The sequence below is a fragment of the Nocardia sp. NPDC005746 genome (assembly GCF_040630785.1).
Lineage (GTDB): Bacteria > Actinomycetota > Actinomycetes > Mycobacteriales > Mycobacteriaceae > Nocardia.
Map to the genome: position 1 here is coordinate 1 of NZ_JBEXYE010000006.1, position 56,977 is coordinate 56,977.

52 protein-coding genes and 1 pseudogene are annotated in these 56,977 nt (G+C 68.0%); 30 read left to right on the forward strand and 23 right to left on the reverse strand.

The genetic code is table 11. The annotated features are described in order from the left end of the window. Window positions 1–399 precede the first annotated feature (399 nt). The 5 genes from ABZ412_RS13080 to ABZ412_RS13100 all read left to right on the forward strand — a co-directional run bounded on the left by ABZ412_RS13080 (window position 400) and on the right by ABZ412_RS13100 (window position 6,758). A complete protein-coding gene (locus ABZ412_RS13080; RefSeq protein ID WP_357280016.1) occupies window positions 400–2,079 on the forward strand; it encodes a hypothetical protein in 1,680 nt (559 codons plus the stop codon). Window positions 2,080–2,342: 263 nt separating this feature from the next. Further along, entirely contained in the window at window positions 2,343–3,278 is a 936-nt protein-coding gene (locus ABZ412_RS13085; RefSeq protein ID WP_357280018.1) for a DUF389 domain-containing protein, read from the forward strand. 210 nt (window positions 3,279–3,488) lie between these two features. Further along, entirely contained in the window at window positions 3,489–4,919 is a 1,431-nt protein-coding gene (locus ABZ412_RS13090; RefSeq protein ID WP_357280020.1) for a DUF1254 domain-containing protein, read from the forward strand. A 441-nt stretch (window positions 4,920–5,360) separates the two neighbouring features. Next, window positions 5,361–5,591 carry a DUF6400 family protein gene (locus ABZ412_RS13095; protein WP_357280022.1) on the forward strand — a complete coding sequence of 77 codons (231 nt, stop codon included), beginning with the start codon at window positions 5,361–5,363 and terminating at the stop codon, window positions 5,589–5,591. 390 nt (window positions 5,592–5,981) lie between these two features. Continuing rightward, entirely contained in the window at window positions 5,982–6,758 is a 777-nt protein-coding gene (locus ABZ412_RS13100) for a hypothetical protein (protein ID WP_357280024.1), read from the forward strand. Window positions 6,759–6,928: 170 nt separating this feature from the next. On the opposite strand, the gene ychF is transcribed toward ABZ412_RS13100, so the two are convergent. Together ychF and ABZ412_RS13110 are read right to left on the reverse strand one after the other, a co-directional pair. Further along, window positions 6,929–8,008, reverse strand: coding sequence for a redox-regulated ATPase YchF (gene ychF, locus ABZ412_RS13105; RefSeq protein WP_357280027.1), 1,080 nt, complete (start codon window positions 8,006–8,008; stop codon window positions 6,929–6,931). A gap of 66 nt (window positions 8,009–8,074) precedes the next feature. Continuing rightward, window positions 8,075–8,704: a TIGR03086 family metal-binding protein gene (locus ABZ412_RS13110; protein WP_357280029.1), complete on the reverse strand. Its 630-nt coding sequence runs from the start codon at window positions 8,702–8,704 to the stop codon at window positions 8,075–8,077. 101 nt (window positions 8,705–8,805) lie between these two features. Between ABZ412_RS13110 and ABZ412_RS13115 the strand changes: the two genes are divergently transcribed. Next, complete coding sequence (locus ABZ412_RS13115; RefSeq protein ID WP_357280031.1) at window positions 8,806–9,753, forward strand: transcriptional regulator; 948 nt, start codon at window positions 8,806–8,808, stop codon at window positions 9,751–9,753. A 3-nt stretch (window positions 9,754–9,756) separates the two neighbouring features. On the opposite strand, the gene ABZ412_RS13120 is transcribed toward ABZ412_RS13115, so the two are convergent. Then, on the reverse strand, window positions 9,757–10,551 hold the full coding sequence (locus ABZ412_RS13120; protein ID WP_357280034.1) for a family 43 glycosylhydrolase: 795 nt from the start codon (window positions 10,549–10,551) through the stop codon (window positions 9,757–9,759). 186 nt (window positions 10,552–10,737) lie between these two features. Beyond that, a complete protein-coding gene (locus tag ABZ412_RS13125; protein WP_357280036.1) occupies window positions 10,738–12,051 on the reverse strand; it encodes an MFS transporter in 1,314 nt (437 codons plus the stop codon). A 202-nt stretch (window positions 12,052–12,253) separates the two neighbouring features. Between ABZ412_RS13125 and ABZ412_RS13130 the strand changes: the two genes are divergently transcribed. From ABZ412_RS13130 to ABZ412_RS13140, 3 genes are all read left to right on the forward strand, one after another. Next, complete coding sequence (locus ABZ412_RS13130; RefSeq protein WP_357280038.1) at window positions 12,254–12,748, forward strand: HIT domain-containing protein; 495 nt, start codon at window positions 12,254–12,256, stop codon at window positions 12,746–12,748. Between the two features lie 197 nt (window positions 12,749–12,945). Continuing rightward, window positions 12,946–14,391: a DUF1254 domain-containing protein gene (locus tag ABZ412_RS13135; protein WP_357280041.1), complete on the forward strand. Its 1,446-nt coding sequence runs from the start codon at window positions 12,946–12,948 to the stop codon at window positions 14,389–14,391. Window positions 14,392–14,462: 71 nt separating this feature from the next. After that, window positions 14,463–14,756, forward strand: coding sequence for a hypothetical protein (locus ABZ412_RS13140; protein ID WP_357280044.1), 294 nt, complete (start codon window positions 14,463–14,465; stop codon window positions 14,754–14,756). 263 nt (window positions 14,757–15,019) lie between these two features. On the opposite strand, the gene ABZ412_RS13145 is transcribed toward ABZ412_RS13140, so the two are convergent. Continuing rightward, window positions 15,020–15,775 carry an ATP-grasp domain-containing protein gene (locus tag ABZ412_RS13145; protein ID WP_357280046.1) on the reverse strand — a complete coding sequence of 252 codons (756 nt, stop codon included), beginning with the start codon at window positions 15,773–15,775 and terminating at the stop codon, window positions 15,020–15,022. A gap of 83 nt (window positions 15,776–15,858) precedes the next feature. On the opposite strand from ABZ412_RS13145, the gene ABZ412_RS13150 reads away from it, so the two are divergent. After that, window positions 15,859–16,530 carry a DUF6304 family protein gene (locus tag ABZ412_RS13150; protein ID WP_357280049.1) on the forward strand — a complete coding sequence of 224 codons (672 nt, stop codon included), beginning with the start codon at window positions 15,859–15,861 and terminating at the stop codon, window positions 16,528–16,530. A 137-nt stretch (window positions 16,531–16,667) separates the two neighbouring features. Here ABZ412_RS13150 and ABZ412_RS13155 read toward each other — a convergent pair whose 3' ends face one another. From ABZ412_RS13155 to ABZ412_RS13175, 5 genes are all read right to left on the reverse strand, one after another. Further along, window positions 16,668–17,084, reverse strand: a complete 417-nt coding sequence (locus ABZ412_RS13155; protein WP_357280052.1) for a PIN domain nuclease — start codon at window positions 17,082–17,084, stop codon at window positions 16,668–16,670. Then, a complete protein-coding gene (locus ABZ412_RS13160) occupies window positions 17,081–17,299 on the reverse strand; it encodes a type II toxin-antitoxin system VapB family antitoxin (RefSeq protein ID WP_357280055.1) in 219 nt (72 codons plus the stop codon). Before ABZ412_RS13160 ends, ABZ412_RS13155 begins: the two co-directional genes overlap by 4 nt. A 99-nt stretch (window positions 17,300–17,398) precedes the next feature. Then, the gene (locus tag ABZ412_RS13165) at window positions 17,399–18,223 is read right to left on the reverse strand and encodes a carbohydrate ABC transporter permease (protein ID WP_357280057.1); all 825 of its coding nucleotides are present in this window, start codon (window positions 18,221–18,223) and stop codon (window positions 17,399–17,401) included. Next, window positions 18,220–19,098, reverse strand: a complete 879-nt coding sequence (locus ABZ412_RS13170; RefSeq protein ID WP_357280826.1) for a sugar ABC transporter permease — start codon at window positions 19,096–19,098, stop codon at window positions 18,220–18,222. Before ABZ412_RS13170 ends, ABZ412_RS13165 begins: the two co-directional genes overlap by 4 nt. Before the next feature lie 14 nt (window positions 19,099–19,112). Continuing rightward, a complete protein-coding gene (locus tag ABZ412_RS13175; RefSeq protein WP_357280060.1) occupies window positions 19,113–20,468 on the reverse strand; it encodes a sugar ABC transporter substrate-binding protein in 1,356 nt (451 codons plus the stop codon). A 359-nt stretch (window positions 20,469–20,827) separates the two neighbouring features. On the opposite strand from ABZ412_RS13175, the gene ABZ412_RS13180 reads away from it, so the two are divergent. The 5 genes from ABZ412_RS13180 (at window position 20,828) to ABZ412_RS13200 (ending at window position 26,119) form a co-directional block, all read left to right on the forward strand. Further along, window positions 20,828–23,143, forward strand: coding sequence for a carbon starvation CstA family protein (locus tag ABZ412_RS13180; protein WP_357280063.1), 2,316 nt, complete (start codon window positions 20,828–20,830; stop codon window positions 23,141–23,143). A 7-nt stretch (window positions 23,144–23,150) separates the two neighbouring features. Next, a complete protein-coding gene (locus ABZ412_RS13185; RefSeq protein ID WP_357280065.1) occupies window positions 23,151–23,390 on the forward strand; it encodes a YbdD/YjiX family protein in 240 nt (79 codons plus the stop codon). 190 nt (window positions 23,391–23,580) lie between these two features. Further along, window positions 23,581–25,227 (forward strand): Ada metal-binding domain-containing protein, encoded by a 1,647-nt coding sequence (locus tag ABZ412_RS13190; protein WP_357280068.1) that lies wholly within the window; start codon window positions 23,581–23,583, stop codon window positions 25,225–25,227. Between the two features lie 35 nt (window positions 25,228–25,262). Then, the gene (locus ABZ412_RS13195) at window positions 25,263–25,781 is read left to right on the forward strand and encodes a methylated-DNA--[protein]-cysteine S-methyltransferase (RefSeq protein ID WP_357280071.1); all 519 of its coding nucleotides are present in this window, start codon (window positions 25,263–25,265) and stop codon (window positions 25,779–25,781) included. Window positions 25,782–25,846: 65 nt separating this feature from the next. Then, entirely contained in the window at window positions 25,847–26,119 is a 273-nt protein-coding gene (locus ABZ412_RS13200; protein ID WP_357280073.1) for a DUF2277 domain-containing protein, read from the forward strand. A 30-nt stretch (window positions 26,120–26,149) separates the two neighbouring features. On the opposite strand, the gene ABZ412_RS13205 is transcribed toward ABZ412_RS13200, so the two are convergent. Next, complete coding sequence (locus ABZ412_RS13205) at window positions 26,150–29,506, reverse strand: AAA family ATPase (protein WP_357280077.1); 3,357 nt, start codon at window positions 29,504–29,506, stop codon at window positions 26,150–26,152. A 466-nt stretch (window positions 29,507–29,972) separates the two neighbouring features. Then, window positions 29,973–31,094 (reverse strand): annotated as a pseudogene (locus ABZ412_RS13210) (exonuclease SbcCD subunit D); the annotation flags it as partial. Window positions 31,095–31,372: 278 nt separating this feature from the next. Here ABZ412_RS13210 and ABZ412_RS13215 point away from each other — a divergent pair. After that, window positions 31,373–32,536, forward strand: a complete 1,164-nt coding sequence (locus ABZ412_RS13215; RefSeq protein ID WP_357280080.1) for a DNA recombination protein RmuC — start codon at window positions 31,373–31,375, stop codon at window positions 32,534–32,536. Window positions 32,537–32,653: 117 nt separating this feature from the next. Then, window positions 32,654–33,811: a DUF6542 domain-containing protein gene (locus ABZ412_RS13220; protein ID WP_357280083.1), complete on the forward strand. Its 1,158-nt coding sequence runs from the start codon at window positions 32,654–32,656 to the stop codon at window positions 33,809–33,811. Between the two features lie 151 nt (window positions 33,812–33,962). Here ABZ412_RS13220 and ABZ412_RS13225 read toward each other — a convergent pair whose 3' ends face one another. Next, on the reverse strand, window positions 33,963–34,979 hold the full coding sequence (locus tag ABZ412_RS13225; RefSeq protein WP_357280085.1) for a 4-hydroxy-3-methylbut-2-enyl diphosphate reductase: 1,017 nt from the start codon (window positions 34,977–34,979) through the stop codon (window positions 33,963–33,965). Between the two features lie 114 nt (window positions 34,980–35,093). Between ABZ412_RS13225 and ABZ412_RS13230 the strand changes: the two genes are divergently transcribed. The 3 genes from ABZ412_RS13230 (at window position 35,094) to ABZ412_RS13240 (ending at window position 37,461) form a co-directional block, all read left to right on the forward strand. Beyond that, window positions 35,094–35,798, forward strand: a complete 705-nt coding sequence (locus ABZ412_RS13230) for a lipid droplet-associated protein (RefSeq protein WP_357280088.1) — start codon at window positions 35,094–35,096, stop codon at window positions 35,796–35,798. A gap of 212 nt (window positions 35,799–36,010) precedes the next feature. Beyond that, window positions 36,011–37,237, forward strand: coding sequence for an exodeoxyribonuclease VII large subunit (xseA, locus tag ABZ412_RS13235; RefSeq protein ID WP_357280829.1), 1,227 nt, complete (start codon window positions 36,011–36,013; stop codon window positions 37,235–37,237). Beyond that, window positions 37,237–37,461, forward strand: coding sequence for an exodeoxyribonuclease VII small subunit (locus ABZ412_RS13240; protein ID WP_357280090.1), 225 nt, complete (start codon window positions 37,237–37,239; stop codon window positions 37,459–37,461). The genes xseA and ABZ412_RS13240 overlap by 1 nt, the downstream gene beginning before the upstream one ends. Before the next feature lie 52 nt (window positions 37,462–37,513). On the opposite strand, the gene ABZ412_RS13245 is transcribed toward ABZ412_RS13240, so the two are convergent. Then, a complete protein-coding gene (locus ABZ412_RS13245) occupies window positions 37,514–38,095 on the reverse strand; it encodes a DUF4245 domain-containing protein (protein WP_357280092.1) in 582 nt (193 codons plus the stop codon). 206 nt (window positions 38,096–38,301) lie between these two features. Here ABZ412_RS13245 and glpX point away from each other — a divergent pair, with 206 nt between their 5' ends. From glpX to ABZ412_RS13260, 3 genes are all read left to right on the forward strand, one after another. Next, window positions 38,302–39,333 (forward strand): class II fructose-bisphosphatase, encoded by a 1,032-nt coding sequence (gene glpX / locus ABZ412_RS13250; RefSeq protein WP_357280095.1) that lies wholly within the window; start codon window positions 38,302–38,304, stop codon window positions 39,331–39,333. Window positions 39,334–39,487: 154 nt separating this feature from the next. Beyond that, window positions 39,488–40,879, forward strand: coding sequence for a class II fumarate hydratase (locus ABZ412_RS13255; RefSeq protein ID WP_357280097.1), 1,392 nt, complete (start codon window positions 39,488–39,490; stop codon window positions 40,877–40,879). An 88-nt stretch (window positions 40,880–40,967) separates the two neighbouring features. Beyond that, window positions 40,968–41,720, forward strand: a complete 753-nt coding sequence (locus ABZ412_RS13260; protein WP_357280100.1) for an isocitrate lyase/phosphoenolpyruvate mutase family protein — start codon at window positions 40,968–40,970, stop codon at window positions 41,718–41,720. Between the two features lie 16 nt (window positions 41,721–41,736). Here the strand turns inward: ABZ412_RS13260 and ABZ412_RS13265 are convergent, their stop codons facing one another. After that, the gene (locus ABZ412_RS13265; RefSeq protein ID WP_357280102.1) at window positions 41,737–42,915 is read right to left on the reverse strand and encodes an FAD-dependent monooxygenase; all 1,179 of its coding nucleotides are present in this window, start codon (window positions 42,913–42,915) and stop codon (window positions 41,737–41,739) included. Between the two features lie 106 nt (window positions 42,916–43,021). On the opposite strand from ABZ412_RS13265, the gene ABZ412_RS13270 reads away from it, so the two are divergent. Both ABZ412_RS13270 and ABZ412_RS13275 read left to right on the forward strand, forming a co-directional pair. Further along, complete coding sequence (locus tag ABZ412_RS13270) at window positions 43,022–43,750, forward strand: TetR/AcrR family transcriptional regulator (protein WP_357280104.1); 729 nt, start codon at window positions 43,022–43,024, stop codon at window positions 43,748–43,750. A 49-nt stretch (window positions 43,751–43,799) separates the two neighbouring features. Next, window positions 43,800–44,222, forward strand: coding sequence for a limonene-1,2-epoxide hydrolase family protein (locus tag ABZ412_RS13275; protein ID WP_357280107.1), 423 nt, complete (start codon window positions 43,800–43,802; stop codon window positions 44,220–44,222). Between the two features lie 187 nt (window positions 44,223–44,409). On the opposite strand, the gene ABZ412_RS13280 is transcribed toward ABZ412_RS13275, so the two are convergent. From ABZ412_RS13280 to ABZ412_RS13290, 3 genes are all read right to left on the reverse strand, one after another. Continuing rightward, complete coding sequence (locus tag ABZ412_RS13280) at window positions 44,410–45,267, reverse strand: acyl-ACP desaturase (protein ID WP_357280109.1); 858 nt, start codon at window positions 45,265–45,267, stop codon at window positions 44,410–44,412. 187 nt (window positions 45,268–45,454) lie between these two features. Next, window positions 45,455–46,855, reverse strand: a complete 1,401-nt coding sequence (locus ABZ412_RS13285) for a PhoH family protein (protein ID WP_357280111.1) — start codon at window positions 46,853–46,855, stop codon at window positions 45,455–45,457. 243 nt (window positions 46,856–47,098) lie between these two features. Beyond that, window positions 47,099–47,479: a DUF488 family protein gene (locus ABZ412_RS13290; protein WP_357280112.1), complete on the reverse strand. Its 381-nt coding sequence runs from the start codon at window positions 47,477–47,479 to the stop codon at window positions 47,099–47,101. Between the two features lie 13 nt (window positions 47,480–47,492). Here ABZ412_RS13290 and ABZ412_RS13295 point away from each other — a divergent pair, with 13 nt between their 5' ends. Further along, window positions 47,493–47,765 (forward strand): hypothetical protein, encoded by a 273-nt coding sequence (locus ABZ412_RS13295; RefSeq protein ID WP_357280114.1) that lies wholly within the window; start codon window positions 47,493–47,495, stop codon window positions 47,763–47,765. 24 nt (window positions 47,766–47,789) lie between these two features. Here ABZ412_RS13295 and ABZ412_RS13300 read toward each other — a convergent pair whose 3' ends face one another. Further along, entirely contained in the window at window positions 47,790–48,116 is a 327-nt protein-coding gene (locus ABZ412_RS13300) for a hypothetical protein (RefSeq protein ID WP_357280116.1), read from the reverse strand. Window positions 48,117–48,177: 61 nt separating this feature from the next. Here ABZ412_RS13300 and ABZ412_RS13305 point away from each other — a divergent pair, with 61 nt between their 5' ends. After that, a complete protein-coding gene (locus ABZ412_RS13305; protein ID WP_357280118.1) occupies window positions 48,178–48,486 on the forward strand; it encodes a glutaredoxin domain-containing protein in 309 nt (102 codons plus the stop codon). Between the two features lie 60 nt (window positions 48,487–48,546). Here the strand turns inward: ABZ412_RS13305 and glyA are convergent, their stop codons facing one another. Further along, window positions 48,547–49,845: a serine hydroxymethyltransferase gene (glyA, locus tag ABZ412_RS13310; protein WP_357280120.1), complete on the reverse strand. Its 1,299-nt coding sequence runs from the start codon at window positions 49,843–49,845 to the stop codon at window positions 48,547–48,549. A 477-nt stretch (window positions 49,846–50,322) separates the two neighbouring features. Beyond that, the gene (locus ABZ412_RS13315; protein WP_357280122.1) at window positions 50,323–51,519 is read right to left on the reverse strand and encodes a DUF885 domain-containing protein; all 1,197 of its coding nucleotides are present in this window, start codon (window positions 51,517–51,519) and stop codon (window positions 50,323–50,325) included. A 240-nt stretch (window positions 51,520–51,759) separates the two neighbouring features. Between ABZ412_RS13315 and coaA the strand changes: the two genes are divergently transcribed. After that, complete coding sequence (gene coaA / locus ABZ412_RS13320; protein WP_357091711.1) at window positions 51,760–52,692, forward strand: type I pantothenate kinase; 933 nt, start codon at window positions 51,760–51,762, stop codon at window positions 52,690–52,692. Between the two features lie 24 nt (window positions 52,693–52,716). On the opposite strand, the gene ABZ412_RS13325 is transcribed toward coaA, so the two are convergent. Together ABZ412_RS13325 and ABZ412_RS13330 are read right to left on the reverse strand one after the other, a co-directional pair. After that, a complete protein-coding gene (locus ABZ412_RS13325) occupies window positions 52,717–53,349 on the reverse strand; it encodes a hypothetical protein (RefSeq protein ID WP_357280124.1) in 633 nt (210 codons plus the stop codon). A 151-nt stretch (window positions 53,350–53,500) separates the two neighbouring features. After that, the gene (locus ABZ412_RS13330) at window positions 53,501–54,280 is read right to left on the reverse strand and encodes an isoprenyl transferase (protein ID WP_357091716.1); all 780 of its coding nucleotides are present in this window, start codon (window positions 54,278–54,280) and stop codon (window positions 53,501–53,503) included. Window positions 54,281–54,423: 143 nt separating this feature from the next. Here ABZ412_RS13330 and ABZ412_RS13335 point away from each other — a divergent pair, with 143 nt between their 5' ends. Further along, the gene (locus ABZ412_RS13335; RefSeq protein ID WP_357280126.1) at window positions 54,424–55,128 is read left to right on the forward strand and encodes a hemolysin III family protein; all 705 of its coding nucleotides are present in this window, start codon (window positions 54,424–54,426) and stop codon (window positions 55,126–55,128) included. Window positions 55,129–55,185: 57 nt separating this feature from the next. Further along, a complete protein-coding gene (locus ABZ412_RS13340) occupies window positions 55,186–56,763 on the forward strand; it encodes an adenylate/guanylate cyclase domain-containing protein (protein WP_357280128.1) in 1,578 nt (525 codons plus the stop codon). Window positions 56,764–56,977 lie beyond the last annotated feature (214 nt).

The window sequence follows — 56,977 nt, forward strand, 5'->3', positions numbered from 1 at the left end:
ACCGCGGGCGGGCAGCCGATTAGGGAACTTCTCACCGGGCACCTGGACTAGATCCTGGCCGGGATCAGGTCCTGACACCAGTCTTAAGTAGCCGAATGGCGTGCATTCCAGAGTGACCCGCGTGTGCGTCGCACGAACGCCTCGCGCTGAGGCGGGTGCGTCACTCTATGAGCTGGCCACCACGGACGCCGCCCAGGGAGTCGAACGCCCATGGCAACACGAGGGCAATCAATTTCCTGGCCTGCCGAAAAGGCGTGTTACGTTCGCTGAGCTTGGAGCCTTCTGTTCGTTTTGCCCGGTGACGGTAGTTGGCCCTCGGCGGACGGGATACAGCGGTTTCTGGCTTTCCAACTGCAAGTTCGCGTTCGTTCGGTCGCGAGGGACAGGAGTGATGCACTGGTGAGTTCGCCTCGATATCTGCGCACGGGAACCGTTGCCGCCACGTTGGCTCTGGCCATGGCGCTGGCGGTTCCGGCCTGTAGTAGCAACTCTTCGGATTCGGGTGACAGTGGCTCGTCGGGTACCTCTTCTCCGGCGGCCGCCGCAGGGCAGGGCCCGGCGCGTAATCCCTATCTGGCCGCGGACAAATACGCGGTCACCCACCTGGACTCCGGCCAGACCGACACCTTCGACGACCCGGTACCGCGGGGCACCTTCCATATCGATCCGGCGCAGATGCCGCGCGTCGCAGTGGGCCCGGTCAGCATCATCACCCTGGCCGGCACCGACCCGAAGTATCGGTGGATCTCCTCGTCCGCGGGCGTGCGGTACGTCGACGTATCCGGCGGCGGATTCAAGGAAGTCGCGGGAATGGACGCCCCCGGTATCGCGCCGCTCTCCCCGTCGGCACTGGACTCGGTGCTGAATCAGAAATTCACCGATGTCGCCCAGATCGAGAACGCGGTGCGGCAGGACTGGGACGGGATGAGCTGGACCCGTATCGCCAACGGCGTCTACAGCCTGGTGGACAAGGACAATCGCGTCTACTACACGACCAACGATTCTCAGTTGTACGTGTTCGGGCTCGTGAACAACGACAAGCCCGAGGACGGCGTCCAGGTGATCAAACACCTTGACCTGAAGCCGTTCCTGGGCATCGGCACCACCGCCACGGGCCTGCCGGAGAACGTGGTCGGGGTGAATCTGACCTACGACGGACACCTGCTCGTGGCCGCCACCCGTGGGCTGCTGGCCTTCGACCGCGCCAACCTCGACGCCGCCCCGCAGCGGGTGCGTTTCGGTGACGACGAGACCGTGTCGAACTCGATGTCGGTCGACGAGCACAACGGCGTTTACATCGCCTCGAACAAGATCATGCACAAGATTGTGTGGACCGGGTCGAAACTCTCGACCGACGAAGCCGACGGCGCGTGGTCCTCGCCCTATGACACTGGCCGCCGGCCCCCGGCGGTGAAGTTCGGCACCGGCACCGGCTCGACCCCCACCCTGATGGGATTCGACGGCAAATCCGATGAGCTGGTCGTGATCACCGACGGCGCGGACCAGATGCATCTGGTCGCGTTCTGGCGCAACAAGATCCCCGAAGGGTTCCAGCAGAAGCCGGGCACCAAGTCCAACCGCATCGCCGACCAGGTCCAGGTGACCGCGGGCCTGCCCGACCCGCTACCGGAGTTCGTGCAATCCGAACAGTCGGTCGTGGTCAACGGGTACGGCGCGTTCGTGGTCCAGAACATCGGCAGCGGCGGCGAACCCGACCGGCTCATCGACGTACTCGCCAACGGCCCGGTCGATCCCCCGCCGCACGGCATGCAACGCTTCGAGTGGGACCCCGCCGGGCACCGCTGGAACTCGGTGTGGGCACGTGGCGATGTCGCCTCGACCTCCATGGTCCCAGCCATCTCCAGCACCACCGGGATCGTGTTCGTCAACGGCTACAGCAAAGCCGACGGCTGGGAAGTCACCGGCCTGGACTGGAAGACCGGAGAAACCGTGCACCGCACCATCTTCGGCCAATCCAACCTCGGCAACGGCGCCTACGCCATCATCGAAGGTCTCCCCAACGGCGACCTGCTGTTCAACAGCATCGGCGGACCCTTCCGCGCCAAGATCGCCAAGTAACTCCCAGCACTGACCCGACGGCCTGCCCCGATCCCATCGGGGCAGGCCGCGACGCATCAGCCCGGACCGGCGACCGGTTCCGGAACCAGCTGAGCCCCATGCGATTACATCGGATCGTGCCATTGGCGGCGGCCCGGCCGACTCGTTCGAGATCGGGTCGGTGCGGTATTCGGTCCCGCTGCCGCCCTATGGTTGCTGGAGATGAACCGGGCTGCCGCCGCCGCTTGAACTCAGCCCACCGCCGGGCTGAAGGAGGCCATACTGTGCTGCATCTGCGCGTCGTTTCTCCGAGTGAGCGGAGCAGCGAAGTGCTGCGCATTCTGGTCGCGGATCCCGGTGCCACCCATGTGACGCTCGCGCGCGGTGCGGCCGTGGATCCGCCCGGCGATGTGATCGAAGCCGATCTGGCGCGTGGCTCCGTCAATACCGCGGTCTCCGCGCTCAGCGCTCTGGATCTTGCTCGGACGGGCAGTATCTCGTTCGCGCCGACGGGAATCATGCTGTCCAGCGCAGGGCAACGGGCCGACGCCGCAGCACCGCGGCCGCCGGACCAAGCAGTGGTGTGGGAGCAGTTGCTCGAGCAGTCGCGCGAAGGGGCCCGCTTCACGCCCACCTTCCTCGCGTTTCTGACGATCGCGATTCTGCTGTCGGCGGTCGGGGTGACGACGGCGTCGCCACTCACTTTGGTCGGCGCGATGGTGGTCGGGCCCGAATTCCGGCCGCTGGCAGCGCTTTCGGTGGGGTTGGTGCGCCGCGATGCGCGGCTCGTGCGGGCTTCGGCGCGCACCCTGGCCATTTCGTTTCCGGTCGCGATGGCGATCACCGTGCTGGCCACGCTGTTGTGGGTCCGCCTCGGCTGGATCGGGGTCGGCAACGTCGAGAGCGCCCACGCCTTCGACTTCATTTACCAGGTTGGGCCGTTCTCCTTGGTGGTCGCCCTGCTGGCAGGGGTGGCGGGGATGCTGGCCGTAGTCACCTCCGCCTCCGCCGTGCTGGTGGGTGTGTTCATCTCGGTGACGACAGTGCCGGCCGCCGGATTGGCGGCTGTCGCGGCCTTCGCGGGAAAATGGCATGCAGCACTGAGCTCGCTCGCTCAACTCGGCGTCAACCTGATCGGGATCGTAGTCGCCGGGGTAGCCGTGCTGCTGTTACTGCAGTTCGCCGACCGCCGCGACGGCGTACTTCCGCGCAAGCGCTGATCCGCTTCGGAACTCGACTCCAAGGTCCGTTGATCCAACTCCGCCAACGACTTCCGGCCGGTTCATCGGTCGACACCCCGGAGCTCCAAGGGTTGCCACAAGTTCGCCTGATGGTGTCATTATTGCCCCATGAGTGCACGCCACGTCGATCTTCCCCGCTCGCCGCGACGACTATCAGCTTATGTTCGGGTACCGATGGTGCTGATGGGGGTGTCTGTCATATTGCTGGGATGTTCGACCGGCGCGGATCACAAGGGTGATGGCGCCTCGCCGCAGAGTTCCGACACTCGCGCAGCGGATGCACGGGCCGAGGAGGAGTGGGCCTACTCGGTCGGCATCCAGAACTACGTGTTCGGACTCCCGCTGACGATCTCCGAGCGGGAACGCACACTGCGGATGGACCCGGCCGCGCTGGAGAAGGCCAAGGCGTACGCGCCGGCAGCTCCGCTGAACCAGATCGGCCACATGAAAAACCTGGCCACGGCAAACGATGTCATGCCGTACACGCCGAACAATGACACCGTCTACAGCGGTGTGGGCATGGAGCTTCGCGATGAGCCGATGATCCTGACCGCCCCGGACATCATGGACAGATACTGGTCGGTCCAGGTCGCCGACACCTACACCAACAATGTCTTCTATATCGGCACCCGCGCGACCGGCGGCAAGGGTGGCGACCATGCATTCGTAGGACCGAACTGGCACGGTGAACTGCCGCCCGGCGTGATCGAGCATCGGCTGCCGAACAACAGCGCGATGGTGGCGATCCGCATCGGCGTGGTGCCCGGCGACGCCGCTGATCTCGCCAAGGTCAATGCGCTGCAGGACAAGTTCACCACGACCGCATTGTCCAACTGGAGCGATCCGGCCAAACACGGTCAAGTGACCGTGCCCGACCTGGGCGCCCGCCCGCACTACACGGGCGATCTCGCGTACTTCCAGACCGTCGCCGATCTGGCCGCCGAGAACCCGCCGGCACCGGGCAACGACGCGGCCATCGAACTACTCCGCCGCGGTGGTATCACCCTCGGCAAGCCCATGGATATCAACGCCCTCAGCGAACCGATGCGAAAAGGCTTGGCCCGGGCGGCCGTCGACGGCCCGCAGGTCATGTCATGGAAGGTCAAGTACCGCGGCACTCCCTACCCCACCCGTTGGAACAACCTCGAGCCGGGCAACTACGGGGTCAACTATTTCGACCGTGCCGCCGGAGCGTTGGAGGGATTGTTCGTTCACGACCGTGATGAGGCCGAGTATTTCAGCAGCTACGAAGACGGCGACGCGACTCTGCTCGATGGATCACAGAAGTATGTGCTGCACTTCGACGCCGACCAGCTCCCGCCCACCCTGCCCAACGGATTCTGGTCGATCACCATGTACGGCGCCGATTTCCAGCTGGTGAAGAATTCGATCGACCGGTATTCCATCGGTGACCGAACCCCGGGCCTGGTCAAGAACCCCGACGGCTCCCTGGACATCTACATCCAGAACCAGCCCCCGGCAGGCCATGAGAGCAACTGGCTGCCCTCCGCACCCAGCGGACTGTTCCGTTTGAACTACCGGATCTACCTGCCCGTCGGCGACGCCAAAGATCCCGCGACCCTTGGCAAGTACCTTCCGCCCATCAAGAAGACCAGCTGAGAGCGCCGCTCCGGACTGCGGACCTCAGCGCATTGTGGACCCGACCCGTCCACCCAACTCTGGCCGGCAGTGCACGGAAATGCCGAATATCGAGCGCTCGTCACCGGCCGCTGATGTCGTACGGCCCAGTTCAGGTTCGGTCGGTGCGGGGTTTTCGCGTCGGAGTAAATAGCATCAGGTCGGCCGGTAATAGGACCTCGCCAGCGACGGCGATTGGCGAGTTCCGCTCTGTTGGCGGTGTGGCGTCGCCACGCCCGATTTCAGCGGTGGACGTGTCGTGGCGATTATGTGGACGCATCTACTCCGCGGTCCAGTCCGCGCGCACGGGCATCAAATGTGACGAAGTCCAACCGTGAAACGTGATGCAGGTCATTGCCCAAGGCGGCGTAGTTGGGCATCGTCGTCAATTCATTTTGGAAAGAACCTGGTTGGAGATGCCAAATGGCCGACCACAATTTTGCTTACGACCTCACGCTGGACGAGGTGCGACGGCGCAGCGCTGTCCTCGAGGCGCTCGGTGACGACTGGGATCCGGTCGCGGTGCTCGCCGAGGAAGAACTGGCGTACGACATGCTGTACTCGAATCTCGACGATGAGCAGCAGCGGATCTACGACGAACTCGTCCAGGCCGGCATCCTGCCGGATCGGGCGATGCGCCCTATCGCCGACTGATCTCACCGCCGAGCACGAACCATGACCGGTGTTCGGCTGGATGCCTCCAACGAGTCGCGACCTGGCCGCTCCGGCTCTCGGCTGCCACGCGTTCGGCATTAATCCCGGGCAACGTGCGCTCATGCCCGGGTTTCGGACGACCGGTGCAATCCCGCACAATCCGCTGTAGAACAGTGGTTTTTCGTGCCAATTTCAGTGTGAGAGTGCACGATCAGGCCCATCCGCGACGAGAGGCAACGACGCAGGCAACGTACTGTCCTGCCGCATACCGCGCTGACCGAACCGGCCAGCGGGGCGCCGGCTGCCGGATCCCGTTGCGGTGCAGACCATCCGCTTCTGCCGAGTTGAGTGCGATCGCCCGGACTGCGGCGCCTTGGCAGAATGCGCGGTATGCGAGTGACCTCCTACGAAACCATCGGTCCAGTCACGCGAGAACGATGGAATACCAACACCGTAGCCCGAATCGATGAGGTCGATTCGTTCTCGGAATTACTGACCGCCGTGGACTCACTTCGCGGAAAGTACGCGCCCGCACGGCTCCTGTGCAGCCTCGACGGTGTGGGCCAGTGTCAATACACCAGCATCCACGCCTCCTTCGATGATCGGCTCGGCTACGAAGAGCACGAGTTCGAAGAAGATGACTTCACCGCGGCACATCATGCCGACAACGCGCATATCGACCGCATCGCCGCGGTCCTCGACGATCCAGACTTGCGCGTCGAATGGGAGGCACTCGCCGGTACGCGAAACGGAGACGGAGCGGAGACCGACGTCAAGGCTCTCGTCGAGGTCAACCGGCAGCCCGATCGTGCTGTCGACGAGGTAGTGGTGGTCCAGCGCGTGCCGGTCAGTCGTGACGACCTCGCGCTTGTCGGGATCCCGAACGGCTATTTCGAAGGTGATTGGGATACCTTCCAGAACCACGCCATGGCGCGGCGAATGGCCATCCATGGCTATCGCCATATCGGTACCGGTGCTTCACTTCTCGGGTTCGACCGCCCCACTGCACCGACCAGCGAGCAAGCGCAAGCAGTCGTCGCCGATCTGGCCTCCTTGTACGGCGCCCCGGACTCCTCCGCCTGGTCAGAGCTCGCGACGACACTCTGCGGGCAGCGGATCTTACTCATCGGCTACACGGAGGACTTCGCCGACACGCTCGACATCTGACAGACAGGCATCTGTGCAGCCCCTCACGAGCGCCGTTACAAACATCCTCTATTGCCGCATACCGCGCTGACCGAACCGGCTACGGCAGGCCGGCCACGACACAGCTGAGCCCCGCCCCGGAACACCGGGCGGGGCTCAATCAGTCTGTGCGCGTGGCGATTCGACCGAGACTAGACGTTGAAGCGGAATTCGACGACGTCGCCGTCGACCATCACATATTCCTTGCCTTCCATCCGCACCTTGCCCGCGGACTTGGCGGCGGACATGGAGCCGGCGGCGACGAGGTCGTCGAAGGCGACGATTTCGGCCTTGATGAAGCCGCGCTCGAAGTCGGTGTGGATGACGCCGGCGGCCTTGGGGGCGGTGTCGCCCTGGTGGATGGTCCAGGCGCGGGCTTCCTTGGGGCCTGCCGTGAGGTAGGTCTGGAGGCCGAGGGTGTGGAAGCCGGCGCGGGCCAGGGCGTGCAGGCCGGGTTCGGTCTGGCCGATGGACTCGAGGAGTTCGAGGGCGGATTCCTCGTCGAGTTCGAGGAGTTCGGCTTCGACCTTGGCGTCGAGGAAGATGGCGTCGGCGGGGGCGACGGCGGCCTTCAGTTCTTCCTTCTTGGCCTCGTCGGTGAGGATCGACTCGTCGGCGTTGAAAACGTAGAGGAACGGCTTGATGGTGAGCAGCGACAGTTCCTTGAGCAGGTCGGTGTCGATCTGCGCGCGGGCGGCGAACAGCGTTTTGCCGCCGTTGAGGATCTCCTGCGCCTGCTTGGCGGCGTCGGCGACCGGCTTGCGGTCCTTCTTGACCTTGGCTTCCTTCTCGAGCCGGACCACGGCCTTCTCGAGGGTCTGCAGGTCGGCGAGGATGAGCTCGGTCTCGATGACCTCGATGTCGGACAGCGGGTCGACCTTGCCGTCGACGTGGATCACGTCGTCATCGGCGAACACGCGCACCACCTGGCAGATGGCGTCGGCCTCACGGATGTTGGCGAGGAACTTGTTGCCCAGCCCCGCGCCTTCGGACGCGCCCTTCACGATGCCCGCGATGTCGACGAACGACACCACCGCGGGCACCAGCCGCTCGGAGGAGAAGATCTCGGCCAGCTTGCCCAACCGCGGGTCCGGCAGCGGCACCACACCGACATTCGGCTCGATCGTGGCGAACGGGTAGTTCGCGGCCAGCACGTCATTGCGCGTCAGGGCGTTGAACAGCGTCGACTTTCCGACGTTGGGCAGGCCGACGATTCCGAGGGTGAGACTCACGAGAGTGGGAGTCTACCCGTCGCCCCGGACCGGGCGGTCACCCCAGGTCCGGGGCTGCCACGCCGTTCAGGCCCGCGGGGTGCGGCCGAGGTAGGCGAGCAGTTCGGCGACGACGGGGGTGTCGGTCGCGGGGGCGTCGGTGACGACGGGGGCGAAGACGCCGTAGTCGCGCAGCGGCTCGATGAGGCCGCGGGAGGCGGTGAGCAGGTGGGCGGCCAGCTCGTCGGTGAGGGGCGAGGGCTGGCCGGTGCCGATGGCGATGTCCCAGGCGTGGACGGCGGCGTCGAGGGCGCACATGACGGCGGCGACCGGGGTGGGGAGTTCGCCGTGCGGGAGCGGGGTGGGGACGGTCTCGGTGTCGTCGGTGACGGTGGCCCAGGCGGTGGCGGTGGGTTCGATTGCGGCGGAGACCAGTTCGGCCGCGCCGCCGTCGATGCTGCCGGACGGCTCGAAGGGGTTGTAGGCGGGGCCGTCGCCGATGCCGAGGAACTTGGCGTAGGCCAGCTGGTCGCCCGCGGCGTGCTGGACCACCTGGGTGACCGTCCAGTCGGAGCAGGGGGTGGGGTTGTCCCACTGGTCCGGCCCGACTCCGGCGACGACGTCGGCGAGCGCCCGGTGGGAGGCGGCGAGCACATCGCGCCAGACCGGGGCGAGGGTGGTGGCGGGCGAGTTGTCGGTCTGCGGGTTCGCGTTCATTGTTCTTGCCTCTCAGGTCGTTTCGATCCGTTGAGATAAAGGTATGACCCGATTAGGCTAGATTTCTTCCTAATACTTACAGCCGAGCGAAAGGAATCGGTGTGACCTCCCCCACAACCCGTTTGCTCCGCCTGTTGACACTCCTTCAGGAAGGCACCCATACCGGCCGTGACCTGGCCGAACGCCTGGATGTCACCGACCGCACACTGCGTCAGGACATCGCTCGGCTGCGCGATCTCGGGTACCCCGTGCACGCCGCCCGTGGGCCGGTCGGCGGGTACCGGCTCGGGCAGGGGGCCACCATGCCTCCGCTGCTGCTCGATGACGACGAGGCCGTCGCGGTGGCCGTCGCCATGAATGTGGCGGCCGACGGCAGCACCGGAATCACCGATATCCAGGCCAATCTCGAACGCGCCCAATCGAAGCTGGACCGCATCCTCCCGAAACGGCTGCAACGGAAGGTCACCGCCCTGCGCACGGTGACCGATATCGGCCCGGCCGTCACCGGCTCCCGGGAGCCGGACGCTCCCGTGCCCGCCGAAACCCTCGCCACCCTGGCGACCGCCATCCGCGGCGCCACCACCCTCCACGCCGAGGGTGTGGAGTTGGAGCCCTACCGGCTGATCAGCTGGCAGCGCCGCTGGTATCTGGTCGCCTACAGCCTCGCCACGCATGCCTGGCAGGCGCTGCCCGTGGCGTCGATGTCCGAGATCCGGCCCGGTGCACGCCATTTCGCCGCACGAGCGCTACCCGACGCCGATCTCGTCGCCTTCGTGCTGCGTGAAATAGCCTCCACCGGTTGGCAAGTCCACGCCCGGGTCACGGTGCTGGAGCCCGCCGAGACCGTCATCGCCCGAATCAACCCGACGGTCGGCGTAGTGGAGCCGCTCGACGACTCCTCCTGCCTGCTGCTGACCGGGGCCGACCGCCTGGAGACGATCGCCATCTACCTCAGCATGCTGATGATGGACTTCCGCGTCGCCGAGCCGCCGGAACTCGTCGCGCATCTGCGCACCCTCGCCCGCCGCTACGCGGCCGCCACGGAGTGAGGGTTACCGCGCGATCGTCTGCTCGGACAGCACCGTGAAATGACGGACCGTTCCCGACAGTTCCGGTAGCTCGACGGGTGCCGTCCAGGTGCGGAATCCGTCGAAACTGTCACTGTAGAAGTACTTTTCTTCGGTGTACGCGTCGAAGTAGATCCGATGGCCGCCGCTCGGCAGTGCGACCACGCACTGTCCTTCCCGGGGCGCACCCCATCCGGCCCAGTCGCCGAGGCCGATGAACCGGTACGGCCCGAGCGGATGCGGGGCGACCGCGAGCTCGATGAACTTGGTGGATTCGTTCTTGGCGAAGGCGTAGTAGCTCCCGTTGTTCGCCACGATGGTGGTGTCGATGAAGCCGAGGTGACCGGGCCGCTGCGGTCCGATGCCGATCAGCGGAATCGGCGGGCTCCAGATGGGGCGCGCCGGGTCGGTCGCGATCATCAGGTAGGGGGTGAACCCGTGCCCCTGCGAGATGGAGACGAGTACACCGACGAAGCCGGGCATGTGGGTGAACCACTTCGGCGCCCAGGCGGCTTCGGCTTTCGGCACCGGGACGGGGTAGTCGGACACATGGGTCCAGTTGATCCGGTCGGTACTGCGCGCGAATCCGATCGTATGGCCGTCCCCGGCCGTGGTGTAGGTGATGTAGTACGACCCGTCGGTATGTCTCAGCAGACTGGGGTCTCGAACCAGCCCGGCCGGGGGCCGATAGGCATTCGCACCGAGCAGCTCGAAGTTGGTCGCGTCCTCGGATTCATAGACATACAGCTCGGAGTCACTGCCGTTGGTGAACGCGGTCATCGTGTACCGGGTCCCCGCGGCTGCCCGCGCTACCGCCGGCCGCGCCCCGGCCCCGGCTCCTAGCGAGAACAAGGCGATCGAAGCCAGTACGGATCGACGATTCCAGCGGATCATGTCCATCCACCGGATTATTCAAGGCCCGATTGCCGACACGTAGCCGCCGCGCCGCGAAATTCGCGATCGCGGTCACCTTTCCAGAGCGGGTACGAGCTCGGTTTCGGGAATCTCGGTGCCGTGCAGCGAGGTTCCGGCGGTTTCGCGGAGGAATACGCAGGCGACCAGTCCGATGAGTGAAGCCGCGACCATATAGCCCGCTGGGAACAGCGACCAACCGGTGTGTTCGATAACGGCCTCGTTCACCAGCGGCGCGGTACCGCCGAACAGAGCCGTGGACACGTTGTAGCCCAAGGCGAATCCGGCGTACCGGACGTGAGTCGGGAAGATCGCCGGGAAAGTGGAGCTGATCGTCGACAGCTGCGGCACATACAGCAGTCCGAGCACCACGAATCCGATGACAGCCCAGACGGTTCCGCGCCCCATCAGCCAATACATGGGTATGGCGGCGACCGCGAGCCCCACCAGCGAGACCAGCCACATCGGACGCCGGCCGACCCGATCCGACAGCCGGCCGAAGAACGGCAGCGACACCATCATCACCAGCTGGCCGATCAACATCATGGCGGTGGTGGTGGATTCACCGAGGCCGATCGTCCGCTGCAGGTAGGTGGGCTGGTACGTGAGCAGCGTGTAGTTCACTACGTTGAGCGCCACGACCAGGCCGATCAAGGTGAGTAGTTCACGCCGGTAGGTGGTGAGCACCGCGCGCAGCCCGCCCGGCGGGGTCTCCTCTTCGGACAGCTCGGTGAACACCGGCGACTCGTCCAGCCTGCCGCGCAGGTACCAGCCGGTCAGGCCCAGCGGCACGGCCAGCAGGAAGGGAATACGCCAGCCGCCCGCGTACATGGCGTCCGAGCCGAGGGCCAGCTGACAGGCCAGCACGACCGCCGAACCGCCGACGAATCCCGCGAGGGTGCCGAATTCGAGGAAGCTGCCCAGGAATCCGCGGCGGCGATCCTCCGCGCATTCGGCAAGATATGTTGCGGCGCCGCCGTATTCGCCGCCCGTGGAAAAGCCCTGCACTATGCGCAACAGAATCAGGAGAATAGGCGCGAACACCCCGGCCACGGCATGAGTCGGCAGCAGACCGATGGCCCCGGTAGCCGCCGACATGATCAGGATCGTGGTCGCCAGCACGGCTTTCCGCCCGATCCGATCGCCCAGCGGCCCCCACACCATGCCGCCCAACGGCCGTAGCAGGAACGAGACCGCGAACCCCAGCATGGTCCCGAGCGTCCCCAGTGATCCCGGGAAGAAGGCGGAGGTGAGATACCCGGCCGTGGCCGCATAGACCCCGTAGTCGAACCACTCGGTGGCATTGCCCATGGCGCTCGCGGCAACCGACCTCCGCAACGGAAGCCCGGCGTTGCTCGATTCCGTCATCTCTCGCATGTAACAAACCGATACCCACGCTAACTGTCCACAAACCGCGACGGCCGCGAACGCCCCACCCCCGCCCTACGCCACCAGTGCCTAAACCCGAACGTGATCGTTCCCATACGACGGTCGATTTCGTCAACCGCGAGCACCGATTCCGCCCACGGGGGATGATCCGATGACGATCCGAATGTGCCTCGGAGGGGACATGAGCGACGGAATCGGCGGCGAGCCGATCGATTACCGCACGGACTCGATCGGCGCGGCCCGCCAGGGCACCAACCCGACCGTCCTCACCCGTATGCAAACCGGCTGGGCGGTCATCGGTTCCACCCAGCACCTCCCCGGCTATTGCCTCCTCCTCCATGACGGCACCGCCGACCAGTTGACCGACCTCCCCCGCCCTGACCGTCTGGACTTCATGCGCGACCTGATCATCCTCGGCGAGGCGGTCGAACAAGCCTGTCGTGCAGCTGATCCCGCGTTCTGGCGAATCAATTACGAAGTCCTCGGCAATAGTTGGCCGCACCTGCACGGCCATGTTCACGCCCGCTATCGCTGGGAACCGGACCGATTCCGCACCGGCCCGGTTCACCTCTACGGTTCGGCGCGCAACGCTCCCGAGCATCTCCTCGGACCGCAGCACGATGCCCTCCGTGACGCGATCACGGCCGCACTCGTATCGATGCTCGGCCGGGATTGATCGCCGCTATCAGTTGCCACAGGTTCGCCGTAACACTCATCGGTGGACACACTCGGGGCTGTATACACCCACGCGGGCAGGTCAGTCCCCTGGCCTGACCCGATCTCATGCCCTTCAATTAACGAGCACTATCATTGCTAAAAATTAGCTGAATTCACCGATGTGCGGGGTCCTGCACTCAACCGATGGAGGATGCGTTGCCCAGACGATCGAAGTTCCGTCCCACTCGCACGACCCTCGCCCTGCTCGCGACCGTGGCGGTAGCCGCGACCGCGGCGGCCTGCTCGTCGGACTCCTCGTCCTCGAAGTCCACGTCGTCGACCGCCGCCGATCGCGACGAGGCCGCGGTGAACGCGTACGTCTACACCTACCCGCTGGTGACCATGGAACTGACTCGGCGGCAGCAGACCAATGTCCCGGCACCGGATCCCGCCAAGGGCGTCGCCCCGATGAATCAGCTGGCGCCCTTGAACTTCCTGCCGGACGCGAATTTCAAGAATGTCGTCCGCCCGAACGTCGACACCCTCTACACGTCGATGCTCTTCGATGTCGCCAAGGAACCACTCGTGGTCACCGTGCCCGCCATGGGCGATCGCTACCACCTGTTCCCGATTCTCGACATGTGGACCAATGTGGACCACTCCGCCGGTCCGCGCACCATCGACGACGCGGGCAAGGGCTACCAGTTCGCCATCGTCGGCCCGAACTGGAAGGGCGACCTCCCCTCGGGCGTCCACGAGTACCGGCTGCCGACCGACGGCGGCTGGATGCTCGGCCGGATCCAGATCGACGGCGCCGACGACATCCCGAACGTGACCGCCATCCAGGACAAGATGACCGTGGTCCCGCTCAGCTCCTACAACCAGCCCTACTCCCCGCCGCAGAACGCCGACCTGCACCCCGAGTGGCCGTCGAATCAGCCCGTCGCCGAGTACATCCACAAACTGACCCCGCAGCAGTACTGGGACCTGTACTACGAGAGCCTGTCCCACACCCAAACGCGCCCTGACGACAAGGACGCGCTGCGCCAATTCTCGGACATCGACTGGAGCCCGAACCAGAAACTGGACCTGTCCACATTGCCGAGCGCCGACCGCACCCGCTGGGAGCAGGCGTATCCGACGGCCCTAGGCAAGATCGAAACCGACATCCAGAACAAGCCGGTCAATGGCTGGAAGACCGCGCGCACCGATATCGGCAACTACGGCACCGACTTCAGCGCCCGCGCCATCGTCGCCTACGCCGGCCTGGGCGCGAACCTCCCCCAGGACGCCCTCTACCCGGGAACCCACGTCGACGACAAGAACATCCAACTCAACGCCGACCACAACTACGTCCTACACTTCCCCGCCGACAAGATCCCCCCGGTCCACGGCTTCTGGTCCCTCACCCTGTACGACGGCAAAGGCTTCTTCGTCCCCAACCCCATCAACCGCTACGCCCTCCGCGGCGAACGCCTCCCCAAGAACCCCGACGGCTCGGTAGACATCTACATCCAACGCGAAACCCCGGGCCCCGCCAAAGAATCCAACTGGCTCCCCGCCCCCGCCACCGGCGACTTCAACTTGATGCTGCGAACCTACTGGCCCGACCAGAAGATCATCGACGGCACCTGGAACCCACCCGCCGTCACCACCAACTGACGAGCCGGCGGGACCGGCCACAATGACCTGATAATTCCGGCCTGGGTAATACGTACAGGACGGTCCGCGACATGATCGACCACGCGGATACGGATTCGTTGTCGATGCCGCATCGATGGCTGGATGAACCTATGTCGAACACGGTCTGGCTTTTGCGCCAGGAACTTCGCGCGGATCCCAGGATCGCGGACTCGACAACGAATCTGGAAGCCGAGGTTTCGGCGCTGTCCGCCGCGAGAGTGGCACAGTTCGGCATCTGGGAGATCCGCCGCTCGGTCACGCCCCCGCTGCGCGCGCTGTTGTTACATCATCCCCATGGAGCGCCGAATCTCGGCAAGCCGATGGCCGATCATCTCCGCGAGTAGCTCTTCTTTCCCGGCGGCAACGGCTTCCTCGCCGCCCACCCGTTCGACGAACTCCCCGCGGATGTCCTTCCACCGCGAGTACCCGCTCATCGGTTCCCCTCCATTACTTTCCGCCCCGCCGGATCGAGTGGCTCTGCCGCTGCTTCTGCCAGTGGCACGGCACCCGCGAAGTATAGGAAAAACTATCCCAACCAGGGCTGTTTCAGGCGACTTCCGACAACTGGTACCGGTTGCACAGGTCGGCCGTCGCCAGGGACCGAGTCTCAAGCCCTCATGTAGATGAGAAGTTCGCTCCATCGGCGCATGATCAAGTCGGTGTAGAGGTCGGCGGTGATGTCGTACGCACCCAGGGCGTAGCCGTCATTGGCTTCGACCAGCGCGGTTCGGCCGTCGGCCAGGACGCCGAAGTCGATGCCGTATGCGCTGGGCGCGGTGCCCGAACGGTGGTAGGCGGTGACGGCGGCTTGCACGACGGTCAGGTCGAGGGAGATGGCTGGGTCGCCGGCGTAGTGATCGATGGAGACGACTCGTTGATCGGTGACGTAGACCCGGTATTCGGCGACCCAGTCGACCAGCTCGGAGCACCAAACCCGTTGGCGGCGGCTGATGTTGCCGAATGCGGCGATATCTCGCTCCGAGTAGCAGACCGCGCCGGTGAAGCTCTTGCGCCGGTCGGCGGGCTTGACGAAGGTGGCCGGGATGGAGCCGCTGTCGAAGGCACGCTCGACTTCTCCCAGAGTCGCGGTCCACACCTTCCGCCGGAGAAACTCGGTCAGAACGGCGGGATAGTCGTCGGGCTCGGGTACCGGGACTCCCAGTTGGCGCATGGCTCCGTGCATCGCGTCCATGTCGCCCGCGATGAACACGTCCGGGCCTAATGCCAACTGCCGACGATGGATCCGCTTGATCGTGTAGTACCGCACCGGAATCCCGCGCCGCGTCAACCCTTGCTCCAGCAGCGTCTCCTCGTGCCGCATCGGCCCCTTGCCGGAGTACTGGAGGAACGCGGTGGCGAACATCCGCCAATCCTGCCCTACCGGACCGCCCGGATTCGTGTTCGAAAGCGAGCGGCATCCAGACCTACAGCAGGACAATTGGTTTCGTGGAGGATCGAATGCGGGCGTGGTCGTTTCCTGGCAGTTACGAGGATGGGCGGGGGCGGGTGGCGATCAAGTGGCGGATCGAACCGTTTGCGGTGGCGGGGTGGGCGGGAGGGTACGAGATTTCGACGGTGGTTCGGGGGATACCGCTCAGCGGGGGTGATTTGGATTGCATCGAGCCGGATCCGCCTGACCCCCGGGCGCGGACGGTGCTGTCGCTCGATGATCGGTTCGACGCACTCACACAATGCAGGCTCACCGGCGAGTTGCCGTGCACTGTCGCGGTCTCGGGGGTTCGGCGAGCGGAGGTCGTCCGCTTCACGTTGGATCTCACGCCGGATGCACAGCGCGACACGCTGCGTCTCAGCTTGGCGCTGAACGGCGCAACGTACGAAACCGATTGCCACGCTTTTGAAACCGGGCTACGGGAACTGATCACGGCGTTGCCGGAGGGCACATCGCTGGTGTGCTGCTACACCTGCCTGTACGCCGATTACCCTCCGGTGAGCGGCCCGATCATGGGTATGCGTTGTTACCGCGAGGCCAAGGAGCAGTATCTGGCGGTCAGAGCCGAGCCTGACATCTGGAATGTCCCGGCGACCGAGACGGTGCCCGAAACCTATCTATGTTCGCAGTACCGAGTCCGCATCCCCGGCACCGGTTACCGCGGATAGCGCTGGGACGATTTGTGGGGCGGGCATGGAGGCGGGGATCAAACCCGTGACGTCCCCACAGCCTGGATGACCTCTACCAACTGAGTTACTCCATGCTCAGGTTCCTGGTATCGATGTCGTCTATCCAATATCGTCGGCTAACGAGGAGGGTCGGCGACAAAGACAACCGGCTGGCCGGTGATGCGCGCGATGGTGGCGAAATCATGGTCGTCACAGAGGATTGTGAGCCGGTGATGTTCCGCGGTGGCGGCGATGAGTAGGTCGACGGGCCCGGCCGACCGATGCGTTCCCTGCTCGGTCATCAGCTGTTGAACGGCTTCCGCGCGTTCGTAGACCCGGTCCGGCATCGCAACCCACCCGAACAGGTCCCGCAGCAGTCGCTGCTTCTCCAGCCTGTCCGCCAATGACCTTGCCGAATAAAGGAATTCAAGTTCGACAGCAGGGCAGGTCGCGATGACTCCTGCCGTCAGCTGATCCATCCACGACTGACGAAGCTTGTCCTGCAGAATCCGAAAGAGGCCCGACGTGTCGATGAGATAGAGAGCTGGAGTCACTTGCGGTAGGCCGCCTTGTTGTCGAGGAATTCATCGAAGTCGCCGCGATCGGCCATCTCACCCAGCCGGGCAAGGGCACGAACGCGCACCAGCCGCTGTCCCACTTCCCGAAGCGCGGCATTGACCGTGTCCTTCTTGGTCTTGGTACCTAGCACCTCGGCGGCGATCGCCAGAGCTTCTTCGTCGATCTCGATGGGAGTCTTCGAGCCGGCCATTTCGCAACCTCCAGATGTCCAGGAACTCCTAGTCGGATATCCAAGGCTACCAACTGCCGTGACCAGGCACAATGACGGATTCGAGCGCCCGGCGGTCGGCTAGCGGCCGCCGAGGCCGGAGAAGGCTATGCCTCGGACGAAGGCGCGTTGGGCGAGGGCGTAGACGAGGAGGAGGGGGAGGAGGATGACGGTGGCTGCTGCCATGAGGAGGGGCCAGTTGGTGGAGTATTGGCCTTGGAGGCGGACGAGGCCGAGGGTGGCGGTGGCGTAGTCGTTGCGTTGGATCATGATCAGGGGCCAGAGGAAGTCGTTCCAGACGGTGATCCAGGTGAGGACCGCGAGGACCATGACGGCGGGTTTGGTGTGTGGGAGGAGGACTCGCCAATAGGTCTGCCAGGGGGTGCAGCCGTCGAGGGTGGCGGCTTCTTCCAATTCCACTGGGAGGGTTCGGAAGAACTGGCGCATGAGGTAGGTGCCGAACGCGCTGCCGAAGAGGCCGGGGACGATCATGGACCAGGGGGTGTCCATCCAGCCGAAGGCGCGCATCAGCAGGAATTGCGGGATGACGGTGACGGTCAGCGGGACCATGAGGGTGGCCAGGTAGCCGAGGAAGAGGGCCTCGCGGCCGGGGAACTCCAGGCGGGCGAAGGCATAGCCGGCCAGGGAGCAGAAGAAGACTTGGCCGATGGTCACGCAAGCCGCGTAGATGACGGTGTTCAAGAGCATGTGGCCGAGGGGGATGGAAGCGAAAGCTTCGCGGTAGTTGGACCATTGGGGGTGGGACGGCAGCGGGGCGGCGTCGGTCAGTTCACCGTCGGATTTCAGGGAGGCCGAGATGGACCAGAGGATCGGGGTGAGGGCGCACCAGGCCACGGCGATCAAGGCCAGGTAGGTGAGGACGGCGGAGATCAGGCGACGGTTCATCGGTCCACCTCGGCGCGACGGGACAGCCACTGCTGGACGAGGGTGAAGGCCAGCAGGATCGCGAAGATCACCCAGGCCAGGGCAGACGCGTAGCCGACTTCGTAGAAGCGGAAGGCGTTCTGGAACAGCATGATTCCCAGGACATAGGTACCGGTTTCGGGGCCGCCGTTGCTGCCGGTGAGAGCGTACGCCTGGTCGAAGGCCTGGACGGAGTTGATGACCGTGATGACGAGGACGAAGGACAGAGCGCCTCGGATCAGCGGAATCGTGATGGAGACGAACCGGCGGAAGCCACGGGCGCCGTCGATCCTCGCTGCCTCGTAGAGGTTTTCGGGTACGCCCTGCATGGCGGCCAGCAGAATCACCGTCGCGAAGGGCACCGACTTCCACACCGTGACCAGGCTCAAGGACACCATGGCCCAGTGCGGGTCGGTCAACCACGGGATCGGGCCCACGCCGATCCAGCCCAGCAGGATATTGGCGAGACCGTCATCACTGGCGAAGATGAAGCGGAAGACCACCGCCATCGCCACGGTCGACGCCACCAACGGCAGGAACGCGATGGTGCGGAAGACCCCGACGGCCCGCAACTTCCGGTTCAGCAGCGCGGCGACGGCAAGGCTGATCACCACCGTCGGCACCAGGGTCAGCACCGTGAACACCGCCGTATTCCGTAGCGCGATATAGAACAGCGGATCCTCGGAGAACAACCGCCGGTAATTCGCCGCCCCCACGAACCGCGGCGGACTGAACAGATCCCACGAGTGAAAACTCAGATACAGCGAGAACCCCAGCGGGAACAGCATGAACACGAGGATCGCGGCCACATTCGGCGCCACGAACAACGTCCCGGCCCGCGCCCGCCGCCGATCCAGCTCCGATCCCCGTCTCATACCGCCGCCCGCAACAACTGGTCGATATCGGAAGACGTCTGCCCACCCAGCGATTCCGCGGACGCCGCACCCCGCAACACTCGATTGCAGCCCCGCTCGAGCAGCGCTTCCACCTTGCCCCACAAGGGCGTCACCGCCAGCGGACGAGAATTCTCCGGTCCCTCGGTGAAGACCTCCAGATTCCGCACCCCCGGATGCGCCGCCGCGAATCCGGCCGACCGCATGGCCGACCGCAATACCGGCACGAACAGACCCGATTCGGCGATGATGGCCTGCCCTTCCGGCCCGGTCGCGAACTTCACGAACTCCCACGCCTGTTCCCGCCGCGGACTGCTCGCGGCGATGGCCAGCCCGGTGCTGCCGATGTCGGTGATCGCCCCGGGTCCCCCGTGCGGCCCGACCGGCAGCACCGTCACGTCGAAGTCCAGCCCGTCCCGGTCGGCGAACTCCGAGTACAGCCAGTGCCCGCCCATGAGCATGGCGGCCTTCCCGCTGCGGAACAGGTCCTGCGCCGAAACGGACTGCCGGTCGCCGACACTGGGCGCGACTCGATGCCGCACCGCGAGGTCGGCGTAGAACTGGAGCCCGGCCGCGAACCGCGGGTCCCCCAGATTCGTGTGGTCGGGCCGCACCGGCGGGCTGAACCATTCGGTGCCGTTGTTCATCCCGAAGCAGGCCGCCGAGAAGTACGGCACCCACGCGTCCACGAAACCCCATTGGCGAGTGCGCCCGTCGGCGTCCCGGTGGGTGAGGGTCCGCGCGGCGGCGAGGAACTCGTCGAAGGTCCATGCCGCGGACCAGCGCACCGGCGGCTGGATCCCGGCCTCGGCGAACAGCTTCCGGTTGTAGTAGAGGAACACCCCGGACCATTGCTCCGGCAGCGCGTACTGCCCGCCGCCCCACACGAATGTGTCACGCAGCGTGGCGTATCCGTCCGCCCGCAGCCGCGCCGCGTAATCCGGTTCCCGATCCAGGAATTCACGCAGGTCGGCCAGCACCCCGCGATCGGCGAGCCCCGCGTATAGCAGCTCCCACGCCATCAGCACGTCCGGGCATTTGCCGCCCGCGCAGTAGGTGAGCATCTGCTGCAACGGATCCGGTCCGGACATGATGGTGCGGATCCGGATGTCGGGTCGCCGCCGCTGGAATTCGTCGATGATCCGCTGCCGCGCCCGCGCCTCCTCGGGCCGCGCCTGAAAGAAGAAGGTGACCGCGTCGTCGTCCCCGCCCGCGCAGCCGCCGGCGGCGAGCAGCGCACCGGCCGCGGCCGAGCGCAGCAGGGTCCGCCGGTCGAAACCGCCGCGCGCACCGCCGATCTCCCGTACACCGGCCGGGCGGGGGTGCTGCGGCATCGCGTCTCCTCGGGTCGCGGACGATCGCGGCGGGGGTCATGACTCGGGTGACGGGGCGGCCGGAAGGATATATCCGTGAACTAAACGAACTAATGCCACCACCGTGACGTGGATCTCGAACCAGCATGGCAGCATACGGGGAGCTACCCGCGACACGTCGAAAACACGCGAACTCGCGGGCATCGCACCGGATCGCAACACCCCCGCCGACCCCGGTACAGCGTCCCCCGGGCCAACCGAACCCGGCGGTACGAGATGCAGGTGAACGGCTGGTCAAAGCCGGTTCAGACGCATGTCGGTTGGGCTACGTTGTGACCATTTGAATCAGTGACCGTTGTACCGCACGGGAGAGTTGGCGCATGGCGACCATCGAGTACCTCCGGACGGATCCCGACCTACCACCGGTGGGCGTCGTGGACCGGACACCCATGACATCGGCGAAGAAGGGCATCTTCCTCGCCATCGCCGTCGTCGGCGCGATCGCCTGGGCCATCCTCGCGTTCGTGCGCGGCGAGAACGTGAACGCGGTGTGGATCGTCATCGCGGCCCTGTGCACGTACGTGCTCGCCTACCAGTTCTACGCGCGGCTCATCGAATACAAGATCACCAAGCCGCGTGACGATATCGCCACTCCCGCCGAGGAGATGGAGAACGGCAAGGACTACATGCCGATGGACCGGCGGGTCCTGTTCGGCCACCACTTCGCCGCCATCGCCGGCGCGGGCCCGCTGGTCGGCCCGGTGCTCGCCGCCCAGATGGGCTACCTGCCCGGCACCATCTGGATCATCGTCGGCGTGGTGCTCGCCGGCGCGGTGCAGGACTACCTGGTCCTGTGGGCGTCGGTGAAGCGCCGCGGCCGCTCGCTGGGCCAGATGGCGCGCGACGAACTCGGTGTGGTCGGCGGCGTGGCGGCCATCGTCGCCGTGCTCGTCATCATGATGATCCTGCTCGCCGTGCTCGGCATCGTCGTCGTGAATGCCCTTGCGGCGACCGAGAACAAGACCACCCACGTCCTCGAGGGCGGCAGCCCGTGGGGTGTGTTCTCCATCGCCATGACCATCCCGATCGCCCTGTTCATGGGCTTGTACCTGCGCTACCTGCGTCCCGGCAAGGTCGGCGAGGTGTCGATCATCGGTTTCGCGGCGCTGATGCTGGCCATCATCTCCGGCAACTGGGTCGCCGGATCCGGTTGGGGCCGTGACCTGTTCACGCTGTCGGGCACCACCATCTCCTGGATGCTGATCATCTACGGCTTCGTCGCGTCGGTGCTGCCGGTGTGGATGCTGCTCGCCCCGCGCGACTACCTGTCGACCTTCATGAAGATCGGCACCATCGGCCTGCTCGCCCTCGGTGTGCTCGCCACCATGCCGGTGCTGAAGGCCCCCGCGGTCTCCCAGTTCGCGAGCAACTCCAACGGACCGTCCTTCGCGGGCAGCCTGTTCCCGTTCCTGTTCATCACCATCGCGTGCGGCGCGCTGTCGGGCTTCCACTCGCTGGTGTCCTCGGGCACCACGCCCAAACTGCTGGAGAAGCAGTCGCAGGCGCGGATGATCGGCTACGGCGGCATGCTCATGGAGTCGTTCGTCGCGGTCATGGCCATCATCGCCGCGTCGATCCTGGACCAGCACCTGTACTTCGCGATCAACACCCCCAACATGACCTCCGCGCAGGCGGCGGCCGACAGCGTCAACAAGCTCGGCCTCAGCGGCAACCCGATCGACGCGCAGTACCTGAACGACGTGGCGGCGGGCACGGGCGAGTCCCGCGTCTACTCCCGCACCGGTGGCGCGCCCACCCTCGCCATCGGCATGACCGAGATCATGCACAAGTTCATCGGCGGCAACAGTCTCAAGGCGTTCTGGTACCACTTCGCCATCATGTTCGAGGCGCTGTTCATCCTCACCACCATCGACGCGGGCACCCGTGTCGCGCGGTTCATGCTCTCGGACTCGCTGGGCAACCTGGGCGGCGTCGCCAAGAAATTCCGCGACCCGTCGTGGTGGCCGGGCGTGTTCATCTGCTCCGGACTCGTGGTGGCCGCGTGGGGTTCGGTGCTGCTGATGGGCGTCACCGACCCGCTGGGCGGCATCAACACGCTGTACCCGCTGTTCGGCATCTCCAACCAGCTGCTCGCGGCCATCGCGCTGACGGTGGTGCTGGTGATCGTGGTGAAGAAGGGCCTGCTGAAATGGGCCTGGATTCCGGCGCTTCCGCTGGTCTGGGACCTGATCGTCACCATGACGGCCTCGTTCCAGAAGATCTTCTCGGGTGACCCGAAGATCGGCTACTGGACGCTGCACTACAACACCATCGACAAGCAGAACGCCTACATCGCGGCCCGCGACTCCGGTCAGCTGCCGAAGGGCATCAAGGATGTCGATGCGCTGAACGTGCAGATCAGCAATATGGACAAGATCATCCGCAATACCTTCATCCAGGGCACGCTGTCGATCGTGTTCGCGGTGATGGTGCTGATCGTGGCCCTGGTCGGCGTCTGGGTCTGTGTGAAGGCCATCCGCGCGGGCGGCAGCTCGACCACCGAGACCGAGGAAGTGCCCTCGAAGCTGTTCGGCCCCAAGGGGTTCATCGCTACCAAGGCGGAGCGGGAGGTCCAGCAGGAATGGGACGCCCTGATCGCCGAGGGCAAGGTCGTCACACCCGGCGCGAGGCATTGACGCGCCGATGACCACCCCCGACGCCCCGTCCACCGCAGGTCCGCTGCGGCGGGCGGGGCTCGCCCTCGTCCGGGCCGTGAAAGCCGTTGCCTGGTGGTTCAACTCGATCCTCGGCGGCAACGACTACGCCCGCTACGTGCAGCATCAGCGCCTGCACCATCCTGGCTGCGAGATTCCCACCGAGCGGGACTACTGGCGCGACCGGCACGCCGCCGCGACCAGGAATCCAGCCAACCGCTGCTGCTGATCCGAATGCCACGGCGCCCGCTGATCCCGCGGCGTTCGGGGTAGCTCCCCGGGTACACCCGAAATCGGTTCGCTCCCGAACCGCCGGCACGGGTGCCCGACGGTCGGCGGCCCCCCATCGCCCACTGAATATCCGGGAAGGCGGGGCAGTGGTGTCCGATTTCCGCTAGCGCGGGTGAGCTCGGGCTGACATGGTGGTATGCGTGAGTGCGAACGACTTGGACTTCGAGCGTTGCTACCGCGCCGTGGCCACCCGGGACTCCCGGTTCGACGGACACTTCGTGACCGCGGTGCGCACCACCGGAATCTATTGCCGCCCTTCCTGTCCGGCCATCACCCCCAAACGGGCCAACGTCACCTTCCTGCCGACCGCGGCCGCCGCCCAGCAGGGCGGATTCCGGGCCTGCCGCCGCTGCCTGCCCGACGCCGCCCCCGGGTCACCCCTGTGGAACACCCGCGCCGACCTGGCCTCCCGGGCCATGCGGCTGATCGGCGACGGCGTCATCGAACGCGGCGGCGTGCCCGCCCTCGCCAACGCCCTCGGCTACTCGCAACGCCAGCTCACCCGGGTGCTCACCGGCGAACTCGGCGCGGGCCCACTGGCTTTGGCGCGCGCCCACCGCGCCCACACCGCGCGACTGCTCATCCAGACCACCCGGCTACCCATGTCCGACATCGCGTTCGCGGCCGGATTCGCCAGCATCCGGCAGTTCAACGACACCGTGCGCGAGGTCTTCGCGGTCAGCCCCACCGCGCTGCGCGAGGAATCCCGGCGCCGCAACGGCGACACCCTGCCCGCCACCAACGGGCTGCTCACCCTGCGCCTGCCCTACCGCGAACCGCTGGACCGGTCGTGGCTGGAATGGTTCCTCGCGGCGCACGCGACGCCCGGGCTGGAGCTGTACGAGAACGGGGTGTACACGCGGAGCCTGCGAACGCCACACGGTCACACCACCATTCGGCTGTCGATTCAGCCCGGGCACGTGCGGGCGGCGCTGTCGTTGCAGGACATGCGGGACCTCGCGCCGACCGTGGCGCGCATCCGGCATTTCCTCGACCTCGACGCCGATCCGGTCGGTATCGACGAGGCGTTGACGGCGGGTATGGCGGGGATGCCGTTACGTGTGGGCCTACCCGGTGAGGCGCCGGGGGCGGATCCGACCGCGCAGCGGTCGAACAGCGCCTCGGCGGCAAGCAGTGCCGGGTCGCCGGCGAACGGTGTCGTGCCGCGTACGAACGGCGGTGTTCGGGCGAACGACATCGTGTTGCCCGCGGGCATCCGTGTGCCGGGCTGTCTGGACGGTCCGGAGCTGTTGCTGCGCACCATGATCGGGCAGCAGATCTCGGTGGCGGCCGCCAATACCCACACCGCGCGACTGGTGCAGCACCTGGGCGAGCCCATCGACGGGCCCATCCCGCACCTGTTCCCCACCGCCGAGGCCATCGCCGAACGCGGCTCCGAGGTGCTCACCGGGCCCGGGCGGCGGATCGACGCCATCGTCGGCGCGGCCAAGGCCCTCGCTTCCGGAGACCTGGTGCTGCACTCCGGCCGCACCGCCGCCGAACTGCGCCGCGACCTGCTGGCCCTCGACGGCGTCGGGCCGTGGACCGCCGACTACGTGACGATGCGCCTGCTCGCCGACCCTGACGTACTGCTGCCGTCCGATCTGGTGGTGCGGCGTGGGGCCGCCCTGCTCGGCGTGGATCTCACCGCGACGGCCCGCTGGTCGCCGTGGCGGTCCTACCTGACCATGCACCTGTGGAAGCACGCCCTGGCCAACCCCGAGCCACGGGCCTCCGCGAAAATCGAACCACTCGGCCGACGCGCCGCCCAGTGAGCACGCCGCCGACTCCCACCCGGAGGACACCCCTCATGAGCTCCGAAAATACCCACGCACCAGCGGATTACGCCACCACGACCACCGCGGCCGGGCCGTTCACGGCCGTGGTGGACGCCGACGGGGTGGTCCTGGCCTCCGGCTGGACCGCCTCGGCGGAGGAACTGCGCGTGCTCATCCACCCCAGCATCCGGCCCGCCGAACTGCGAGCCCGTGACTCGCTCGGGCCGGTCTCGCGGGCCATCACCGACTATCACGCCGGTGATCTGACCGCCATCGACGCCATTCCCGTCCGGCAGGTCTCCGGGCCGTTCCTCACCCACGCCTGGGAGATCCTGCGCAAGGTTCCCGCGGGCGAGCCGGTCACCTACACCGACTTCGCGGTCATCTCCGGCCGCCCCGCCGCCACCCGCGCCGCCGCCAACGCCTGCGCCCGCAACGCCGCGGCCCTGTTCGTCCCGTGCCACCGCGTCATCCGCACCGACGGCAGCCTCGGCGGCTTCCGCTACGGGCTGCCCGTCAAACGCTGGCTGCTCGACCACGAATCCGCCTGATCCGACCCCCGACCAGCGGTATCGCCCCGACCGGGGTGTCGGTGCCCCGGCGTACGCTCGCAACCATGTGCCGCAACATCCACACCCTGCACAACTTCGAGCCGCCGGCCACCCCGGACGAGGTGCACGCGGCGGCCCTGCAATACGTCCGCAAGATCAGCGGAACCAACAAACCCTCCCAAACCAATCAGGCCGCCTTCGACCTCGCCGTCGAGGAGATCACCGCCGCCACCACCCGCCTCCTCGAGGGCCTGACCACCAACGCCCCGCCCAAGGACCGCGAGGTCGAAGCCGCCAAGGCCCGAGCCCGAGCCGAAGTCCGCTTCGCCCGCAGCTGACCGACACCGCGAGGCCGCGCAGGCGGCCGGTCAGACGCCGACCGAGGTTTCCAGGCGGGAGCCGGTGCGGCCGCGAATGACGTGGAGGCGGCTGGGGATGCGCTGGCGCATTTCGTCGACGTGGCTGACCACGCCGACCACACGGCCGCCGGAGCGGAGTTCGTCGAGGACGCCCATGACCGAGTCGAGGGTGTCGGCGTCGAGGCTGCCGAAACCCTCGTCGATGAAGAGGGTGTCCATGACCAGACCACCCGATTCGGCGGAGACGACGTCGGCCAGGCCCAGGGCCAGGGCCAGGGAGGCCGTGAAGGTCTCGCCGCCGGAGAGGGTTTTGGCGGGGCGGACCGCGCCGGTGTAATCGTCACGGATGTCGAGACCCAGGCCGCCGCGACGGCCGCGGGGACCCGCGGCGTCGGTGTGGACGAATTCGTAGCGGCCGCCGGACATTCGGCGCAGGCGGACCGATCCGGCCAGGGCCACTTCTTCCAGGCGGGCGGCCAGGACGTAGGAGCGCAGGGACATGCGGCGGTTGTTCTCGCCGCGGCCCGCGACCACCTCGGACAGGCGGGCCAGTTCGTCGTGAGCGCGTTGCAGCGGGGCGATGTGTTCGACGTCGGACTGCAATTGCGCGCAGAGCCCAGTGAGTTGCCGGACCCGCCGCTCGGCTTCGGCGTGCGCCGCGACCGCTCGGTTCAGCTCCGATTCCGACTGGGCCACAGCGTTTTCCAGTTCACCCGGATCACCCGGTTCCGTGTCCCCCGCGGCGCGGATCTCCGGTTCGGCGAGGACGGCCTCGGCGTGGGCGCGAGCGCGATCGGCGGCGACGAGTTCGTCTTCGATCTCCGACTGCTGCGCGGTCGTGCGCGAGGCGGCGTCGACCGCGCGGGCGTACTCGCCCAGCACGGTGTAATCCGGGCCCGACTCCCCCATCACCGGGGGCGCGGATTCCACCAAACCCGCTTCGTACGACAGCTTTTCGACCCGCACGGCGGCCGCGGCCACCTGCTCACGGGCGGTGACGGCTTCGACGCGGGCCGCGCGGACCACACCGGCCTCTTCGACCAGGGCCGCCAGCCGTGCGCGCCGCCGCTCGACCGTGCCGTCGGCTCCGGCGGCGGCGCGCAGCCGCTCGGTGAGTTCGGCCAGCCGACGATCGGTGGCCACGATCCGCTCGGTCGTCGCACTCACGCGGCTCTCGCACTCGCGCGCCTCGTTCTGGAGCCGGGTCTGATCCGCCCGCAGCGTGTTCAGTTCGGCGGTGAGCCCGTCCACCAGCCCCGCCGACCGCTGGGCCGCGGTGAACTGCCGCGTCGAATCATCCAGCGCCGCCGCCAATTCCGCCTTGTCGACGTCGCCACCTCGCTCGACCAGCACTTCGACGTCCCGCTCCAGGTCCGCGACCAGCTGACCCGCCCGCTCCCGGGCGGCCTCCGCGGCCCGTTCGGTGGCCAGCGCCGCGTCCTCGTCCGCCTTGGACACCGCGTGGTCCGCGGGCCGCGCCGGATTCGGGTGCGCGTCGGACCCGCACACCGCGCACGGCTCCCCCTCGACCAGCGCCTCCGCCAATTCCGCGGCCATCCCCGCCATGCGCTGCTCCCGCAGCGCCTGCGTCCGCTTCCACGCCTCCGCGTGCGCGGTCTTCGCCCGCTCGAACCCGGTCCCCGCCCGCGCCAGCTCACCTCGCTTCCGCTCCAGCTCGACCGCGGCCTGCGCCGACGTCCGCAACCGCAGACACTCCGCCTCCAGCCCGGCCAGCGCGGCCGCCGCATCCGCGGCCCCACGCAACCGGACCTCCACCCCCGCAACAGCTTCCGGCAACTCCCCCAGCCGCGCGATCAACGTCGCCGCCCGACCCCCCAGATCCTTCTGCTCGGTGCGCAGCCCCGCCAATTCCCGAGTCAGCCGATTCGCCGACTCGGCATCGGCCCGCACCTCGTCCAGCGCCCCCACCTGCGCACTCCACCGCTGCACCGCGGCCTCGAGACCGCCGCCGGAACCGGCCCGGGACAGGTCGTCCTTTCCACCGGCGCCCGCCGAACCCGTATCGATCTGCGTGCCAAGGCGGTTCGCGCGAAGGTGTGGAACCTCGTCACCGGCGACCTGACCTGGAGTGTCTGCGGCCAACGGCCGTGTCGGGTCCACACCGTTGCCGCTGCCCCGGGGGGCTTCGCCGTCACGACCGGGCCCATCGTGTTCGACAGGACGACCGGCGTCCGTTCCCGGCTGGATTCCGGGCGCGGGGAGGTCGGCCAGGTCGGTGGCGAGGTCGGTGCCCGCGAGTTCGGCGGCGGCCAGGTCGGCTGCGGCCCACGTGGTTCCGGGGAGTTCGGCGGTCGCGGGGTCGAGGAGGCGGTCGGCCAGTTGTTCGGCGGCACGGGTGGCGTCGTCGGTGCGGCGGCGCAGGGCGACGGCGGCGGCGCGGGCCTCGGCGAGGGCGGCGGCGACCGGTTCGGCACGGCGGGCTCGGTCGAGCTCGGACTGGCGGGCCGCGCGGTGGGTGGCGGTCGCGGTGAAGTCGGCGAGCTGGGTCCGGGCCGTGGCGCGGCGGCGGAACAGGTCGTGGCGGCGGCGCTCGGCCTCGGCGGCGGCACGGACCTTCGACGAATCCTGTTGGCGCTGTCGGAGGTCCGCGGAGGTGGCGGTCAGCGTGGCGTGGGCGGCGGTCAGCAGCGACTGCGACCAGGCGACCGATTCGAGGATGGTGGCGGAATCGGTGGCGGGTAGACCCGCGGCGGTTCCGACGCGGGCGATCAAGGCATCGATGCCGTGCTTGCGGGTGTCGAGTTCGGCGGTGCTCGCGCGGCGCTTGTCGATGAGCCACTGTTCGGCGGTGCCGAAACGTTCGGTGTCGAAGAGCTTTTCGAGGAGCTTCTCGCGTTCCTCGTTGTCGGCGCGCAGGAAGCGCGCGAAATCGCCCTGGGGCAGCAGAACGACCTGGAAGAACTGGTCGGCGCTCATGCCGAGCAGGCGCAGCACCTCGTCACCGATATCGGGGATGCGGGACAGGTTCTGGCCGCGGCCGTCGAGCCATTCCAGGGTGGCGACCGAATTCTCCTTCACCCACCCGGATTTGGCGCGTTTGCTGGGCCGCAGGAATTCCGGGGATCGGATCAGGCGCAGGGTCCGGCCACCGACCGTGGCCTCGAGCAGCACCCGGGGCGGGGTCTGCTCGTCGGCGTGATCGGAGTGCAGGCGCTTGCCCTCCTCGCGCGCGCCGGGCACCTTCCCGTACAGCGCGAAGGCGATGGCGTCGAGCACCGTGGTCTTCCCGGCCCCGGTCTGCCCGTGCAGCAGGAACAGCCCGTCCGCGCCCAGCTCGTCGAAATCCACCACGGCCGTCTCGGCGAACGGCCCGAACGCCGTCAACTCCAGCCGATGCAGCCGCATGCCGTGACCCCTTCCCGCAACGCTTCGACCCATTCGACAACCGATCGCGCGCCCACGGCGGCGGGACACGCCGAAATGCCCCGCACCCCAACGCTCACGCGGTCATCCCGTCCGCGGTCTCGCCGGATTCACCCGTCCCGAGACCGAACTCCTCCACATCGAACAACCCGAGCACCGCATCGGCCTCCGCCGCGTCCGCCCCGCGCACCGACCCGTCGAACCCGGCCGCGCTGACCACCCGCTCCGCTTCGGCCGCCGCCGGCCGGGCGACATCCGCCGCCGCGGACGCGGCAGCGCCCTGAATGGCACTCACCTCGGTCGGCACCGCGGCCGTCCGCGCGGAAACCGCCTCGGCCGGCACGGATGCGGTCTCCACGGGGGCAGCCGCCGCGGGTGCGGCCGCCACGGCAGGAGATGCCGTGCGCTCATCCGGCGCGGAAAAGCGGCGGGGACCGTCCTTCTCGCGGGTGGCGGCGGAGAGGGCGCGTTCGAGCCAGGTCATCTCGCCCGCGGTCGGGACGCCCCGGACGTCGGCGAGGAAGCTCTGGGCGATCTCGGTGTCGCGGCGGCCGTGGACGCGTTCGCGGTAGCGGAGTTCCGGGTTGCCGTCCGGGCGTTGCCATTCCACGTGGACGGCGTGCGGGAAGCGGTCGCGCAGCCGGCGCAGGGCGTCCACGGGGCGCGCGGTGTCGGTGAGGGTGGCCGATACATAGTGGCCTTCGGCTTCGGCGTGCTCCGGCGATTCCAGGAGGGATTCCAGCGGTCCGGTGAGCTGGGACAGGCCGCGCACCACCGGGAGGTCGTGGCGCCGCACCTCCGCGAGCCCGGAGGCGTCGAGATCCACGATCCACACGGCCTTGCGGTGCGAGCGCTCGCCGAACGAATACGGCAGCGGCGATCCCGAATACCGGACCGACTCCGACAGCGTCTGCGGCGAGTGCAGGTGCCCCAGGGCGGTGTAGTCGATCCCGTCGAACGCCGACAGCGACACCGTCTCCACCCCGCCCACGGAGATGGAACGCTCCGAGCCCGTCGCCTCACCGCCCACCACGAACGCGTGCGCCAGCACCACCGAACGCGCCCCGGTCCGCCCCGCCAGATCCGCGCGCACCCGCCCCATGGCCGCGTCCAGAATCTCGGCGTGCGAACGCGCCTGCGGTACACCCAATTCCACCCGGGTGATCTCCGGCTCCAAGTACGGAATGCCGTAAAAGGCAATTTCACCGAACTCGTCGGAAAGCACGATCGGCCGCGCCACATCCGCGATCCGGCAGCGCAAATGCAATCCGCCCGCCGCCGCGAAACTGCCGAGCGCACCCAGCCGAGTCGGCGAGTCATGATTTCCGGAGGTCGCGATAATCGTCGCCCCCGCTGCCCGAATTGCCTCGAATCCCCGATTGCACACCGCGATCGCGTCCGCGCTGGGAATGGAACGGTCGTACACGTCCCCCGGCAGCACGACCACGTCCACCCCCTCGGCCCCCACCAATTCCGCGATGGCCCGCAGCGAGCACTCCTGATCCGTCAGCAGATCGACGCCGTGAAAGGTGCGCCCGATATGCCAGTCGGAGGTGTGCAGGATCCGCATGCCGGAGAACGCTAGGCGATCGCTCCGACAGGTTGGGCTACACCCTGGCGAGTCGACTGAAACACGCCGATGTATGTCCGGGCGATTCAGCGTCCGCCAAGGAGACAACTGTTTTCGCGATGGTCCGGGTAACTCGCCGGGTACGCCCGGAGTTGGTTCGGCACCCAGCCGTCGGCGTGGATCCGGCAGGGTCGACGGCTCGCTGCCGTCCGCCGAAGACACGGGCAGGCGGGCGAGCTTCACCGAATTGTCGGTGCCGTACGGCACTATCACAGGCCATGACCGCACCGATGCTGTTCGCGCTGCTGTTGGTGTTCATTTCGGGGCTGGCCCTGGGCTGGCTGGGGCATGCCGCGCGGGCGGGGCAGCGGGGTGCGATGGCCGAGGCGAGACTGGCGGCCATGCGGGACAACGAGCAGTTGTTGCGGCAATCACTCGGGGCGGCCAGTGAGGACGCGGCGCGGCGGCAGTCGCATGCGATCGGCGCGCTGGTGGAACCGCTGCGCGACGCGGTCGGCAGCCTGGACCGGCATATCCGGGAGGTCGAGCACAACCGCATCAACGCGTATTCGGGCCTGCGCGAACAGGTCGCGGGCATGCAGCGGATGTCGCACCAGTTGTCCACCCAGACCGGTCAATTGGTAGCCGCCTTGCGCGCGCCCCAGGTGCGCGGCCGCTGGGGCGAGATCCAGCTGGAGCGGGTGGTGGAGCTGGCCGGGATGGCCCGGCACTGCGATTTCGACACCCAGGTGACCCGCCGCGGCGACACGGTGGTGCGGCCGGACCTGGTGGTGCGGCTGTCCGGCGGTCGTCAGATCGTGGTGGACGCCAAGGTGCCGTGCACCGCGTTCCTCGACGCCGCGGGGACCGAGGACCCGCGCGAGCGCGCCGGTCATCTGGCCCTGCATGCGCGGCACCTGCGCAATCACGTGGATCAGCTGGCGGCCAAGGAGTATTGGGCGGCCTTCGACCCCTCCCCCGATTTCGTGGTGTTGTTCGTGCCCGGTGATCCGTTCCTGGACGCGGCGCTCACCGCCGATTCCGGACTGCTCGAGTACGCCTTCGGTCGCAATGTGGTCTTGGCGACGCCCACCACGCTCATGGCCCTGCTGCGCACGGTGGCGCTGGGCTGGCGGCAGGAGGCGATGTCGGCGGACATGGCCCTGATCCAGCAGCTCGGCCGCGAGCTCTACACCCGGCTCGGCACCACCGGCCGCCACCTGGACCGGCTGGGAGCCCAGCTGGGCAAGGCGGTCGACGCCTACAACCACACGGTCGCGTCGATGGAGTCGCGCGTGCTGGTGACGGCCCGCAAGATGCACGATCTCGGTGTCGCGGACGCCGCCCCGCCGGAGGTCCGCGGTATCGACAGCTGGCCCCGCGCGGTCAGCTTCGCCGGAGACGACTATCGGTTCCGCGGCGACGCGGCGGGTGAGGCCTGAGCAACCGCTCGGTCCCAGGGCGCACACGCCGTAGCTAACTCCTGGTTCACACGATTCGGAATACCTGCCCGATGTCGCCTGCCTCGTGAAACACCGATATGCCTTAGTGTGCTTGACGTGGCAGTTACCCAACGCGAGCGAACCGAGGTGCCCCCGTCGCACCGTTCGATCCTGCCGTCGGTTCCCGGCGTCTCGGCCCTCATCGCGGTCCTGATCGCCGTGACGTGCACGTTCGTCGGGTTCCTGATCGATTCGATGGGCGGCGACGAGCTCACCGGCACGTTCGCCAGCCTCTATGTGATCGGCTGTCTGCTGGCCGTGCTCGCGGTCCGCTTCCGGGGACTGTTCACCGCGCTGGTGCTGCCGCCGCTGCTGCTGTTCATCGCGGTGCCGGTGTCGTACCAGCTCCTGCTGGGCTCCGCCCGCAGCTTCAAGCTGCGCGAGATCCTGCTGAATCTGGCCATCCCGCTGGTGAACCGGTTCCCCACGATGGCGCTGGCCACCACGCTGGTGCTGATCGTCGGCGGGGTCCGGATCGCCATGCACCGCAAGGAGGGCAAGGACGGCGGCGACGGCGAGGCCCGCACGCTCCGGGGTCGCGCCACCCGGCCCGGCGGCGCCCGCGCCCAGCGCACCCGGCCCACCGACGCCAAGGACCCCGCCAGACGCCGCTTCCGGCCCGGCGACGACACCACGGGCGCGGGCGTGACCGAGCCCACCGAAACCGAGTCCGCCCGTTCGTCCCGCCGCGCCACCGGCCGGGTCGCCGCCGGACCGCCGCGGGTGGGCGCGAACCGGCAGTCCGGTGAGACCCGCCGCCGCTCCCGCGAGGCCGATCCGGCCGCCGCCGATCGCACCCCGCCCGCCACCGAGAGCCGCCGCCGCCCGGCGCGCCCGGACCAGTCCGCCGCCCCCGCCGAGGGCCGCCGCCGCGGCCAGTACGGCGAGCAGCAGCCGCCGCGCACCGGGGAACGCCGCGCGGTCCCCGCCGAGCCGCCCCGCGGCGGCGAGCGTCGCGCCGCCCCGGCCGACCGCACCCGCACCGGGGAACGCCGGGCCGCGCAGCCCGCGCCGGAGCCCGCCGCGGGAGACGGCCGCCGCCGCCGCGCCCAGAGTCCGGAACAGGCCGCAGGCCGCGGCGCGGCTCCCGGCGCCAATCCGGCCCCCGCGGCCGAGGGCGGCCGCCGTCGTCGCCCGCAGCCGGGCGAGGTGCCCCCGCACCCGCGTCCGAATGTGCGCTATCGCGAACGCGATTCCGGCCGCATCGAACGCTGACCGCGACACGCGAGCGACGATCGCCGTAGATTTCCGGCAATCACGAAATTCGGGACGAAATAAGATCATCCAGATAGCAATTCGCGCCCGCCACAACGAATGTGGCAGGCGCGAATGTGTTTTCGTAGCCGGATAAAACCCGGCCGCGGGATTACCCGCGCGCGGCGCGCAGTTCGCGCGGCAGCGAGAAGACCAGCGTCTCATTGGCGGTGGTGACCGGCACCACCTCACCGAAACCGTGCTCGGCCAGCAGTTCCAGTACGCCCTCGACGAGGATCTCCGGAACCGAGGCGCCCGAGGTGACGCCGACCGTGCCGATGCCCTCCAGCCAGGCGGTATCCACCTCGCGGGCGTAGTCCACCAGATGCGAGGCGCGGGCGCCCGCGCTGAGCGCGACCTCCACCAGCCGCACCGAGTTGGACGAGTTGCGCGAGCCGACCACGATCACCAGATCGCATTCGGGGGCCATCGCCTTCACCGCGGTCTGACGGTTGGAGGTGGCGTAGCAGATGTCGTCGCTGGGCGGATCCTGCAGCTTGGGGAACTTCTGCCGCAGCCGGTTGACCGTCTCCATGGTCTCGTCGACCGACAGCGTGGTCTGGGAGAGCCAGATCACCTTGTTCTCGTCGCGCACGGTGACGGCGTCGACGGCGTCCGGGCCGTCCACCAGCTGCACGTGCTCGGGCGCCTCACCGGCGGTGCCCTCGACCTCCTCGTGGCCCTCGTGGCCGATGAGCAGGATGTCGAAGTCGTCGCGGGCGAAGCGCTTGGCCTCCTGGTGCACCTTGGTGACCAGCGGGCAGGTGGCGTCGATGGTGCGCAGGTTGCGGGCGGCGGCGGATTCGTGCACGGCCGGGGAGACGCCGTGCGCGGAGAACACCACCAGCGCGCCCTCCGGCACCTCCTCGGTGTCGTCGACGAAGATCACACCGCGGTCCCGCAGTGTTTCCACCACATGCCGGTTGTGCACGATTTCTTTGCGGACATAGAGGGGGGCGCCGTGCTTTTCGAGCGCCTTCTCCACAGTTTCGACCGCCCGGTCCACACCGGCGCAATAACCGCGGGGTTCGGCGAGTAGTACGCGCTTGTGCGAAGGACTCAGCGGCGCGCCGGCATCACCCGCCGCGGACCGGACGATTCCGACGTTCAAAGGGATACCCGAGGACATGCCCCACAGAATACGTGTGCGGCCCGGTGCGCATTCGCGCGGAGGTTGGCATCACAATCACTTTTCGTGGTCTGTCACCTTTGCATCACACGGCGTTTCGGGCAGGCTAGGGGCATGTTCCGACCTCCGTTCCTGGCCCGGGTCGCCGCCGGGGCCGCCGTCTACGCTCTCGAGGAAACTCGTCGGCTACCGGCGACCGCGATCAATTTCCCGATCACGGCGATCAGCCAGATGCTGCAGACCACCATGCACCTCCAGCAGTTCGTGACCAGCCTCGCCCTCAAGGGCGACGCCGTCTTCGACCGTTTGCTCACCCAGTCCGAGGAGCAGCCCGCCTGGGCCACCTTCGACGAGGACGATGACGACGAGCTAACTCCTGGCTTCGGCGCCGAATCGGCTTACCGGAGCCGTTTCGACCTCTTCACCGAGCCCGAACCCGCTCCGGTGCCCGCCGAATCGGCCGCGCAGGAGGCTGCCGAACCGGAGGCCACCGAGACCGCCGCGCCCACAATGGCTTCCAAGGCCGCCACCAACGGCCACAACGGCAGCGCCCCGGCGAAGCTGGAACTCGTGGCCGACGTCGAGCCCGCCCCGGCCGAGCCGGAGGTCGCCGCCGAGCCCGAGACCTCCGTCACCGAGCCCGAAGTGGCGACCCGCTTCGCGTACGGGGACATGACCATCGCCCAGCTGCGCGCGCGACTACGTCAACTGTCCATGGACGATCTGACAACCCTCCTCGACTACGAGAAGCAGACGCTCGACCGCGCCCCCTTCGTCACCATGCTGACCAACCGCATCGCGACGGTCTCGGCGCAGTAATCATTCGATCGGCGCCGACCGTACGGGACACGCCCCGGACGGTCGGCGCTGTCGCGTCGGCGGGCCATGCGCTGTCGCGTCGGTGGGCGCTGCGCCGTCGCGTCGGTGGGCGCTGCGCCGTCGCGTCGGTGGGCACTGACAGAATCGTCGGCGTGAGCACCGATACGACGCCGGGCGCCGCGAAGCCGCCGAGCTCATCCGCCGAGAACCCGATGCCGGTGCGGACCATCGCCGTCAAGGTGGCGCAGTGGATCGACCGGCTGGGCGCGGTGTGGGTGGAGGGCCAGATCACCCAGATGAATCTGCGTCCGGGCACCCGCACCGCGTTTCTGGTGCTGCGGGACACGGCCGCGGACATGTCGCTGTCGGTGACCTGTGATCCGGAGCTGCTGCGCGGTTCCGCGGTGCCGTTGCAGGAGGGCAGCCGGGTCGTCGTGTACGGCAAGTTGTCGTTCTTCACCGGTCGCGGCACGGTGTCGTTGCGGGTCACCGAGATTCGCCCGGTGGGCATCGGCGAGCTGCTGGCCCGCATCGAGCGGTTGAAGGCGCTGCTGGCGGCGGAGGGCCTGTTCGATCCGCGACTCAAGCGTCCGATCCCGTTCCTGCCCAATCGGATCGGCCTGATCACCGGCCGCGCCAGCGCCGCCGAGCACGATGTGGTGACGGTGGCGACGCAGCGCTGGCCCGCGGTGCGCTTCGAGATCCGCAATACCGCCGTGCAGGGCCCGACCGCGGTGCCGCAGATCCTGGAGGCCATCACGGCTCTGGACGCGAATCCCGAGGTGGATGTGATCGTGCTGGCCCGCGGCGGCGGCAGCGTGGAGGATCTGCTGCCGTTCTCCGACGAGACCCTGTGCCGCGCCATCGTTTCCGCGAAGACCCCGATCGTCAGCGCCATCGGCCACGAACCGGACAATCCGATCTCGGATTATGTGGCGGACCTGCGCGCCGCCACCCCCACCGACGCGGCCAAGCGGATCGTCCCCGACGCGGCCGCGGAAACCGCGCTGCTGCAGGAGCTTCGGTCGCGCGCCAACGCGGCCCTGCGCGGCTGGGTGGACCGGGAGGCGCGCGCCCTGACCCAATTGCGTTCGCGCCCGGTGCTGGCCGACCCGCTGCGCCTGCTCGACCAGCGTCACGACGAGGTGGAGCGTTTGCGCACCGCCGCCCAGCGCGCGGTGGATCATCGGCTCTCGGGCGAGTCCACCACCACCCGGCACCTGCGCGAGAAACTCGCGGCGGTCGGTCCGGCCGCCACGCTGGCCCGCGGCTATGCCGTGGTGCAGCGGGTGAACGGCAAGGACCGCGAGGTGGTCCGGGCCATCGAGGACTCGCCGCCCGGCACCCAGCTCCGTATCCGGGTGGCCGACGGCGCGATCTCCGCCGCGGCCCTCGGCTCCCAATCCCTGGCTCCCCGCCCGACCCGGAAGGACTCCTGATGACCGACGACGAACGCACCGAGATCGCCGGGCTCGGCTACGAGCGCGCTCGTGACGAGCTCGTGAACGTGGTCAAGATGCTGGAGCAGGGCGGCATGGATCTGGACGAGTCGCTGGCGCTGTGGGAGCGCGGCGAGGCGCTGGCCACCCGCTGCGAACAGCATCTCGCCGGTGCGCGCAAGCGCGTGGAAGACGCCCTCGCGCACCGCACTTCGGCGGAGTAGACGGCACTACGCGGGACGCCTGGCCCGGACAGCGGGCCCGGCGCCGCCGGGATCAGCTGCGCGGCAGCGGCTGGGCCTGGCCGATGGCGGTCGACAGGGTGTTGAAGGCCGCCCCGTTGCCCGCGCCCTTGATCAGGATCCGGACGTCGCCGAAGTCGGAGATCCAGGCGGGCTCGGAGCCGGGTTCGGCGAACACGCTCCACTTGTGGTCTCCGCGCTGCTCGCTGCCGGTGGCGACCTTCACGGGCGCGTACTTCTTGGCGAGCGCGTCCACCGTGGCGTTGGACTGCGTCAGCTGCATGTAGGTGCCCTCGGGGCTGATGAACCCGACCGTGCTGAGTTCGCCGCCGCCGGTGCCGGTGATGGTGTCGTGGCTGCCGGAGTTGGGGGTCCACTTGTCCGGGCCGCTGTCGGGGAGGGCGGGCAGCCGGATCGGGAACGACAGGTGCCGCGCATCGTCGGTGAGGGCGGTCTTCACGTCGAAGTTCGGAATCTGGCCCTGTGTCGGCCCCTTCGTGGTGAAGGAGCATTGGCTCGCGATGCCCGCGATGACCAGGCAGATCAGCACCAGCGGGAGCAAGGACCAGATGAGGTCCTTGTAGTCGTTCTGGCTGCGCGGCTTTTGGTACGACACGCACACAGTATCCACGGCCCCCGGATGCGACCCGGCTCACACTGCCGTCAACGAATCCCCGTGGTGCCGTCGACGAACCCGTTCGTGTCCGGCGTTTCCCGTAAACGTCCACGACCGGCGCGAAAGTGAAACGTCAGTACTTGCATGGAGCCAAAAACCGCAATGCGACAATTTACGCAGCAGTTGACAACAAGGAGGCTCCTCTCATGACCGCATCCAGCCGCCGCGAGGCACCGGACCGCAACCTCGCACTCGAGTTGGTCCGGGTCACCGAGGCCGGCGCCATGGCCGCGGGCCGCTGGGTAGGCCGGGGTGACAAGGAAGGCGGCGACGGCGCTGCCGTGGACGCCATGCGTCAGCTGGTCGCGACCGTCTCCATGCGCGGCATCGTGGTGATCGGTGAGGGCGAGAAGGACGAAGCGCCCATGCTGTACAACGGCGAGCTGGTCGGCGACGGCACCGGCGCCGAACTGGACTTCGCGGTCGACCCGATCGACGGCACCACCCTGATGTCGAAGGGCTCCCCCGGCGCCATCTCCGTGCTGGCGGTCGCCGAGCGCGGCGCCATGTTCGACCCGTCGGCCGTGTTCTACATGGAGAAGATCGCCGTCGGCCCCGACGCCGCCGATGTGATCGACCTGGGCGCGCCGATCGCGGAGAACCTGCGCCGGGTCGCCAAGGCCAAGAACTCCTCGGTCTCCGACCTCACGGTCTGCATCCTGGACCGCCCCCGCCACGCCGAGCACATGAAGGCCGTGCGCGACGCGGGCGCCCGCATCCGCCTCATCTCCGACGGTGACGTGGCCGGCGCGATCGCCACCGCCCGCCCGGAGTCCGGCGTCGACATGCTGATCGGCATCGGCGGCACCCCCGAGGGCATCATCGCCGCGGCCGCCATGCGCTGCATGGGCGGCGCGCTGCAGGCCAAGCTGGCCCCGAAGGACGACGCGGAGCGCCAGAAGGCCATCGACGCCGGCCACGACCTGGACCGCATCCTGAACACCACCGACCTGGTCTCCGGTGACGACGTGTTCTTCAGCGCGACCGGCGTCACCGACGGTGACCTGCTCAAGGGCGTGCGCTACTACGGTGGCGGCGCCTACACCCAGTCCATCGTGATGCGCGCCAAGTCCGGCACCATCCGCATGATCGACGGCTTCCACCGCCTGACCAAGCTGCGCGAGTACGCCTCGGTCGACTTCGTCGGCGACGAGCACGCCACCCCGCCGCTGCCCTGATCGGCATCGCCAAACTGATTGCCGCCCCGGTGGATACATCCACCGGGGCGGCTTCTTTTCCGGCGCACAGGCGGCCCTATTCCCGGCCCGCGTGTGCCGATTCCCTCAGGCGTGGCACTCCCGTGAGGCGCGGGACGGGCCTAGGGTCGAATTCATGACCGAGTACCGGATCGAGCACGACACGATGGGTGAGGTTCGTGTCCCCGTCGACGCCCTGTGGCGCGCGCAGACGCAGCGCGCGGTGGAGAACTTCCCGATCAGCGGACGTGGCCTGGAGCGCGCGCAGATTCGCGCGCTCGGCCTGCTGAAGGCGGCCTGCGCCGCGGTGAACCGCGATCTGGGCCTGCTGGACAAGACCAAGGCCGACGCCATCATCGCGGCCGCCGACGAGATCGCCGACGGCCGCCACGACGACCAGTTCCCGATCGACGTGTTCCAGACCGGGTCGGGCACCAGTTCGAACATGAACGCCAACGAGGTGATCGCGAGCATCGCCGCCCGCGACGGCGTCACCGTGCACCCCAACGACGACGTCAACATGTCGCAGTCCTCCAACGACACCTTCCCCACCGCAACGCATCTGGCGGCCACCGAGGCCGTGGTCAAGGAGCTGATCCCGGCCCTGGATCATCTGCGGCTGGCCTTGCAGGACAAGTCGCGGGAGTGGAAGTCGGTGGTCAAGTCCGGCCGCACGCACCTGATGGACGCGGTCCCGGTCACCCTGGGTCAGGAGTTCGGCGGCTACACCCGCCAGGTGGGCGCGGGCGTCGAACGCCTGCTCGCCACCCTGCCGCGCGTCGGTGAGCTGGCCATCGGCGGCACCGCGGTCGGCACCGGCCTCAACGCGCCCGCCGGTTTCGGCGCGAAAGTCGTTGCGGAGCTGGCGAAGGCGACCGACCTCGACCACCTGTCCGAGGCCCGCGACCACTTCGAGGCCCAGGCCGCCCGCGACGCCCTGGTGGAACTGTCCGGCGCGCTGCGCACGGTCGCGATCAGCCTCACCAAGATCGCCAACGACATCCGCTGGATGGGTTCGGGCCCGCTCACCGGCCTGGCCGAACTCCGGCTCCCGGACCTCCAGCCCGGCTCCTCGATCATGCCCGGCAAGGTGAATCCGGTCCTCCCCGAAGCGGTTACGCAGGTGGCCGCCCAGGTCATCGGTAACGACGCCGCCATCGCCTGGGGCGGCGGCAACGGCGCGTTCGAGCTGAACGTCTACATCCCCGTGATGGCCCGCAATGTCCTCGAGTCGATCCGCCTGCTGGCCAACGTCTCCCGCCTGTTCGCCGACAAGTGCGTCTCCGGCCTGGTCGCCGACGTCGACCGCCTCCGGCACCTCGCGGAATCCTCCCCGTCCATCGTGACCCCCCTGAACTCGGCCATCGGCTACGAGGAAGCCGCCGCCGTCGCCAAGCAGGCCCTGAAGGAACACAAGACAATCCGCCAAACGGTCATCGACCGCGGCCTGATCGGTGACAACCTCTCCCTCGAGGAACTCGACCGCCGCCTGAACGTGCTCTCCATGGCCGAGGTCGACGGCAACTGACCTCGGCACCGCCCGGCACCGGCGTGAGACCGGTGCCGGTGGCGCAGTCCACCTTTCGCCGACCGACACCGTCAGGCAGGATCGAACCATGAGCCTCGAGCAGCAAGCCGCCGACTTTCTCGCTCTTCACCAGCCCGGTGATCCCGTCATCCTGCCGACCGTGTGGGATGCCTGGTCCGCGACTCTGGTACGGGAGGCCGGGTTCTCGGCGATCACCGTCGGGAGCCATCCGCTCGCGAATTCGCTGGGGAAGGCGGATCGGGAGGGGATGACCTTCCCCGAGGTGACCTCGCGGATTCGGGAGATCACAGCCGCGGTGGACATTCCCGTCTCGGTGGATATCGAATCCGGGTATGCGCAGAAGCCCGCGACTCTGATCGAGGGTCTGCTGGAGGCCGGGGCGGTGGGTCTCAATATCGAGGACACCGTGCACAGCGAGGGTGGGCGGTTGCGGGAGCCGCAGGAGCATGCTGATCTGGTCGGTGAGTTGCGGCGGGCCGCTGACGCGACGGGGGTGCATGTCGTGGTGAACGCGCGCACCGATGTGTTCCTGCGTCCCGATACCGGGACTCCGGCGGAGCGGTTGGACAGCGCGCTCGAGCGGTTGCGTCTCGCCGCGGCCGCCGGGGCCGACGTGCTCTATCCGGTCGGCCGGCACGAGCCCGAGGTGTTGCGGCGGCTCACCGGGGAACTGCCGTTGCCGATCAATTCCATCGGCATCCCCACCCAGGGCGGGCGGGAGTACTTCGCCGAATTGGGTGTGGCCCGAGTGAGTTTCGGGCCGTTCCTGCAGAACGCGCTGACCGAATACGCGAACGGGCTGTTCGGGCCCTGGCGTTGAACCAACGGCGGCCCACTCAGTGGGAGACCAGCGCCGGGTAGTCCCGCAACTCGATGTCGTTCTTCGCCGAGTCGGCGTACTTCAACATCATGTCGAAGGCCCAGGATCCCAGGAACCAGTTGCGGAAACGCAGGCCCAGGGCGGTTTTCGGGGCCAGGAACGGGCCGGGGCGGGCGTCGTCGGCCTTGCGCAGGTAGCGCTTCATGATGTCCTCGTAGCGGCCGAAGGCGACGGTGTGGTCGCCGTCGGCGACGGCCAGTTCACCGGCCAGGACGTACGCGCCGACGACGGCGAGCCCGGTGCCGAATCCGGCGAGGGTGTTGCCGTAACCGGCGTCGCCGACCAGGGCCACGCGTCCGGAGACGAAGTTCTTCATCGTCACCTTGCTCAGCGAGTCCAGGTAGAACCCGTCCAGGTGCGGGAGGTCGGCGAGCATGGCGGGCACGTCGCCGCCCATGCCCGCGAACCGCTCGGCGACGATCTGTCGCTGCTCGTCGAAATCGTCTCGGGAGTAGTCGAGTTCGGGTGAGGCGAACATGTACATCTGCGCGGCCTTCGCCCCACCGTTGACCGCGAGCCGCCCGGGCGCGGTCCAGCCGTGGGACACCGCCCGCTCGCGCGATCCGTCGGCGTCCTCCCATTGCGACGCACCCGCGAGCGCGTAGTAGTAGCCGCGGTAGGAGAGGAATTCGGATTCGGGCCCGAAGGCCAGTTTCCGTACCCGCGAGTGGATTCCGTCGCAGCCGAAGACCAGGTCGAAGCGCCGGGCCGGGGCGTGCGCGAATTCGACCTCCACGCCGTCGGCGGTCTCGGTGAGCGCGGTGACGGTGTCGCCGAACAGGTATTCGCAGGTGTCGGCGGTGTGCTCGTACATGATCGCGGCCAGGTCGCCGCGCAGGATCTCGATGTCGCCTCCGGTGAAATCGCCGGAGATGAGGGCCCGCCGCTGCCCGGACTCGTCGAGCATGACCATGTCGGTTTTGCCGGTCTGGCGGCGTTCGATGTCGGCGAGCACGCCCATCCGCTCGAGCACGGTCATGTGGGTCTCGCCGGTGAAGTCGATGGCCTGTCCGCCGGTGCGCAGGGCGGGGGCCTTCTCGACCACGGTCACCTGGAAGCCGTAGCGGTGCAGCCAGTAGGCGAGCGCGGGACCGGCGACGCTGGCGCCGGAGACGAGGACGGTGGTGTTGCGCATGGTGGGTGCCCCTTCAGTAACTGCGTCCGGCGGACGCTGTTGATGATTAATAGAGTATGGTGGACGCAGTTAGGTGTCAACTCGGAAATCCGGAAGGATGGCGACCATGCCGGCACCCACCACCCGCGAACTGCTCTGGGGCACCACCGACCGCCCCCGGCGCGGGCCCAAACCCTCGCTCACCCTCGAGCGCATCGTCGCCGAGGCCGTCGACCTCGCCGACGCCGAAGGCCTGGCCAGCCTGTCCATGGCCCGGCTCGCCGAACGGCTCGGCTGCGCCAAGATGGCGCTGTACCGCTACGTCCCCGGCAAGACCGAGCTCACCGCGCTCATGCTGGACGCCGCCCTGAGCTCGCCGCCGGAGAATCACACCGACCCCGCCGATCCCGAATCGTGGCGGGCCTACCTGCGGGAGTGGTCCGGGACCTTCTTCGGCAATGCCGTCGCCCACCCGTGGCTCAATGAACTGGCCACCGGCGTCCGGGTGATGGGCCCCAACGAGTTGGCCTGGCTGGAGACCGCTCTCGCCGTGCTGGACCGCAGCGGCCTGACCCACGCGGAACGCCTCGACACCGTCGTCCTGCTGCTCAACCACGTACGCGGGATGGGCTTGCAGACCGGGACCGCGGGCGCGGACCTCGAGGGCGAACTGGCGCGGGAGATGACCGCGGTGTTCCTCACCCAGGCCGACCGCTTCCCGCACGCGGCGGTGGCGCTCGCCGAAGCCGTGCCCGGTACCGAGAGCGCGGCCGAGGCGGGCCGCGACAACGCCCTCGACTACGGCATCGAGCGCATCCTGGACGGGGTGGCGGCGCTCATCGCGACACGGCGGTAGTTGCCGGGAATGTCTGTGCCGCGGCCCTGATTCGGCTTACGCTCGGCAGATGGCGGAGCTACCCGAGCTGAAGCAGGATCCGGTCACCACCGTGCGCGAATTCTTCGCCGCGCTGGAGATGAACATCGTGCCCGAGGCCCTCGAACTGGCCGACCCGGGCATCGTCTGGAAGAACACCTCGCTGCCCGACGTGCGCGGTATCGACCAGGTGCGCTGGGTGCTGGGCCTGTTCAACAACCCGCGCTTCGGCTTCCGGGCCGATATGCACCACATCGCCGCGACCGAGGACGGGGTGGTGCTCACCGAGCGCACCGACTACCTGCGGGTGGGCCCGATCGAGATCGCGTTCTGGGTGTGCGGCACCTTCGAGTTCCGCAATGGCCGCATCACGCTCTGGCACGACCATTTCTCGTGGGAGAACGTCCTGCGCGGCACCGCGACCGGCGTGGTCCGCGCGATCCTTCCGCACTGAACCGCGCAGGCAACGGCTGCCCCGTGAAAGCACAACGCCCGCCACGATTCTCGCGGCGGGCGTCGGCATCGAAACCGCGCACGAGGCGCGGCGTCAGGTCGGGTACCCCGGCGATTCCGGGGCGCGGCAGGCGGTTCGGTCGCGGCGGCTGTCCTGGCGCCTCGACCGAGCCGGCCGTGTCGGTGGTTCAGGGGCGCAGGTGGGCCAGTTCGGCGCGCGCCTTCTCCCCGTCCTCGCCGAGGTCGGTGCGGGTGAACACCTTCCACTGCTCGAGCAGCGGTCCGAACACCAGCTCGGGCTCCCGGGCGCGGTCGTAGATCCCGGCCGCGGCCAGCACCTCGTCGCTGGAGCGGCCGTCGGACAGTTCGATCACCGGCACCTGGAAGTCGGCGACGCGGTCGGCGATGGCGCGCAGGGTCTGGTCGGGGGCCAGGTCCAGGGCGGCGGAGATCAGGTTGGCGAAGAAGACGGCCTGCAGTTCGTCGTCGGCGGCCAGGCGGTCGGCGATCGACGCGACCATGACGTCGCCGGCGAGGCGGGCGGTGTTGCGGTGCCGGACGGCGGCGGCGGCCTCTTCGAAGGCGGCCACGGCGAGCACCTCGAGCAGGTGCATGCCGGGACGGTTGAAGCTGGCGGTCATGGCCGCCATGCGCATGCGCTCCAGCGCGATGGGGTCGACGGCGCGGGTGACCATGAGGAAGTTGCGGATGAGGATCTCGTGCCGGTTCTCCTCGGCGGTCCAACGGCCGACCCACCGCCACCACGGGCCGGTGCGCAGGTGCTTGCCCAGCTCACGGTGGTAGGAGGGCAGGTTGTCGGCGATCAGCACGCTCACCGTGAGGGCGGTCTTGGCGACCTCGCTCAGCTCGGATTGCGCGGGGTCCCAATCGGTTCCGCCCATGGCTTGGAAGTTGCGGCCGTCGGACCACGGCACGTAATCATGGGGCTGCCACTCCGGGCTGGCGTCGATATGCCGCGTGAGGTTGGTCTCCACCTCCGCCTCGAGTGAATCCAGCAGGTCCCGATCGGCCAAAACGTTGTGCACGCGAACAACCTAGCGGCAGATCGGCTACCGCGGGGATCTTCGCGAGTATTCGTCTTCGCTATGGCCGTTCCCGGGTCCGGGACGCCCGCACGGGACGCCCCGGAGCGGCCGGGCTACTTCTCGGTGACCCCGCCCGGCCGGAGGGCGCGCCGCTCTCCGGCCGGGCGGGTGAACTACCTGCCGACTGTCAGGAATTCGGTCCGAACTCCTCCAGCATCTCGGTGACCAGCGCCGCGATCGGCGACCGCTCACTGCGGGTGAGGGTGACGTGCGCGAACAGCGGGTGCCCCTTGAGCTTCTCGATCACCGCGGCCACGCCGTCGTGCCGGCCCACCCGCAGGTTGTCGCGCTGGGCCACATCGTGGGTGAGCACCACCCGCGATCCGCTGCCCAACCGGCTCAGCACGGTGAGCAGCACATTGCGTTCCAGCGACTGCGCCTCGTCCACGATCACGAAGGAGTCGTGCAGCGAGCGTCCGCGAATGTGGGTGAGCGGCAACACCTCCAGCATGCCGCGCGCCTGCACCTCCTCCATCACCTCGGGGCTGGCCAGCCCCTCCAGGGTGTCGAAGACGGCCTGCGCCCACGGACCCATCTTGTCGGCCTCCGAGCCCGGTAGGTAACCGAGCTCCTGCCCGCCCACCGCGTAGAGCGGGCGGAACACCACCACCTTCCGATGTGTGCGGCGCTCCAGCACCGCCTCCAGTCCGGCCGTCAGCGCCAGCGCGGATTTACCGGTACCGGCCCGCCCGCCGAGCGAGATGATGCCGACGCTCTCGTCCAGCAGCAGATCCAGTGCGATCCGCTGTTCGGCCGAGCGCCCGTGCAGTCCGAACGCCTCCCGGTCGCCGCGCACCAGCTGCACCCGCTTGTCCGGGGTGACCCGGGCCAGGGCGCTGCCGCGCGGGCTGACCATGCGAATCCCGGTGTGGCAGGGCATGTCCCGAGCCTCGTCGAGATCGATGACCGAATCGGCGTAGAGCTTGTCGACGGTGGCGGTGGCCACCTCGAGCTCCACCATGCCGGTCCACCCGGAGATGACGACATCCTGGGCGTGGTATTCCTCGGCCTGCAGGCCGACCGCGCCGGCCTTGACCCGCAGGGGAATGTCCTTGGATACCAGCGCGACCCGCTGGCCCTCGGCGGCCAGGTTGAGCGCGCACGCCAGGATGCGGGAATCGTTGGTGTCGGTGCGGAATCCGACGGGCAGTACCGCGGGGTCGGTGTGGTTCAACTCCACCTGGAGTGTCCCGCCCTGGGTGCCGACCTGCACCCGTTGATCGAGCCGACCGTGCGCCAAGCGCATATCGTCCAGCATGCGCAGCGCCTCGCGAGCGAACCAGCCGAGTTCGTGGTGGTGGCGTTTGGCCTCGAGCTCACTGATCACCACCAGCGGCAGCACCACGTGGTGCTCGCCGAAGCGGGTCAGGGCCCAGGGGTCGGACAGCAACACCGACGTGTCGACTACGAAGGTTTTCGGTCCGGAATCGGACGACTGCGAGGCGCGAACTCCCCGTGTCGTGGGCCGCGGGCTCTGGTCAGAGCCGGCGTCCCTGGTGGGAGCGTTGACGGAGCGTGCATCAGTCACGGTGGGCTCCTTTGCCACTCGCGCGACACCGCGCGAGCGTTCTCGCTGGGCCGGTCAGCCTTGGGGTCGTACGACCCGAGGGCCGGGTGCCGGCCCCCTCGTACTGAGTTGCTCAGTCACGATCAGGACCTCCCGTACGAGCCACACCTACGCGGCCCGCACCCCCGACGCTACCGCCGAATTCGCGATCCGGCCGCCCGTCTATCGGGCACATTCGTGAAGATCGGGTTAACGGGAGTCCCGTTAGGGTGTTTCGCCCAATTCCGCGAGAAGCACCGGGACATGGCTGTGCTCCGGTTCTTTCGTAGCCGTGACCAGGGTCAACGGACCGGCCGCGGCCTCCGCCCGGAGGTGCGCCAGACCTTCGCGGGCCACGTCCGCACCGAGCTCGATTCGATACTTGCGCTCGAATTCGACACGGCGTGTCTCCGGCGCGGCGTGATACCACTTGCGAAGTTCGTTCGATGGGGTCACGTCTTTGGCCCATTCGTCAATGGCCGCTTGCTGTTTGCTGATCCCGCGCGGCCACAGCCGGTCCACCAGCACGCGGCGGCCGTCGGCGGCATCGGGGGCGTCGTAGACGCGCTTGACCCGGTATCCCGGTTGCTGTGTCATGGCCTCCATTACAGTCGAGACCATGGCCGAAACTCCGGATCTGGCGACCCTGTCCACCAAGGAATTGCACGACCGCGCCGTGAAGCTGGCCGCCCGGCACGGTGACGTGAAATTCCTGTGGCAACTGCTCAAGGCGATCCCCGGCGCGGAGGTCGCCGCGGGCAAACAGGGCGAGGGTGAAGTCGACATCTGGAATACCGCGGCCCTGCTCGACGACTACTTCCACGCCGGTGAGGGCAAACTGGGCGAGGTGCTGCGCCCGATGTACGTGGCCTACCTCACCAAGCACGCCTGAGGCCGGAAATCCCGGGCCTCCGAGTCAGGAATCGCCGAGCGGCGTGCCGTGCAGCCCCGTGAGCACGGCACGCACGAACGGCGCGAATCCCTGCGGCCCCGAGGCGAAGTCCTTCATGTGGACGGTGGTGCGGTCACTGGATTCGAAGACGGCGCGCACGATGCGCAGCCGGTCCTCGAGGTCCAGGCCCGCACCCATGATCACGTGGTCGATCGGGGTGCGCGCCAACGTGTCCCGCAGATCGGCCAGTCCGGTGCCCGCGCGGATATCGACCTCCGGTAGGTCGACGCGCTCGCGCACCCCGTCCACCACGGCCGGCGTCAATCCCAGCAGCAAAACGGTCGTCGTCATCCCCGCCTCCGATCCCCTTGCAGCATAGGCTGTTCCGTCGCCGGGGTCCTACACTCCGAGAATGAGCGCTGATGCCACTGCGGAGCTGATCGTCTACCGGCGTCCCGGCTGCCCCTATTGTTCGCGCATGCGCCGGGTCCTCAACCGGCACGGCATCGTTCACCGCGAGATCGACATCTGGCAGGACCCCGACGCGGCGGCGTTCGTCCGCTCGGTGGCCGACGGCAACGAGACCGTGCCCACGGTCGTGTTCCGCGACGGTTCGACGGAGCGCAACTGGGTCAACCCGCATCCCAAGGAGTTGATCGCCACCGTCTCCGCCGACGCTCCCCAGCTCACCGGCGGCCCGCGCAGGTTCTGGACCTTCTGAAACGACGGGCGCCCGCCGCGATCGTGAGATCGCGGCGGGCGCTTGACCGTTCGGCGGCTGTCAGCCCAGCAGACGCCAGTCCTCGAGGCCGTCGTACAGCGGGAAGTCCTGGGCCAGCTTGGAGACGCGCTGACGCAGGGAGTCCAGGTCGGCGGAGCCGGTCAGCGCGGCGGCGATGATCTCGGCGACCTCGGTGAACTGCTCGTCGCCGAAGCCGCGGGTGGCCAGGGCCGGGGTGCCGATGCGCAGGCCGGAGGTGACCATCGGCGGGCGGGGGTCGAACGGAACCGCGTTGCGGTTCACGGTGATTCCGATCTCGTGCAGGAGATCCTCGCCCTGCTGGCCGTCGAGCTGCGAGTTGCGCAGGTCGACCAGCACCAGGTGCACGTCGGTGCCGCCGGTCAGGACGGTGATGCCCTTGTCCTTGGCGTCGGTGGCGGTCAGGCGCTCGGCGAGGATCTTGGCGCCGGAGATGGTGCGGGCCTGCCGCTCCGCGAACTCCGCGCTGCCGGCGATCTTGAAGGCCACGGCCTTGGCGGCGATGGCGTGCATGAGCGGGCCGCCCTGCTGACCCGGGAAGACCGAGGAGTTCAGCTTCTTGGCGAACTCCTGCTTGGCCAGGATCAGGCCGGAGCGGGGGCCGCCCAGGGTCTTGTGCACGGTGGAGGACACGACGTCGGCGTGCGGGACCGGCGACGGGTGCAGCCCGGCGGCGACCAGACCGGCGAAGTGCGCCATGTCGACCCACAGGTACGCGCCGACCTCGTCCGCGATCTCACGGAAGGCGGCGAAGTCCAGGTGGCGCGGGTAGGCCGACCAGCCGGCGACGATCACCTTCGGGCGGGTGTCGCGGGCGATCTTGCGGACCTCGTCCATGTCGACGCGGTGGTCTTCCTTGGACACGCCGTAGGCGTGCACCTCGTACAGCTTGCCCGAGAAGTTCAGGCGCATGCCGTGGGTGAGGTGGCCGCCGTGGGCCAGGTCCAGGCCGAGCAGCTTCTCGCCCGGGTTCATCAGCGCGGACAGGACGGCGGCGTTGGCCTGCGCGCCCGAGTGCGGCTGGACGTTGGCGAAGTCGGCGCCGAAGAGCTCCTTGACGCGGGCCCGGGCCAGATCCTCGACGATGTCGACGTTCTCGCAGCCGCCGTAGTAGCGGCGGCCCGGGTAGCCCTCGGCGTACTTGTTGGTGAGCACGCTGCCCTGCGCCTGCAGGACCGCGCGCGGCACGAAGTTCTCCGAGGCGATCATCTCGAGGGTGTCGCGCTGGCGAGCGAGTTCGCCGCCCATCGCGGCCGCGACCTCGGGGTCGAGTTCGGCGAGGGACTGGCTGTTCACAGAGGCGCTCGTCTGGGTCGTCACGCCGCCGAGTGTATTGGCCGCCGCCGCGGAGTCGGTCAGTGGGTTCAGGGAATCGTGCATGGCGCACCTCCGTCGTCCGGGTACCCCGAATCGGGATTCGGGGATCGCCAGGCACCCAGGCGCGCGGTGCCGGACTTGGGGTGCTTCCCGGTGGTTACTTCCACCTCGAGTGCGCCAGTCGCGGTCCTCCCATCCTAGCCAACGGCGTTAACAGTCCTTCGAGTGGACAGAATCACAGATACAGGCTATGGCGGAGCAACAAATCTCGGTAAGGTGACGCTCGCTGACCCGAATGGGCCAGTGTCCTTGGCCCTACCCAGAATTCGAGGAACTGATCACATGCTGTTCAACATCGCTACCGGTGGCCCGACCGACATCCTCTTCACCCTGCTGCGGACCCTGTGCACCGCGTCCAGCGGTGGCGCTTCCTGCGCCGCCTGGGGTGCCTGAGCCTCCGGACTCTTCGGGGAGTACCCCTCACATGCGGCGGATCGCGCCGGGTGTGAGGGGTTCGTCCAACAGGCGGCGGAAACGCTCGGACCGCTCGGCGCCATCGCCCGCCCGATCCAGCCAGCCGCCGAGCAATCGATAGCCCTCCACATAGGTGGAGATGTAGGCCCGCCACAGCGGTGAGGACAGGAAGCGCAGCGACTGCGTGGCCCGCTCCGGCGTGACCAGACTCCAGCGCTGCAGATACTCCGCGACCTCGGTCGAATCACGCTTGCGGTCGTGCAGCAACAGCGCCGCATCCTGGCGCACACTCAGCAGGTTCGCCGACGCCGTCGAAATCCGCTCGGCGCGTTCACCATCGAAACGCAGTCCGAGATCCGCGTAGATCTCCTGCGCCCAGCGGCCCCAGCCCGGGCCCACGATCGACTTCAACGCCAGATCGGCCAGCCCCTCCGCCATCAGGCACTGCGGGGTGTTCACCACGAACAGCGTCTGCTCGTCCTGCCCGGCGCCGACCAGTCCGGCCTCCTTGCGGCAGTGCTCGGTGTGGTGGCCCGGGTAGGACTCGTGCGCGATCAGGCCGGGCAGCTGCGACAGGTGCTGCTTGAGGTCGGAGTTGATGGCCACCCGGGATTGGTAGTTGCCCAGGTAGTAGTTGAAGCCCGACCACGGCTTGTCGCCCACCACTTCGTATTCCACGTGCTCGTTGTCGGGCAGCGGGTACCGGTCGCGGACCAGTTCGCGGAGCGCGCCGGAGAAGGCGGCCACGCATTCCTTCAGGCGTTCGGGCGGGATCTCGTCCTGGCGGCGGTGTGCGGAGATGCGGTCCAGCAGTGGTCCGTCGCCCGCCAGCACCTCGTCGAGCTGCCGGTGCGCCTCGCGGTAGTCCTCGGTGTCGCCCGGGGTGATGTCGACGTCGAAGTAGGCGCTCACCTCGTCGACGAAGGAGATGTCCTCCCCCGCGAACTTGCGTCCGGAGCATTCCAGCGCTCGCAGGTGGACGTCGAGGAATTCGACGCGCTCCTCCGACAGGCCCGCGTCGGGCAATTCCTTGCGCAGGCCCGCGGCCTTGTGCGCGAGCTCGCGCGGTTCGGGCTTCGGCGCGTTCTCGACCTCGCGGCGCAGGGCCGGGTCACCGGTGTAGGCGTCGACGAACCCCTCCTCCAACCGGTCGAAGGCCAATCCGAGCCGCAGGTACTCCGTCACCAGGGGATGCGCTGCCATAGCTCGACCCTAGGTGATTCTCAGCGCTCGAGCGGCCCGGATCCCGGTGCCGCGCAGCCTCACCCGATACGCCCGGGGCCTGTGATGTGGCCCATCCCACTCTGGTTACCGGCCAGTAGCAACACCTGGTGTTCACCTCGATGTTGGAGCCGAGCACAATTCGGCTATGCGTGGAGTGTTGGCGACGCGAGGCGAGTGTCAGATTCGAGGACACGAGTGTCGAATGCAAGGACACGAGTAATGGCACGGATGAGCGAGCCCAGCCCCTACGTCGAATTCGACCGCAAGCAGTGGCGCACCCTGCGCAAGGCGACTCCCCTGGTGCTGACCGAAGAGGAACTGGTCGGCCTGCGCGGTCTCGGGGAGCAGATCGACCTCGAAGAGGTCGCCGAGGTCTACCTCCCACTGGCCCGACTCATCCACCTGCAGGTCGCGGCCCGGCAGCGCCTGTTCGCCGCCACCGCCACCTTCCTCGGCGAGACCCACCCCGACCGTCAGGTGCCGTTCGTCATCGGCGTGGCGGGCTCGGTCGCCGTCGGCAAGTCCACCACCGCGCGTGTGCTGCAGGCGCTGCTGGCGCGCTGGGACCACCATCCGCGGGTGGATCTGGTCACCACCGATGGATTCCTGTACCCGACAGCCGAACTCACCCGTCGCGGCATCATGCACCGCAAGGGCTTCCCGGAGTCCTACGACCGGCGCAAGCTGCTGCGTTTCGTCACCGAGGTGAAATCCGGTGCGTCCGAGGTGTGCGCGCCCGTCTACTCGCACATCGCCTACGACATCGTGCCCGGCGAGTACCACTGCGTGCGCCAGCCCGACATCCTCATCGTCGAGGGCCTCAACGTGCTGCAGACCGGTCCGCGCCTGATGGTGTCGGACCTGTTCGACTTCTCGGTCTACGTCGACGCCCGCATCGAGGACATCGAGAAGTGGTACGTGCAGCGCTTCCTGTCGCTGCGCAAGACCGCGTTCCAGGACCCGAACTCACACTTCCACCACTACGCGAACTTCAACGACCAGGAAGCCACCAACCAGGCCAAGGAGATCTGGCACAACACCAACCGGCCGAACCTGGTGGAGAACATCCTGCCGACCCGGCCGCGCGCGACCCTGGTGCTGCGCAAGGACTCCGACCACACCATCAACCGGCTGCGGCTGCGGAAACTCTGAATCCGGTGCGTGGAGGGTTGTAGGTCAGAGCGTCCAGGCAGCGTCGAGCCGCGCGCCGACGTCGATATCGGTGGCGGCCCGGATGTGCGGTTTGTCGATCTCGGTGGCGATGTAGCGCGCCACGAATCGGCGGATCTCGTGATCCACGCTGGCGATGATGCGCAGCAGCTCACCACGGCGGGTGGCGCTGGCCACATTGATCCGCACATTGCTGGGCTGCGGGTCGGCGATCTCGATGAGCACCCGCAGCGGTTCGGCGGTGCGCACCGTCAGATGCAGGTGGATGGTGCCGTCCACCCGGAACGGGTAGCGGTCCACCGCGAGGTCGATGAGCAGGTCGACCTTGAGCGGGATCACCAGGTCGAACGAGATGATGTCGTCCACTTCACGAGTGAGCCGGGGCTGCCCGAGCCGCACGGTCGCCGAGAGTTTGGCCAGTTTGCCCGGTCCCGCGCCGATCGGCCCGAATTCGAACGCCTCCCCGGTGAGTTTCCCGAACGCCCCCGCGATCCGCTCCGGTGAGGCGGCGTACTCGAGGAATCTCCGCCCGAATTCCTCGTAGCTCAGGTACGGCACCGCGACGACCTGGGATTCCGCCAGGCCGCTCGAGTTCTCACGCAGCTCGCTCCCGCCTCCGCTTCGCTCCGGCACGCTCATACCACCAGACGGTACGGCAGCGACCGCCCCGCGAACGCCGAAGCCGTTGCACTGCAATGGAACCGTTGACCGACTGTTGCGGGATCACCCACCACATGCTCGCTTCGTCCTCCGGTGACACAGTCACCGGAGGACGAGATGACAGCGGTGGTCAGACGCCGAAGCGGCGGTGCCGGGCCGCGTAATCCCGCAGGGCCCGCAGGAAATCCACGCGCCGGAATTCCGGCCAGTACGCCTCGGTGAACCAGATCTCCGAATAGGCGCTCTGCCACAACAGGAATCCGGACAAGCGCTGCTCACCGGAGGTACGGATGACCAGATCCGGGTCGGGCTGGCCGGAGGTGTAGAGGTGCTGGCCGATGGCGTCGACGGTGATCGACTGCACCAGATCCTCGCCGGTCTCGCCCGCGTCCATCTCCTGGCGGACCAGGGAGCGGACGGCGTCGGCGATCTCCTGGCGCCCGCCGTAGCCGATGGCCACATTGACATGCACGCCGGTGCGGCCCTCAGTGCTCTTGGCCGCCTCGCTGAGCCGGCGCGCGAACTCGGCGGGCAGCTGGTCGAGCGCGCCCACGATGCGGACGCTCCAATCCTGTTCCGGCGCAGACAGTTCGTCGACGACGTCGGTGATGACCTCGAAGAGGGTCTCCAGCTCGTCGGAATCGCGGCGCAGATTCTCCGTGGAGAGCAGGTAGAGGGTCACCATCTCGATGCCGGCCTCGCCACACCAGCCGACCAGCTCAGCGATCTTCAGCGCACCGACCCGATGGCCATGCGAGATGTCGCTGAACCCGTTCTCCCTGGCCCAGCGCCGGTTGCCGTCACACATCACAGCGACGTGCCGCGGATGTTGTTTGCCCGCCAATTGTCTGGCCAGCCGTGCCTCGTATACGCGATATGGGAGTCCACGCACCTGACCCACAAACTTCACGGCCGCAACCCTACGCCCCCGGAGCGGTTGGCGGAGCGACCGGGACATAGCCGCGAAACATGGGAGGCCTTCGGTGACGACACCCACTCGACGGGCGCGAACGATCTAACCTACGGTACCGTAGGTTACCGAGGAGGAAACTTATGGCCGAGGCAGTGCAGCCCGTCGAACCGGTGGGTCTCATCGAAACCGTCCGCGACGAACTGACCCTGATCAAGCCCCGCCTACGCGGCTGGATCCATGCCTGGGCCGTCGGCGTCGCCGCCATCGCGGTGATCGTGCTGGTGTCGGTGGCGAGCACGGTGTCCGGGAAAGCCGCGTGGTCGACGCTGGTCTACGGCATCACCGTGTGCGGGGTGTTCGGGATCAGCGCCACCTATCACCGGGTGAACTGGAAGACCGCGCGCGCCCGCATGTGGATGAAGCGGGCCGACCATTCGATGATCTTCCTGTTCATCGCGGGCAGCTACACGCCGTTCGCGCTGTTGGGGGTGCGCGGGACCGCCGGAAACGTCCTGCTCGCCATTGTCTGGGCGGGCGCGCTGGCCGGGGTGGCGCTGAAGATGCTGTGGCCCACCGCCCCTCGCTGGGTCGGGGTGCCGCTGTATCTGTTGCTCGGGTGGGCCATAGTCCCGGTGGCCGGGACGCTCATCGGCAATGTCGGCTGGACGCCGGTGATTCTGCTGCTCGCGGGCGGCATCGCCTACAGCGTGGGCGGGATCCTGTACGCCGCGCGCTGGCCCGATCCGTGGCCGGAGGTGTTCGGACATCACGAGTTCTTCCACGCCGCAACGGTGATCGCGGCGCTGTGCCACTATGTCGCGGTCTGGCTGGTACTGCTGAGCTGATCGAGTAATTCCCCACAAAGGTGCAATCTCGGCCGAAAGTTCCCTAGAGTCTGCGACGTGACCAGCAGACTCATCCTGTGGGCGCTGCGGGCGCCGGGGGGTCTGTCTGCTGTCGTCATGGCGTGCAACCTCGGCGGCCTGGCGGTGATCACCACCGAACTGTTCCTGAGCGGCTTCCTGAGCCGGCTCGGTTCGAACTGGATCTCCACCTTCATCGGGGTGTCCATCTATCCGGCCATCGGCGCCCTCGCGGGCATCGTGCTCGCGGTGCGCGACCGGCGGCATTACTTCGGCTGGCTGGACCAGCACCGGCCGCCCAGCGAACACGAGGCCCGGCGACTGCTGCGGCTGCCGCTCGCGATCACCATCCGGGCGCTGGCCATCTGGCTGCCGGGCGTGATCGTGGCGGCCGCCATCTTCGCCCACGCCACCGAGGACCGCAGTTTCCCGGTGGTGCTGTCGATGTTCACCCTCGGCGGGCTGGAGTCGGCGGCGCTCACCTATCTGATCGTGGATCGGCTGATCCGGCCGACCATTCCGGTGGTGGCCGAGGTGCTCGACGAGACCGCGCACTGGAGCAATACCGTGCTGGCGCGCGTCGTGGTCACCTTCGCGGTGGCGGGCGCGGTGCCGCTGCTCATGCTGATCACCGTGCTCGCGGATCCGTCCACGGACGCCGCCGGTCGCATCCGGACCGGCATCTATCTGGCCATCGTCGGGCTGTCCGCGGGTGTGGTGGCGACCACGGCTCTCGCGCGCGCGGTGGCCACGCCCATGCACACCCTGCGCGACGCGCTCGACCGGATCGCGCACGGCGATCTCGAGGCGCGCGTGACCATCAACAGCACCAGCGAGATCGGGCGGCTCGAGCATTCGGTGAACGAACTGGCCGCCAATCTCAGTGAGCGCGAGCGCATGCGGACCGTCTTCGGGCGGCACGTGGGTGACGAGGTGGCGGAGCGGGCGCTCTCCGGCAGCCCCAGCCTCACCGGCGACATGCGGGAGGCGACGGCCCTGTTCGTGGACGTCACCGGTTCGGTGGCACTGGCCACCGAGCTCGCCCCGCACGACTTCGTGGCCAAGCTCAACCGGCTGCTGACCATCGTGGTGGCGGCGACCGAGGACAACCACGGTCTGGTCAACAAGTTCGAAGGCGATGCGGCGCTGTGCATCTTCGGCGCGCCCATCGCCCTCGACGACAACGCCACCCCCGCTTTGAAGGCGGCCCGCCGGATTCGCGACGAGGTGGCCGCGCTCGGCGAACTCGACGTCGGCATCGGCATCGCCCGCGGCTGTGTCTTCGCCGGGGACGTCGGCACCGACACCCGTTTGGAATTCACGGTGATCGGCGACGCGGTCAACGAGGCCGCCCGCCTGACCACCGAGGCGAAGCTGGTCCCCCGCCGGATTCTCGCCTCTCAGGCGGTCATAGAAGCCGCCTCCGACGCCGAGCGCACACAGTGGATCCTGCACGACACTCTCCACCTCCGCGGCCGCAAGGAACCCACTCCGGGCTGGACCGATGTACCGGCCGCCGTGCCCGCGTCCCCCGCGTCGATCCACCACAACGGCACCGTCCCGCAGGACGCCCCTCTACCGGCCGCACCCCAACCCCCGGAACCCGCCGATCGCTGATCATTCAATCCGCGCGAACGTGGTGTGCGAACTCGGCGGGACCTGGAAATACATCGCTGAAACAGATGACCTCAACACGCCCCGGACTGTAAGACCGCCCAGTCCCTCCAGGCAACGGAATATGCGCGTTGGCTATGCCAGGCGACCCTCATCGACGCGACAGCCGAGTCAACGCGTCCGTAGCACCCGGGGCTCGAGGCTCGGCCGCATGCGG

Bases quoted from the DNA above. Each gene is read 5' to 3' on its own strand.
- ABZ412_RS13095 (WP_357280022.1), top strand. From the start codon at position 5,361: ATGGCCGACCACAATTTTGCTTACGACCTCACGCTGGACGAGGTGCGA.
- ABZ412_RS13100 (WP_357280024.1), top strand. From the start codon at position 5,982: ATGCGAGTGACCTCCTACGAAACCATCGGTCCAGTCACGCGAGAACGA.
- ABZ412_RS13110 (WP_357280029.1), bottom strand. From the start codon at position 8,704: ATGAACGCGAACCCGCAGACCGACAACTCGCCCGCCACCACCCTCGCC.
- ABZ412_RS13120 (WP_357280034.1), bottom strand. From the start codon at position 10,551: ATGACCGCGTTCACCAACGGCAGTGACTCCGAGCTGTATGTCTATGAA.
- ABZ412_RS13125 (WP_357280036.1), bottom strand. From the start codon at position 12,051: ATGACGGAATCGAGCAACGCCGGGCTTCCGTTGCGGAGGTCGGTTGCC.
- ABZ412_RS13130 (WP_357280038.1), top strand. From the start codon at position 12,254: ATGAGCGACGGAATCGGCGGCGAGCCGATCGATTACCGCACGGACTCG.
- ABZ412_RS13140 (WP_357280044.1), top strand. From the start codon at position 14,463: ATGATCGACCACGCGGATACGGATTCGTTGTCGATGCCGCATCGATGG.
- ABZ412_RS13145 (WP_357280046.1), bottom strand. From the start codon at position 15,775: ATGTTCGCCACCGCGTTCCTCCAGTACTCCGGCAAGGGGCCGATGCGG.
- ABZ412_RS13160 (WP_357280055.1), bottom strand. From the start codon at position 17,299: ATGGCCGGCTCGAAGACTCCCATCGAGATCGACGAAGAAGCTCTGGCG.
- ABZ412_RS13165 (WP_357280057.1), bottom strand. From the start codon at position 18,223: ATGAACCGTCGCCTGATCTCCGCCGTCCTCACCTACCTGGCCTTGATC.
- ABZ412_RS13175 (WP_357280060.1), bottom strand. From the start codon at position 20,468: ATGCCGCAGCACCCCCGCCCGGCCGGTGTACGGGAGATCGGCGGTGCG.
- ABZ412_RS13180 (WP_357280063.1), top strand. From the start codon at position 20,828: ATGGCGACCATCGAGTACCTCCGGACGGATCCCGACCTACCACCGGTG.
- ABZ412_RS13185 (WP_357280065.1), top strand. From the start codon at position 23,151: ATGACCACCCCCGACGCCCCGTCCACCGCAGGTCCGCTGCGGCGGGCG.
- ABZ412_RS13190 (WP_357280068.1), top strand. From the start codon at position 23,581: ATGGTGGTATGCGTGAGTGCGAACGACTTGGACTTCGAGCGTTGCTAC.
- ABZ412_RS13195 (WP_357280071.1), top strand. From the start codon at position 25,263: ATGAGCTCCGAAAATACCCACGCACCAGCGGATTACGCCACCACGACC.
- ABZ412_RS13200 (WP_357280073.1), top strand. From the start codon at position 25,847: ATGTGCCGCAACATCCACACCCTGCACAACTTCGAGCCGCCGGCCACC.
- ABZ412_RS13205 (WP_357280077.1), bottom strand. From the start codon at position 29,506: ATGCGGCTGCATCGGCTGGAGTTGACGGCGTTCGGGCCGTTCGCCGAG.
- ABZ412_RS13215 (WP_357280080.1), top strand. From the start codon at position 31,373: ATGACCGCACCGATGCTGTTCGCGCTGCTGTTGGTGTTCATTTCGGGG.
- ABZ412_RS13225 (WP_357280085.1), bottom strand. From the start codon at position 34,979: ATGTCCTCGGGTATCCCTTTGAACGTCGGAATCGTCCGGTCCGCGGCG.
- ABZ412_RS13230 (WP_357280088.1), top strand. From the start codon at position 35,094: ATGTTCCGACCTCCGTTCCTGGCCCGGGTCGCCGCCGGGGCCGCCGTC.
- xseA (WP_357280829.1), top strand. From the start codon at position 36,011: ATGCCGGTGCGGACCATCGCCGTCAAGGTGGCGCAGTGGATCGACCGG.
- ABZ412_RS13240 (WP_357280090.1), top strand. From the start codon at position 37,237: ATGACCGACGACGAACGCACCGAGATCGCCGGGCTCGGCTACGAGCGC.
- glpX (WP_357280095.1), top strand. From the start codon at position 38,302: ATGACCGCATCCAGCCGCCGCGAGGCACCGGACCGCAACCTCGCACTC.
- ABZ412_RS13255 (WP_357280097.1), top strand. From the start codon at position 39,488: ATGACCGAGTACCGGATCGAGCACGACACGATGGGTGAGGTTCGTGTC.
- ABZ412_RS13260 (WP_357280100.1), top strand. From the start codon at position 40,968: ATGAGCCTCGAGCAGCAAGCCGCCGACTTTCTCGCTCTTCACCAGCCC.
- ABZ412_RS13265 (WP_357280102.1), bottom strand. From the start codon at position 42,915: ATGCGCAACACCACCGTCCTCGTCTCCGGCGCCAGCGTCGCCGGTCCC.
- ABZ412_RS13270 (WP_357280104.1), top strand. From the start codon at position 43,022: ATGCCGGCACCCACCACCCGCGAACTGCTCTGGGGCACCACCGACCGC.
- ABZ412_RS13275 (WP_357280107.1), top strand. From the start codon at position 43,800: ATGGCGGAGCTACCCGAGCTGAAGCAGGATCCGGTCACCACCGTGCGC.
- ABZ412_RS13290 (WP_357280112.1), bottom strand. From the start codon at position 47,479: ATGGAGGCCATGACACAGCAACCGGGATACCGGGTCAAGCGCGTCTAC.
- ABZ412_RS13295 (WP_357280114.1), top strand. From the start codon at position 47,493: ATGGCCGAAACTCCGGATCTGGCGACCCTGTCCACCAAGGAATTGCAC.
- ABZ412_RS13300 (WP_357280116.1), bottom strand. From the start codon at position 48,116: ATGACGACGACCGTTTTGCTGCTGGGATTGACGCCGGCCGTGGTGGAC.
- ABZ412_RS13305 (WP_357280118.1), top strand. From the start codon at position 48,178: ATGAGCGCTGATGCCACTGCGGAGCTGATCGTCTACCGGCGTCCCGGC.
- ABZ412_RS13315 (WP_357280122.1), bottom strand. From the start codon at position 51,519: ATGGCAGCGCATCCCCTGGTGACGGAGTACCTGCGGCTCGGATTGGCC.
- coaA (WP_357091711.1), top strand. From the start codon at position 51,760: ATGGCACGGATGAGCGAGCCCAGCCCCTACGTCGAATTCGACCGCAAG.
- ABZ412_RS13325 (WP_357280124.1), bottom strand. From the start codon at position 53,349: ATGAGCGTGCCGGAGCGAAGCGGAGGCGGGAGCGAGCTGCGTGAGAAC.
- ABZ412_RS13335 (WP_357280126.1), top strand. From the start codon at position 54,424: ATGGCCGAGGCAGTGCAGCCCGTCGAACCGGTGGGTCTCATCGAAACC.